Raw genomic sequence first — 56,760 nt, 5'->3', positions numbered from 1 at the left:
GAACCGTACTCGTCGCGCGAGCGAACACGTATCGCCGAGTTCGTCCAGAGCGGCGGCACGCTCGTCGTCGCCGAGGATTACCGGCCACAGGGGAATGCCCTGCTCGCTGCCGTCGGTGCGGACGCGCGCTTCGACGGCCGCCCGGTGTACGATAACCAGAATTACTACCGGAACTCCTCGTTCCCAGAAGCGACGCCTGCGGGCGACTATCCGGAGACGGCGGGCGTTGACACCGTCGTCCTCAATTACGGCACGACTGTCAGGGCCGGCAACGCTACGACGCTCGTCAACACCTCCGAGTTCGCCTATCTCGACACCAACGGGAATGCTGAACTCGACAACGAGGAGGAGTTGGGGTCCCGGCCCGTCGTCACGAGCGAATCGGTCGGCGACGGTCGTGTCATCGCTGTCGGCGACCCGAGTGTCTTCGTGAACGCGATGCTCGAACGCGGCGACAACAGACGGTTCGTCCGGAACCTCCTCGCTGACCACGAGGCCGCGCTGCTGGATTACTCACACGCCAGCAGCGTCCCGCCGGTGGCCGCCGCCATACTGGCCGTGCAGCGGTCCGACGCGCTGTTACTGTTCTGTGGCGTCGTTCTGGTTGGGACGCTGCTCGTGTTCGACCGCCGGCTCGACGAACGGTTCCGGGACCGACTCCGGGCATACAGAGGTCACGATACCGACCCACATCTGTCCCCGGACAGCGTCGAGCAGTATCTCAGGAGCCGTCATCCGGACTGGGAGAGCGCTCAGATCGAGCGTGTAACGGAAGCCGTTATTAAACAGCGGTCCGAACGTCAACGCAATGACTGATCCGTCGGTACTGTACGACCGTCTCAAGCAGGAGACGGATACAGTTCTCATCGGTAACGAAGAAATCCTCCGCCATATTACGGTAGCGATGTTGACACGTGGCCATGTGCTTCTAGAAGGGGTCCCTGGCGTCGCGAAAACCACGATCGCCACACTCGTCGCCAACGCGACCGATCTCCAGCACTCACGGGTTCAGATGACACCTGACCTCCTTCCCGCGGACATCACCGGGACGACGGTGTACCACCAGCGAAACGGGGAGTTCGAACTCCAGAAAGGTCCGGTGTTTACGAACCTGGTCATCGCTGACGAGATCAACCGCGCGCCGCCGAAAACACAGAGCGCGCTGCTCGAAGCGATGCAGGAGGGACAGGTGTCCATCGAGGGGTCGACGCTGAAACTCCCGACGCCGTTTACCGTCGTTGCGACGATGAACCCACTGGAGATGGAAGGGACGTTCAAGCTCCCGGAGGCCCAGCGCGACCGGTTCCAGATGAAACTCGTCACTGAGATTCCGGACGCCGACGAGGAGCGCGCGATTCTCGATCGGTTCGACTCGAATCCCACACTCGATGCGGACGCTATCTCGCAGGTCATCTCCCGGGACGAACTCCTACGTGCTCGAAACGAGATCCCCGAGACGCACATCGAAGACAGCGTCAAGGAGTACATTCTCTCCATTATCGCCGCAACGCGGGACCACCGGAACGTCGTTCATGGGGCCTCACCGCGGGCGGCGATTGCGCTCCAGAACACGTCGAAAGCGGTCGCGCGGCTGAACGGCCGGGAGTACGTTATTCCGGATGATGTCAAAGAGATGGCGCTCCCGGTGTTGCGCCATCGGTTGATCTTGAACAGCGACGCCGAACTGAGCCAGATCAACTCCGAGGCGGTTATCGAGGAAATCCTCCAGTCAATCACGCCGCCCGGCTCCGACACCGACCACAGCGCGAGCGTCGAGCCGGCAGTCGGTGACGGCGGGACGACAGGCGAGTTCGAGTAGCGAACGGGTGGCTATTAGTCGGTCTCCGGCGTCGCGTCTTGTGCCGGAGCCATCGCGGTATCGGACTCGTTCGGTGAGTCCTCGCCGACGGAGTCCCACGAGACCGTCACGACACCGCTGAACCGGTCGTCGTCGTGTGTATCGGCGGTGACCGGTCGATCAAGGCCCGTGGCAAACCCCACAGCGAGCAGGGACACCACCGGGTGATCCAGCTGATTGATGTCGCCAAACGCTGGATTGTCGACAGCGATGGACGCGTGTCGATTCTCGGAGTCGATTTCGACCATCGTGTCGTCGACGACCTCGAACTGCTCGGCCAGCGACGCGGTCAGTTGCGTCGCTATCGTGCCGGGGTCGTCACCGAGGTCGCCCGACAGCGTGCGGTCGAACTCGGTGTAAAGGCGGTCGCCGGTCGGCGGGAGCGAGACGCCCTGCCCCGCTTCGACAGCGCTCGTGACGAACAACTCTCCCAACCGCTCCGTGTCCGGAATAACATACTCGACGTGCTGTGGGACGAACAGGCGCGCGTTCGTCTCCGGGCGCGACGGCGTCGGGACGTACACCGCCTCGGTCTGGAGTTCCAGTTCCCTGACGAGGTGCTGTTCGACATCGGCCAGCGTGGTGAACACCGTGTCACTGACCGACGCCGAGACGAACCGCTCGGGCGTGAGATAGAACGTCACGATGCCGGCGAACACGCCGGTCCCACCGAACGCGATGAAGACGGTCTGCAAGGTCGGAAAGAGGAACGCCGCTATGAGAGACAGCCCGCCGACCGCAAAAAACCCCAACGCGGTCCGCCTGAACGTCGTCCGCTTTGCACGTGCGTAGGAGTCACGTAACCGTCGGTTCTCTTCCCGCAGTACTTCTAACTCCGCTTCGAGTGTTTGAGGGTCCTGGACGACATCCGTCTGTTGGTCGTGTTCATCGGCCGATGCCTCCGATTGCGTTGGTTCGGGTTGACTCATGGGATATCACTGTCCGACGCTGTGTCTGCAGTCACGATGTCGAGGTCAATCAGGAGATAGCGGTGGAGCAGGTAGCCGACAACTGCGGCCCCGGAAAGGAGGCTGCCCCCGACCAGAAGCGGCTCCACGTTCCACCGCCAGAGCGACAGCCAGGCGAACCCGCCAAGCAGCGGAACGACACCCGCGACCAGGCTACCGGCGACCCGGCCGTCGGGTGTCCCGACAGCCATCGAAAGCAACGTCACGAGTAAGCCGCCCTCGACGAGAGCGAGTGTCAGCAGCGACGGGGCATCGACTGCGACGAGGGCGATCTGCCCGAACACCACCGCGAGAACGGGTGTCCCGACCAGGTAGAGGCCTCCGAGTGCAATACCGGTGAGCACGAGCCATATCGGTCTGCCCCGGGCGAGCCCGCTTGTCGCGACGATGATCCCGAGCAGGCCGATCCCGGTTGGAAGCGGGTCAAGCGACTGTTTCAGACTCATACGTGCTCCCCCTCGGTGTTTGCCGGGCTACCGGCCAGAATCGTCGATATCTGGTCCGGCGAGCCGACTTCGTAGGCGGTTACTGACCCGATTTCGTTCAGTTCTCGCCGGAACTGATCGAAGTCCCGATACCGTTCGTATGCGGCGTCGAGATCCGTAATGATGTCCGGGTCGAAGGCCACAGTCGGTGTGATGAACACGACGACCTCCGTCGCGTTGCGTCTGGCCAGTCCAACCGTGTTCCGTAGCTCCGTTCGATTACTGTCGTCGGTACAGATGACTACCAGGTCCGCGGCGCGTATCCCGAACGGTGCCGCCTGGAACCCGTTGTACAGTGGCTGGTTCGGGAGGTGACGTTTCGATCCGACAGCGTCACGATACGCGAGCAGCGTGGTCTCCATCGGCGACCGTGTCCCCGCCGTCGGATTCTCTGGGGGAGCTATCGAACCGGTCCACGTCGTTGCTCCGGTGGCCACAGCGTGCGTCTCAGCTTCGGCAGTGAGGTCGTTGATCCGGTGTTGGGCCGATTTGTACGCCTCGGTTCTCGCGACGGGGACCACTGAGTCCGTCACGCCCTCGTCGTCGACCGTGAGATAGCCCAACGGGTCGCGGATCGTTTCGGCACGCTGTCGGAAGGCCGCGGCGACCGGTTTGAGATGGGCCAACTTCGTCTCTCCGGGCGGTCCGTCGTCCATTGTGTGACGGTGATCGAGGAGCAACACGACGCTCCGGCTGCTCTCGGCTTCGTAGTTTCGGACGTGGGCCTCGTCTAACCTGGCGGTCGCTTTCCAGTCAACGTATTTCAACGCGTCTCCCGGGACGTACTTTCGGATTTCCTCGGCTGACAGACCCCCTGTCCGCCCGCGAGCGTCGTGTTCACCGACACCACGTAGTAGCCGCTTCCCGCTCTGTCCGACGTGAATCGGACCCACAGACGGCGACTCCACGGTTATTTCCGGGCCTGCATCAGCCGTGAACGATTGTGTGAATAGCCCGACTCTGTCGGTGACTGTGACTGTTGGGCCTGGAACAGTGTGGTCACCGACGGTTTCCCACATCAGCGGAACCGTTACTGATGACGACTGCATCGAGGCGTCGAGTTCGATTGTCGGAGCAGGGTCCGCCTCCAGCCGTGCTGCGAGTGGAACCGTCGCCTCGACGGACAGCGGCATGTGGTCCCCGTCGGCGTCAACCGATGCCTGAAGTGTGTATTTCGTTTCGATATCGGGCCGTACACGGGATCGATCGAGTGACTGACTGACGGTAAGTCCGTCCGTGATCCGTGAAACCGCACGGACGAACGCTAGTTGCAGCGCGAGCAGCCAGCCTGTGAGCCCGACGGCACCGACGATTAACAGCGGCGCATCGAGGAGCACACCACCGACGAAAAGGCTGCCCACAGCGGTGAGTGTGAGCCAGAACCGCCGGGTAACACGCATTAGCAGCCGTTACTGAACGGAGACCATTGAAGATACCGACAGACACAGATCGGCTCCGTAGTATCCTCGTTCGGAATCTAATATCGAATTTAATATTGATATTTGGAGAATTACTTACTTAACCTGCAACCGACGATTAGTGCCTTAATGATGGTCCAGTGGCCTATTATGGATTACATGCTGCGCTGCTTCCAATCATTCTCTTTAGATATCAATATTAGTTCTGAGTTTGCCTTTCGCTTCTTTTCCGCTGTCAAACACCGTCTTGCGAACACCCAACTCAGGCGACTACCGATGCTTCGCATCGGCGTCATTGCGCTTGTCACGCTCCTTTTCGCAGGCCTTGTGTTCCCCGCAGCTGGAACCTCCCCACAACTGAACACCGCTAGCGGTGGGCCGGACAACCAGACGGCACAGGGTACCCAAGTCGCCGATACTACGACTGATACAGACGGAGACGGGCTGTCCGATTCGCTAGAGCGGTCTGTGTACGGCACCGACCCGACAGACCCGGACACGGACGGGGACGGCTATCCGGACGGCATGGAAGTCCGCTGCGGACAGGCTATTCCGGGCGCAGATCCACTCCGGACAGACATCTACGTGGAAGTGGACTCAACGCAGTCGACGACGCTCAGTGACGCTGTCCGGGCGTCGATTGTGGACACCTTCGACAGTGCGCCCGTCTCGAACCCCGACGGGTCCACTGGAATCGATATCCATCTGGTCACGGATGAGACCAATCTCTCGGTGAACGGCACCGTCTACTCGAAACACCAACCAGGCCCCGGAAACGATATTTATGACTTCCGTCGAAACCACTCTGGACACCGCTCAGAGGGGTATTACTACGTCTTGGTCACTGACGACGTGGCCTACAACGGGGACGACTACTTCGTCGGGGCGGGGCGGCCCGAAATCGCGGCGATGGAGCGGTTCGAGTCGACGAAAATCACTGCCTCGCTGTTCATGCACGAGTTCGGACACGCGATGGGTCTGGACGCCCATCAAGACGGTATCGACGAGGAGCGCTACACACGAACGGAGTACGATAGCGTGATGAACTACAACGGCCTGTACAGACAGCTCACGTACTCGAATGGCACTGACAATGTGGGCCGAAACGAGTGGCAGTTCGTCGCTGAGAGCCGAACCCGCCCCGATGTGCAGTGTGCCGAAAACGGAACGTGTGCGAGCCGGTGTGTGCAGGGCTGACCGCTCTCCTGCATTCTGCCCTGCGGCTAGCTGCTGTCGGCTAGCATGCTCATGAAGAACGATCCGAACACAGTCTGTATCCCCAGAACCACAACTGTCGAGGCCAGAAGGGTTGCCGTGGCTGACGGTAACGCCGCTTCGCCGGCGAAGAGCCACTGCCCGAACACGGTCCCGAGATACAGAACACCGATCACAGTTGCGATGATGCCTATCGACGCACCGTGTTCCAGTTGGAACTGCTCCCGTACCATCCTGACGAGCACGCCATCCGGCTCGTTGATCGGGTCCGCAGCGATGGAACTGAACAGCGCGAGCGTCCAGATCTGGTATCCGACGATAGCCAACAGCGACCCGCCGACCATCGTCTGGATACCGAAGTTGATGCCGCCGGCCGACACCTGAGCGACCGACAGCGACATCAACACCGCACCGAGTGACACCAACAGCAGGGCCGGATACGAGAACAGGTAGTCCGGCGCATTCACGAGCATGAATCGGACGTGTCGCCAGCCATCACTGAAGCTGTCGAGCGTTTCCTCGCCCTCACGTTCGTGGTAGACGATCGGGACCTCCTCGATGGTGAGATCGTTTGCGCCGGCTTCCATGATCATTTCGCTAGCGAACTCCATCCCAGTTGTCTCTAGCTCTAGCGTTTCCAGTGCGTCTTTGGTGAACACGCGGAACCCGCTGTGTGCATCGCTTACCCCGGCGCCGTAGAACGTGTTCAGGAACCGCGTCAGTAGCGGGTTCCCAACGTATTTGTGTAGTGGCGGCATCGACCCGTCGCGTATCTCACCCTCCAGTCGGCTTCCCATGCAGATGTCGGCATCGCCGTTCCGGACCGGATCGAGAAGCCGTGGAATCATTTCGAAATCGTACGTCGTATCGGCATCGCCCATCGCGATATACTCGCCGCGCGCCTTGTCGAACGCGTAGCGATACGCGTACCCGTACCCCGGCTCGTCCGGCGTCACGACCGTTGCGCCCCGCTCGCGAGCCAGGTCGGGCGTTCTATCGGTGGAACTATCGCTCACGACGATTTCCGTCGGCACGCGCAGTTCCGTTATTGCCGTTTTTATCCGATCAATGCATTCCACGATTCCCTGCTCCTCGTTGAGTGTCGGCATCACGACGCTCAAAACCGGTTCGACTTCGCTCTCCGGCGTGACGAGAAACTCCTCTGCAGTCTCGGATGCGATCCCCCGTTGACTCGCTTGATTTGCTTGATTTGCCTGTATCGTCATTCCCGTACCTCTGCTGTAACTGATGCGCCTCTTAGCATACGCTCTCCACTCCCCCTGCACTGCTGCTTCTTAATATGAATAGTAAACTCCATCTTACCTGATTTCAATGGACGACTTCTGATAGGTATTACATACCGTTCCCACAGAATATAATGTCAAAGCAGCGTATAATAAAGCTGTTGGCTGACATAACCTTCCATTAATAATTAGATTTACCATGATTACCCCGTTCCCACCGCAACCGTGTACAACTGCTTCTTTGAACAGTCATAAAAGAAGTGTTCGACAGTCGATAAAGCGCATTATTTCTGTGTTAATGTACTCTGCAAAACAAGAATATATAACATTCCTGACTACATTCGCACTGGGACCATTATGAGACATATCAAGTGAGTTGATGCAAGACGGCTAAGCATTGGAACGTCGTTACTACTTAAGTAGTACCGCAATAGGAGGTACTCCGTGATAATTCAGGCTGACGGCCTATAGAATTCCAACGTTACAGACATATCACTGCAGTTCGGAGCGCGTTTCGGATGCTGAGTGGTATTGTATCTCGCAATCGTCCGTGCGTGTTCAGTTGAGGCTCTGTTACGCCGGCCGACGGAACCAGTTCCGAACTTCGTTCCCGACAGCGTGTAGCCGCGGCAGGCGGTTCTTCAATGCGCTGATCAGCGTTGTCACACTCAGGCCGAGGACGTACACGACTCCCAAAAGCATGATAATCGATAGGTCCTTGCTAAACCGGAGTGCCCCGAGTATCGAACCCATACCTGTACATCTCCGGGATATGTATAAGCCGTTGGGGTCTAGTTATCAATAATTGTAATTAGGAACGGGTTGCGCTACCGCCAGCCGTAGATTTAAACCAATTCATATGTTATGTTGTACCATGGCAACAGACCAGTCCGAGGGGGGTAGCCTGCGCGTGCCACCGCTGGAGAACACCGCGTTTTTCTCCATCGAGGACGATGACGGCTACGTCCGTATCGAACAGTCACTCGGGAACCAGGTCCTGTACACACCCAACGAGGCCAGGGACATCGCCGAGGCCATCCTCGACGCCGTCGACGAGGCCGTCGAAGACGACTGACTCGTCGCCGGACGGCGATCACGTTTTGCTGGAAGGCGAGATGGTTTGAACGAGGCCGGTCCAGCGATAGATATGACAGATGCAAGCCACCGGGCGGCAGTCGCCGAACGAGCGGCCCGCGCCGGCGGTGTTGTCGCCCGCGAGCAGTTCCGGGGCGACCTCAGCGTCGAGTCGAAAGCCAACAAGAACGATCTCGTCACGGAGACCGACCGCGATGCCCAGCAGCAGGTCGTCGCCACGATTCGGGAGGCGTTTCCCGGCGACCGCTTCCTCTGTGAGGAGGATCTCTCGACGATGACCGGTCCAGAGACTGACCACGGTGCCGTCGAAGCAGTCGATTCCGTTCCCGACAACGGTGCGGTGTGGGTCATCGACCCGATCGACGGGACTGCGAACTACGTCCGGGGAATGCGCCTGTGGGCGACGAGTGTGAGCACAGTGGTCGACGGCGACCCGGTCGCGTCGGTCACGTACCTGCCCTCCTACGGCGATCTCTACGCCGCCGGCCCGGAGAGCGTCACGCGGGACGGAACCGAACTCTCGGTGAGCGAGCGAACCGACCCGGAGACGTTCGCAGTCGCTCCGGTCGGCTGGTGGGACCGCGACGACAGGACGGAGTTCGGTCGGCTGTGTAGCGCTATCGCCGACCGATTCGGCGACATCCGTCGTCTAGGATCGTTCCAGGCCACGCTGGCACACGTCGCCGACGGGGCGCTGGAGGGGCTCGTTTGCACCCGCCCGATGAACCCCTGGGACACGATCGCCGGCGTTCACATGGTTCGACAGGCCGGCGGGACGGTCACTGACCTCGACGGCGAGCCCTGGACTCACGACAGCGATTCGGTTGTCGCTTCTAACGGCGAGGCCCACGACGCCTTCGTGGCGGCTGGAAACGAGGCGCTCACCCAGGACTGAGCGCGCTTTCGCGCTCTTCTTCTCCGAGCGATCTTTCCGACCCGCGGTCTTTCGGTCCGAGCACACGCGACCGGAACGCTAAAACCGCCTGCCACCGGTCACACGGCCATGGACACGTTCGAGCGGGCCGTCGATGACTTCGGGCCTGGTCAACTCTGGCTGGGCTCTCTCGTCGCAGTTCTCCTCGTCGCAGTCGGCGCTGTTCTGGCCGCCCCACGGGCCGTCTGGGACCGGTTCCTCTGGCAGTACTTCTGGGGGCCGGTGTACGCCGACGCCAAGGCAGCCAGCTGCGCTGAAATGACTCCGTCTGGACCACAGCCACTGTACGAGGGCTGTCAGGCGGCTATCCAGGAGGGGCGGCTCATCGCCGAGCCAGGGTATACCATCGTCTCCGAGATCGGCTACATGCTGATCCTCGTGTACATGCTGGTCGGGGTCTACTTCCTCCTCGAACGACTGGACATCGCCGAGGACCCGAAGCTCTACTTCGCCTTCGTCCCCTTCATGCTACTCGGCGGGGCCCTACGGGTCGTCGAAGACGCGACCGACCGCGCGGTCGAAGCCGGCGTCACGCCCATCGTCGAGTACCCGCTGAGTTCGCTCATCATCAGTCCGGTCATCTACGGCACGGTGTTCTTGCTCACGCTGCTCGTCCTCGTCGTCTGCGTGGACCTCGAACAGCGGGGGGTCGTCGACAGCTACTATCGGACGACCGGCGTTATCGGGAGCGTGTTGGTCGTGGTGACGCTCCTCTACCTCACGTTCGTCGCGCTCACGCGCGAGTACGCGACGCTGTATCCGTCCGTTCTCATCACCACCGTGGCGCTGGCGTCGGCGCTGTCGTATGGCATCTACTGGGCGTTCGAGACCTACCGACCGGCGATGAACGACGGCACCGGGTACATCGGACTGCTCGTCATCTGGGGCCACGCCATCGACGGCGTCGCGAACGTCCTGCTGGCCGACTGGCTCGACGCGCTGAACGTCCCGTTAACCTACTACCCCAAACACCCCGCCAACGCGTTCATTATCGAGGCTACAGAAACGCTCCAGCCGGCTGGTCTCTCGGCCGCTATCGGCACGTCGTGGCCGTTCCTCATTGTCAAGCTCGCCGTCGCCTCGCTGGTCGTCTCGCTGTTCAACGAGGAGTTCATCGACGACAGCCCGCGGTACGCGCTCCTCCTGCTCATCGCGGTCACCGCGGTCGGGCTCGGACCGGGTACGCGGGACATGCTGCGGGCGACGTTCGGTATCTGACTCCTCTCTCGCTGCGTCGTCTGTTTCTACGGAAACGGATGGTGGTCTCTGTCGAGTCGCGGTTGGAAGCCCAGGTCGGTCGGAATTGTCTCGGCCCGTTCGCCGAAGAAAGACGCACCGAAAAACAGCGGCTGTGCCGACGGACAGACGACCCGAACCGCCTCGAATCCGAGTTGTTCGAGATCCCGCGTCGTCAACCGTGCGCCATACGGCGTGAGTCCCGCAGCAGCCGCCCGGTCACACAGCGCCGTAAGCTCCGCTTCGCCGGAGAGATCAGCGTCGGGACCGAGCGAATCCAGCGGTACCGCTGTCTCCGTCGCCGTCAGGTCGGCCGCGTCGCCGGGTGCTTCAGCATATCGTCCGATTGCGCCCTGTGCGTCCGCGGCCGCCTCCGGACCCATGCTGTCGAGTTCCATCCAGTTCTGGAGCGCCTCCTCCAGCGCGCCGACGGCGGCTGCACCCGGGTCCAGGTCCGCGTCGGTCCCAAGCGCGAAGCGGGGCCACTCGTCCCGTTCCAGCGCGACAGTGATGACCGGTACGTCCACGTCCTGTGTCAATAGCAGCGCCGCCACGTCCAATCCCTCGGACGCTGCACGCCGCCGGAGCGTGCCGTACCGTTCGTGGTCATCGACAGCGACCCGAAGCGGCTCGAACGTCGAGTACCACGACAGCATCGCGGCGTCGCGCTCGATAACCTCGTACAGCCCGGTCAGCAGCGCCTCGGTGACAGTGTTGCCCAGGCCCAGCCCCGTCGTCGTTGCTGGCCTGACAGCGTTGGACGGCGGCGGGTAGTGTACGGTTTCGGCGGGAAGCGACCGCCGCTCGTCGGCCAGCAGGTCCTCGGCCGGGACCCAGGGAATGGCTGTCGATTCGTCCCATTCGGCCGCATCCCTGACGAACGCGTCGGGTGTGACGGCGTCCGGGAAGTCCGCAACTGTTCCGCCCGCCAGGCTCGATTCGCGGTAGACGCCCGCCGCGTACCGCTCGTAGTTCTCGCCCAGGGCCTTCATGAACGCCGTGTCCCAGTCGATGGCGACACCTGCAGCCTTGGCAGCGGCCGACACGTCGCTGAAGCCGGCCGTATCGGCGAGCGTCGACAGGTAGTACGGGGCCGGGAACGACTGGACCTCGCCGACCTCCGTGGCGATACCGACCCGCTCGTCGAGTCCGAGTTCCGCCCGCGACAGCGCCTCGCTGTCGTGGGCTGTCTGGCGACCGTCGCCGAGGTGCTTGCTCGGCGACTCGCCACAATCACAGCCCGGAACCGGGAGGAACCGCCGCTGGTTGTGTGGCAGCTCAGTGACAGTCCCGAAAAGAGCCCCATCGCCGTCGAGAAACTGCGTCACCAGCCGGCCGGCCAGCGCTCCCGCGAAGCGCTGGGTGGCCGCTGACGGGGCCTCCGCGAGCGTCTCAGTGTCTTCGACCGTCGCCTCGACCCGTGTTTTGAGACAGTCGAAACAGCCCGTTTCCGGACCGAATCCGCTGACCGCAGCGTCGGTCACCGGCACGCTGCCGACGCCGCCGAGTTCGACGGCTACCCACGGTATGTCGGTCTCCTGCGCCCGGCTGTTCAACGTCCCAAACGTCTCCGCGCCGACGGTATCCACGACGATGGCGAGGTCACCAGCGGCGTCGGTCGGTGTCGACAGTTGCGATACTGAAACGTCGATATCTGCGAGAAACGCGGTGAGTGCGTCGACGGCCGGTCCACGCCCGACGACTTCGACAGTTCGCATGCCGAAGCCCTCGTGGTGAAGCGGGAAAAACCTACGCGGCGAGGATGGACTGTGCGACCGAGGCCAGTTCGTCCGGCTCGGCGTCCTTGAGCCGGTCGTCGCCGAGCATCAGGCGGAGTCGCGGCCGGCCCACGTCAATCGGCACCTTCTCGGTGTCGATGAGGTTCATGTCTTCGAGTTTCGTCTTCGTCCGGGAGAACGTCGCCTTGCTCGCCAGCCCGACATCCTCGCCCCACTTGCTGATGTCGTACAGCAGTTCGCCGTTCCGGGCGGCCACGAGCAGGCTGATGGTGACCTCGTCCAAGCCGTCGCCATCGCCGCGGGCTGTCGATAGCGAGTTCAAGACATCGTTGAAGTCCGATGCGGTCTCCGGGCCGATGTCCGATTCCAGCGTGCTCTGGACACGGTTGAGCGGCGGCGTCCGGAGGGAGTACTCGTCGGCGTCCGTCCACGTCGAGTCGTAGTAGTCGTAGGCGTTGTCGACGAACTCCGTGTCGTCGGTCCCGAGGCCGCCGACCGTGTCACTGATGGTGACCAGCGCGTACACTGCATCGACGGTTACTGCGACCGAGTGGTTCGGCACGTCGTCGAGCAGTCGCATGGTGAGACGCTCCTCGTCGATGAGATCGGCCGCCGTGCTGGCGATGAGGAAGTCGTCCATCACGTCTTTCAGGGCGCGCTCGTCAGCCAGCAGACGGACTTCCGGGGCGTCTGAGTCGGCGTCCAGTGTCGATACAAGCTCTGCGATGCTCCGCCGCGACGGGTTCACGACGTAGACCGGCTCATCTGTTGACCCGAACACCGTCGTCAACATAGAACCGACATCGTCCTGCAGGAGATTTTCAGTCATTGTCCGATGCCAGTATATAGTGTCTTAGTATATTTAATTTTACCGGCCAATTGGTGTTGATTTCTCCGGGAATCTAGCAACACCCACCACTGTGAACCGATAAAATATCGGCCATATATCCTAAGCAGAACCCGTCTAGTGGCTGGACTGAACCGTCCGTCTGGCCGGTCAATGTCGCAGTTAGACGGCCGATCCGCCGAACTGTGGTTCTGCCGATACGTGGCGGCTTCTAGTCCAGAAGTCACGGTATCACATCTTTGTACCTGGGTACCCAGGGATCTTCACTGGAATTGACGACGGCCCAGTGGAACTGTGCCGGGAGCAAGACCGGATCGGGACCGTCAGAAATCTGTCGCGAGGCGTGCGGCTAGGTCGTCGGACCAGTAGAACTCGCCGTCGTAGATGACCGGTAGCGAGGTCTGGTTCAGCGCGTCGACTAGTTCGGCCCTGCGCAGTGAGTGGCTCGTCTGTTCGCCGTTCAGCGCGCTGCTATCGTCGAACGGCAGCCGGTAACTCTCTCCGGGCCGCTCCGGGGACACGACCGTACACCGCACGTCGAATCCCGCGTCACTCTCCGAGAGCCAGACCACCGCTGGCTGTGCAGGACTGGGCACAATCGAGTAGGTGCCGTCGCCGACGACTGCGTAATCTTTGCACATCATTATCCGCCGTCGAGCCAGTTCCAACGCTCGCTGGATGCTGAATCCGTTACTGAGCAGGCGCGCGAAGGCGGTGCCGACCAGCGCAGCGTGCTTGTCCAACACGTCGGTCAGCGTCACCGCACCCGCGACTGCCCCCTGTTTCACCAGATCCAGCCCCTCATCGTAGGAGCCACACGCGTTCAGGAAGAACGTCTGCGTCCGGGTGTCGGACAGCGAGGACAGCGCCAGGTTGCCGTCCGGACACCGCAGACCGGTGTCGTCGCAGTGGCCGATGAAGTGGACGAAGTCCGTCGGCTGTTCGAACACGTCGGCCAGTTCGTTGACCGACAGTGACTCCCTGACTCGCACGTCCATCGGGAGATCAGCCGCCCGGTATATTTCGGTGACGGCGGTGTGTTCGTCGGCCATCCCTTCGTCGTTGAGGACGACTGCGACCCGCTGGTCGTCGCTGTCGCTTGTCTGGCAGCGATAGCGGTTGACGTACGCTTCCGGCGGCGTCTTGCACGCGTCAATCGGGTTACCAGGGGCGAGCCAGGTGTGCAGTTGGCCTTCCCGTAAGGTCGGCTGGATGATCGGCGGCCGTTCGGCTGCCCCGCGACTCAGATACGAATCGGCAAGGGTCCTGTCCAGCAGTTCCTCCCGGTCGAGCTGGGAGCTGTCCGGCAGATAGATGAGGCTGAGCCGGTCGAGCAGGAAGGGCAGACTCCTGACTCGCTCCGGCTCCGGCGAAACGTACGTCGAGAGGGGCCACTCCGGCAGGATCGAATTCACGGCCTCGTCGGAGACATCGACGTACCGTTCGAGTCGCCCAGCCGGCGACAGCGACCGGAGCGCGTCCGGGTCCAGCGAGAGCGCCGACGTGATGCGACTCCCGCTCTCTGCTGGGTCGACGCGTCTGATCTGGCAGTCGAGGTAGAACACTTTCCGGAGCAGGGCCGCGACCCCCTCCTGTAGCGACGGCCACGCGTCGAAGGAGACGCGGACTGACGTGTCTTTGGCCGTCAACAGCGCGGAATCCCGAGATTCGACGACCACCTCTGCCCCGAGGTAGTACGCAAGCGGGGCACTGACGAGCAGTTCCGCCTCACACTCCGGCACGTGGAGCGTGCTACCGGTATCAGGACGGTTCTGCCGGACTGTCTCGGGAATACGCGTCGTTTCACCGGTCGTCACTATCGGCGGATGCCCGCGGAGTTCCGGATGTGAACGGGACGGCTTCATTGTGTAATGGGCGCCGCTCAGATGCGTGATCGCTGTCGCGAGCCCCTCGGGCGTCGCGGGGACCTGCAGATGCGGCCGCTCCGTGCTCGTCTCCCAGACGAATCCGACCGTCACGCTCGTCCACTCATGAAAGGCGAGTACAGACGTGGTTCCGGCCGAATGGAGCGACGCCGGGCCGTCGAAGCGGACGTGAATCCGAATATCGTCGACGACACCCAGCGGTGATTCGCCACCGCTACCCGCGGCACGGGCCCGCATCGTCAACAGGTACTCCCCCTCCTGTAGCGTTGCCGACGAGCCGACAGTGTCGCCGCCGTCAGTGTCGACTCGTGTTACCGTGGCATCCACCGCTGGCAGCGCTAACTCGGTGACGTTCCCCCGATAACAGTCGTCGACACGGTGTGGTAACTGTTCGCCGTCAGTAGCTTTTCGACTGTGTAACTGGCGCACCAGTGCGGTCGGGTCGACCGTTTCCCCGTCCCAGTCCGGCGTCCCATTGCCGGCCCGGTCCACCCGCTCGCCTGTCACCCCCCAGGCGACCATGTATCATCATGTGGAACGGTATCCGATATATATGTATGGGTGACAGAAGCCCGTCGCTTCCGCGCCGCCCGTGGTGGCGGTCAGGGCGTGCCACCACACCACATGCGAAGGCCCAAAGGGTAGATTATTGTCCTGCCGGTCCCGACCCCGATACATGAGCTACGAAACCGTGCGAGAAACGGACCCGGCAGTCGCAGACGCCCTGGAAGGCGAGCGAGGTCGACAGAACGACACACTGGCGATGATCGCCAGCGAGAACCACGTCAGCGAAGCCGTGATGGAGGCCCAGTCCTCGGAGCTGACGAACAAGTACGCCGAGGGCTACCCCGGCGAGCGCTACTACGGCGGGTGTGAGTACGCCGACGATGTGGAGGAGCTCGCTATCGACCGCGCGAAGGAACTGTGGGGTGCAGACCACATCAACGTCCAGCCACATTCGGGCTCACAGGCGAACATGGGCGTCTACCTCGGCGTCCTCGAACCCGGCGACAAGATCCTCTCGCTGGACCTGACCCACGGCGGGCACCTCTCTCATGGTCACCCGGCGAACTTCGCCGGCCAGGTGTACGAGGTCGAACAGTACAAGGTCGACGAGGAGAGCGGCTACATCGACTACGAGGGCCTCCACGAACACGCCGAGGAGTTCGACCCCGACATCATCGTCTCCGGATATTCGGCGTACCCGCGTGAAGTCGACTTCGAGCGGATTCAGGAAACCGCCGACGCCACCGACGCCTACCACCTCGCGGACATCGCTCACATCACAGGGCTGGTGGCGGCGGGGGTTCATGAGTCACCCGTCGGCGTCGCCGACTTCGTCACCGGCTCGACGCACAAGACCATCCGCGCCGGCCGCGGCGGCATCATCATGTGTGACGAGGAGTACGCCGACGACATCGACAACGCCGTCTTCCCCGGTACCCAGGGCGGCCCGCTGATGCACAACGTCGCTGGCAAGGCCGTCGGCTTCGGCGAGGCGCTGGCCCCCGAGTTCGAACAGTACGCCCAGCAGACCGTCGACAACGCCGTCGCCCTCGGTGACCAACTCAAAGAGCACGGCCTGGAGCTTGTCTCCGGCGGCACGGACAACCACCTCGTCCTCATCGACCTCCGGCCGTCCCATCCCGACACGACTGGCAAGGAAGTCGAGGAAGCGCTCGAAGAGGCGGGCATCGTCCTCAACGCTAACACCGTTCCCGGTGAGACTCGCTCGGCGTTCAACCCTTCGGGCATCCGCGCCGGCACGCCCGGACTCACCACCCGCGGCTTCGACGAGGACGCTTGTCGCGAAGTCGCCGACCTCATCTACGAGGTCGTCGACGCCCCGCACGACGACGATGTCGTCGCAAAAGTCAGCGACCGCGTGGACGAACTGACCGACGAGTACACCCTGTACGACTGAGCGGTTCCGAACGTCGTTTTACCGGTAATACCGATTTTCGTCGCTGACGCCCCTGAACAGCATCGTGAACGGGACCAGAACCGCCATCGCGACGGCGATGAGCGCGAGGACGGGGAGCGGCGGCAGGAACGCCAGTGCCATCGCAACCGCGTCCCCCTCCGCAGCGTCGACGGCCGCGATCGCTCCGCTGTCGTAGAATATCGTGTAGAGAACGCCGAACAGTAGCGTCATGAACACGATAGAGTAGAGCGTCCGAAACGGGTGGGTGACGATTTCGACGGCATTGCGCCGGGTTCGCCTGACTTTTCGGCTCGATTCTCTGTTCGTTTCGCTGACGAGCAGACCCAGAAGGCGTCGGACAACCATGGGACGCAATGGATGGCTGACAACATGAACGTATACCCTGATGGCACCGTCCGAGCAGAATCCGGGACGTTCATACCGCCCCGCTTCGCCGTTGTACCTAATGACAGAGATCATCGACGGCAACGCCGTCGCCCAGTCGATCCGTGACGATCTGGTCGCGTCTATCGACCGCCTCGCCGACGCGGGCCAGCGCCCGTCGCTGGCGACGGTCCTGATGTCCGAGGACCCGGCCAGCGAGACGTACGTCTCGATGAAACAGGACGACTGCGAGGAGGTCGGTATCGAGGCCATCGACATCGACATCGACCCCGACGCGGACGCCGCCGAACTGTACGACACCATCGAGGACCTCAACGCCGACGACGATGTCAACGGCATCCTGGTCCAGATGCCCGTCCCGGACCACGTCGAGGACAGGGAGGTCCTGCGAGCTATCGACCCGATGAAAGATGTCGACGGCTTCCACCCGGAGAACGTCGGTCGCCTCGTGGCCGGTAACGCCCGTTACAAGCCCTGTACGCCCCACGGTATCCAGAAGCTCATCGAGAGCGCGGGCGTCGACACCGAGGGCAAGGATGCCGTCGTCGTCGGCCGCTCTGACATCGTCGGCAAGCCGATGGCAAACCTGCTCATCCAGAAGGCACCGGGCGGCAACGCGACGACGACGGTGTGTCACTCACGCACCGAGAACCTCGCCGAGCGGACACGCAACGCCGATATCCTCGTCGCCGCGGCCGGCGTCCCGGAGATGATCGACGGCGAGATGATTGGGGAGGGCGCGACGGTCATCGACGTGGGTATCAACCGTGTCGAGGCCGACACTGAGAAGGGATACGAACTGGTCGGCGATGTGGAGTACGAAAGCGCGAAGGAGGTCGCGGGTGCAATCACGCCGGTCCCCGGCGGCGTCGGCCCGATGACCCGCGCGATGTTGCTGTACAACACGGTGAAAGCGACCGGTCTGCAACACGACATCGACATCGACCTCCCCTGAATGCCGGAACTTGCGGCCTTCGAGGACCGTGACGTGCTCACCCGGCGAATGACCCGCGAGACCGACGCGGCGGGCGTCGATGGGGTCCGCGCCCGAGCCGACCGCGGCCGCAACTGGGCGGTTGGCGCGCTCGTCACTGACGCGGCGGCCCGGATGCTGTTTGTCTACGAGGACGAGGTCTGGAAGCTCCCGGGCGGTGGCGTGGAAGCTGGGGAGACGCGCGAGGAAGCGGTGCGACGCGAGGTGTGCGAGGAGACTGGCGTCGACATCGCGGTCGACGAGCTGGCCGCCGTCACCGAGGTCACAGTGACCGACGGCGGGTGCGAGGCGACGTTCTTTTTCGGGACCTACCGTGGTACGCCTGCGTCGACGACACTCGCGTCAGACCCCGGACTTGCCGACGAGGCGATAGAGACCGTCGCGTGGCGGGATTCGATTCCGGACGACTGCTTGGACGAATCACTCTTGCGACGGCTCCGGTAGCGGTTCAGACGGCGCCGTCCCCAATCCCGGCGAGCCAGTTTTCGGCCCTGACGAAGGCGCTCTCGTCGCCGGTGATGTACGATCCCAGGTCCCGCGTCGCGTGGACCAGCCGGTTCGCGTCGGCTGGGTCGACATCGCCGTCCAGCGCCTCGATCCGCTTCCGGTGGTCGCGTATCCGCCCGGAGAGCTGTCGTGCGGTGGGGTCCGGAGTGTCGTCCAGATACGTCCGCACGTCGCGCTGGTAGTTCTCGACGGCGGCGGCCATCGCCAGGCCGAAGGGGGCTCTGAGGTCTGCCGGGACCTCCTCAACAGCCGGCCGGTCACCGTCGTCGGCCCCGCCCAGTAGTTCGTAGAAATACCGCTCTGTGGGGTCGCTAACACGCATCTCTCGGGAGAGGTGCGCGCCGACGTGCTGGAGTTCAACCGCGGCCACGTACGTCTCGGTCAGCGGGCGAAGCTCGCCCGCGTCGATGAACCCGCGCTTTCGGGTGTACTCCCGGCAGTGTTCCGCAGCCGCGTCCGCGATTTCCCGGGTCGAATCAGCGTCGATACGGCTCCGAACCGGCGTTAGGTCGAGGGTGGCCGGTGCGTCGGTGTGTTCGGTTTGCTCGTCGATGCCAACGCTGTGGATGCTGCCACAGTCCGGACAGGCGATGCTCCCCGTCTCGTAGTACCGCCAGCGCGTGCCACAGTCCTGGCACTCGCGCTCCCCGCGAACTTTCATACCAGATGCTGGGAGGGCCGCCCTCAAGATTGTTCCGCGAGGCCTGCCTACGGGAAGGCATGCGCTCTGAAGACGAAATCCGCGAGCAGTACGAGTTCCTCACCGACCAGCTAAACGACGAGGAGATGAACCACGAACGGGTTCGGATGATGTTCACCCACTACAAGCGGGCACTCGGGTGGGTACTCGAGGAAGAACACATCTGAGTTAGTTGCGACTTACATTTGTTTCTATTTCGAAAACTAACATCTGCTGGACGGGGCCGGTACTTTTAAGTTATTCTGCCCCATTCGACCAAGTGACGCTTCGCTTGGAGGGCCGAAGCGTCAGCGGGGACCAATTCAGGGCGGCAAGCGGTCGCGTTTTCCGCGACCGCTTTCCACTTACTTCGCTGGAAACAACTGAAGAAGAGTGACTTCTCCGGTATCGGAAATGCGCTACTGGACGCGACGGCTCACTCGATAGAGAGGTCCGTGTCCGTCGCGTTCTCGGGCCATTCCAGTTCGACCTCGATACTCAACTCGCCATCGCCGTTTTCCGGGCCTTCGCGCTCAGCTTTCACCTCAAATTCGACCTGCGCCGGCGGTTCGAACGTAGCTTCTTGACTCCCCGCGGAAAGCGTGATCTCCGAGCCCTCGTCCAGCGAGTCGGCCAGGGTTCGGAGGTAGTCGGCGACGGCGCTTCGGTCGAGTACTTGCTCGTTTTCGAAGAGGACTGTCTCTACCATACAGACTATGGGTTGTACTGACAAATAATACTATTGCCATCAGTTTCCGAAGAATGATGCAATACTGACTGTATTTTTGAAATATGGTTCTGGCAGATTGAGGTGGGTAAGTGGGGTAAATTCGAGACCCCAGAAGATCGAAAACACGCCAAGTTCTCTGGGCCGATATATTTAACAGTATAGATACTAAACCATTACATACGAGAAACCGATGCACGACTTGACAGGATTCCAGCGTGATCTGCTCTACGTGATCGCTGGCAGGGAGGAACCCCACGGCTTAGCTATCAAGGAGGAACTTGAAGCGTACTACGAGAAGGAGATCCACCACGGCCGTCTCTATCCGAACCTCGATACGCTTGTCGACAAAGGGTTAGTCGAGAAGGGACAGCGCGACCGTCGGACGAACTTCTACACGCTCACGCGCCGCGGCCGCCGCGAAATCGACGCCCGCCGCGAGTGGGAAGATCAGTACGTCGATCTATAACGAGTCGAAGTGCCGCTCGTGCCGAGCCTGTCGTTTGACCCGTAGCCGTGTCCATAACGTCGCTTTGTACCGCCGGACCCGACACTTTAGGCCACGCCTGTCCTATCGCAGTTATGTCGACCCTCCTGCAACTGTCCCCGGCGTCGATTCAGACGACGGTGCTTCGCATCCTGCTTGCAGGGGCACTCGGAATGTTCCTGGGACTGGAGCGGGAGTGGTCACAGAAGTCGGCCGGTATCCGGACGTTCGCACTGATCAGCCTACTTGCGGCGGTGTTCACGCTGGTCGAGAGCCAGGCACTGCTCGTGGTCGGCGGCGTCCTGGTCATCGTCCAGGGCGTATTGCTCGCGGTCCAGGGACTCCTCGATGGGGAAGACGGCGAGGGGCTGTCGCTGACCACGTCCGTGTCGATGCTCGTCGCCTACGGCGTCGGCGCGCTCGTCGCACAGGGGTTCATCCTCGAAGGCGTCTCCGTCGCCGTCTTCTCGTCGCTGCTACTGGTGCTCAAGCGGGAACTCCACTCGCTGGCGTGGGAACTCTCCCGCGAGGAACTGCGGTCGGCGACGGAGTTCGCCATCATCGCCTTCGTCATCTTCCCGCTGCTCCCCTCGGAGCCGGTCGAGATCCCCGGCGGGCTGCTGGATATCGCAGTGGAGTTACGGGTCATCTGGCTGATGGTCGTGTTCGTCGCCGGTATCGGCATCGTCAACTACGCCATCGTCCAGACCTACGGTGGTCGCGGCATCGCAGTCACCGGCTTTTTCGGCGGCCTCGCGTCGTCGACGGCGGTGGTCGGGACGATGATCGACCACGTCCGACAGCGGCCCGACGCGACCTCGTACGCGGTGGCCGCAATTTTGCTGGCCGACGCGGCAATGGCGCTTCGGAACCTGCTCATTACCGTGTTCTTCACCATCGAACGCGGGATTCTTGTCGAGGCAGTCGTCCCACTTGGGGCCGTCATCGTCGGGAGCATCGCCGTCGCCGCGTACACCGCTGACTGGTCAGAAACAGTCGAAATGGGTCTCGAAAGCCCCTTTTCGCTGCGGAACGCACTGGCCTTCGGCGGGGTGTTTCTGCTGGTCGTGGTCGCCGGCGGCTTCGCGGAGACGCAGTTCGGAACCGCCGGACTCTACATCACGTCGGCACTCAGCGGCCTGGTTTCCAGCGCTGGCGCGACAACCTCCGCCGTGTTGCTGTACCGTGGCGGTGCTATCGACGGGCCGACGGCGATGTTCGCCATTCTGACCGCGACGGCCGCCAGCATCATGGTCAAAGCGGCGTTGACGGCCCCGGGACCGAACCGCGCGTTCGCCTCACGCGTGGCGTTCTGGAGTTCGGTGGTTCTGGGCGTCGCAACCGTGCTTGCGCTCGGACTCTTGCTTTAGAACTGGTAACGTCGGTCGTCGTTGTCCTTGGGCTGTGGGAAGTCGTTCCCGGTCATCTGATCGAAGGTCATCCCCGAGAGATACTCGTCGTACGTGCAGTCGTAACTCGACCGGAGGTGGAAATCCAGTGTCCCGCGGTCGACAGTCGACTGAAACAGCATGTGGACCGCGCGTCGAACGAGTTCGTCCGGGTCGTCGGGATCCAGCGCAACGGACAGCATCGCGAGTTCGTTTTGCGTCTCACGGTCGAGCGATAGCTCGAACTCGTCGTCGAAGTCGCCGTAGGCCGCTTCGATATCATCCTGTAGATCGTCGAGGCTCATACCATAAGGGACGACAAGCGCGAGGAAACCCCTTACGACTCGTTTCGGACCGCTTTTCGAATATGGTGGCTCGCCATTCTAAAATATGATAAATTATATCACGGACCATACATAACGGAGGATAGCGGTTGATTACCGGGGTTCAATCAGATAATGACAGGTGGTGGGGACGAGACAGCGGCGTCAAAACAGCGTGACGGCGTGACTGAGCGGTTGCACGGCCTGCTTCCGGGGGTGTTCACGCGAAACTACGCGGCAAAAGTCGCTGTCGCGCTCGCGGTGATCGTCGTCATACTCGCGGCCGTCGGCTTTGTCAGCTACATACAGGTACAGGACCGTGTCGTCGGCGACGGGATCGCGGACCTCGAAGCGTCGGCTACGTACCAGGCCAGCGCTATCGAGCAGTGGCGGGCGACGACCGAGGCGGACGCCGTCACTATCGCGGCCGCGCAGGTGTACAACACCGGAACAACCACGGAAATCAGGCAGTATCTTGCGTCGGTTACCACGGCGGAGTCGTCACAGTACCGGTCACTCCATTACGTTTCGACGGTGGAGGGGACGCAGACAATCGTCGCCAGCACTGAGGGCTCTCTAGAGGGACAGTCCCCGTCAGCGGTCGAATCCGCGTGGGAGGCCCCGATTGCGACGGCGATGGACGCGGCCGACACTGGGACAGTGGCGACTTCGACACCCTACGCGGACGGTGACGGCGCTTCGATGGCGTTCGTCGCTCCCGTCTCCGCTGACGACGGTGCTATCGTCCTCGTCGCGCCAGTCTCGTCTGACCGATTCCAGGACGAACGTGACGGGTTCGAGACACACATACTCACCGGGGATGGCGAGCCGATCATCGGGGAGCAGACCGGCTCGCAGCCTATCAGTCAGGACGGTGTCAGGGCCGCCGCCGCGGGCCGGACGACGACGGTCGAAACCGAGGGCCGCGTCGCAGCGTACACGCCGGTCGACGGCACGTCGTGGGTGGTGATGACGGGTACGACGACACAGTCCCTTTACGGGACGACCCGGCTCATTCGCTGGGGGTTTGCCGGTGTCGTCGGCACGGCGGTCGTCGTACTGGGCGTCACGGGATATCTTCTCGGACGGCATACGATTCGGCCCCTGGTTCGGCTCCGTGACCGGACGCAGGCGATGGAACAGGGCGACCTCGGTGTCGACCTCTCGACGAACCGCCAGGACGAGTTCGGGCGACTGTACGACTCGTTCGGAAATATGCGGGATACGCTGCGGAACCAGATCCAGCAGGCCCAGGCGGCCCGTGAGGAGGCAGAGCGGTCGAGCCGCGAACTCGAACGGCAGAATGAACGGCTCGACGAGTTCGCGTCCACGCTGAGCCACGATCTCCGGAACCCGCTGACGGTCGCCCGCGGCCACGTCGAACTGCTCGCGACGCGGCTGTCGGACCCTGAAGCGGACCCGGACGACCTCCAGACCCACATCGAGAAACTGGAGGACGCACACGACCGCATCGAGTCGATCATCGACGACGTGTTGACGCTGACGAGAAAGGGTGCAAGCGTCGAGGAGACGGCCCCGGTGCCGCTTGAGGGCGTCGTCACGGAGGCGTGGGACAACATCGACAACAAGAACGCCAGCATCGAACTCACTGGCAGTCGAACTATCGCCGCCGACCGGACGCGGCTCCTGCGGGCCTTCGAGAACCTGTTTCGCAACTCCCTCGACCACGTCGGCTCGGACGTGACAGTCACTGTCGGACTGACGGACCACGGCTTCTATGTCGCCGATGACGGCCCGGGGATTCCGACTGAGGAAGTCGACGACATCTTCGCGTACGGGCACACGACGAGCGAGGACGGGACCGGTCTCGGGCTCTCTATCGTCAAGACCATCGCGGAGGCCCACGGCTGGCGACTGTACGTCGACACGACCTACCCTGACGGAGCGATGTTCGTGTTCGCGGACGTGTTCAGCGACGACGAGCCGGACTGGTACGGGACCGAGTTCGAATGGGGCAGTTCATCGGCCGGCGACTGACCGCCACGCACAAATCGGGACAGGGCAAAAGAGAGGTATGACCGACCAGTCGGCAGCAACGGACCAGCCGGGGAGCCTGCCCGCGGACCCGTCGGCCGTCCAGGACGCGCTCGTGGCGTGGTACGAAGCGGACCACCGCTCGTACCCGTGGCGGGAGACGACCGACCCCTACGAGATTCTCGTCTCCGAGGTGATGAGCCAGCAGACCCAGCTGGACCGGGTCGTCGACGCCTGGGAAGACTTCCTGGACCGCTGGCCCACCGCGGCGACCCTGGCTGAGGCCGACCGCGCCGATGTCGTGGGCTTCTGGACCAGCCACTCGCTGGGCTACAACAACCGCGCGAAGTACCTCCACGAGGCCGCGGGTCAAGTTGTAGAAGACTACGACGGCGAGTGGCCCCGCGACCCGGACGGCCTCAGCGAGCTGATGGGCGTCGGCCCCTACACCGCTAACGCCGTCGCCTCCTTCGCGTTCAACAACGGGAACGCCGTCGTCGATACGAACGTCAAACGGGTGCTGTACCGCGCATTCGACGTGCCTGACGACGATTCGGCGTTCGAGTCGGCCGCGAGCGCGCTCATGCCAGAGGGCCAGTCCCGTGTCTGGAACAACGCCATCATGGAACTGGGCGGCGTCGCCTGCGAGAAGACGCCGGACTGCGATGGCGCGCAGTGCCCCTGGCGCGAGTGGTGTTCGGCCTACGAGACGGGCGATTTCACCGCGCCGGACGTGCCGACCCAGCCCGAGTTCGAGGGGAGCCGCCGCCAGATGCGCGGGCGCGTCATCTCGGCGCTCAAGGAGTACGACGAACTCCGGCTGGACCAGCTGGGGCCGCGTGTGCGCGTGGACTACGCTCCCCAGGGAGAGTACGGCCGGGAGTGGCTTCGGGGGCTGCTGGACGACCTCGCAGACGATGGGTTAGTCGAAATTGACGACGGAGGCGATGGTGCGACTGCTCGTCTTCAGAAGTAAAATTCCGACACCGGCGACGATCCATTGCGATACCGGGCCATCTGAAAAGCGAATTATTCGCCCACGTTGTTGAGTGCACTATTCAGCTCGAACAGTTCCCGAACAACATCGCTGTCTGCGACCTGGTATCGGCGTGGAGACGTGTCTGGGACTTCCTCGATGAGTTCGACTTCGAGCAGCAGGTCAGTGTAGTTGCCGACGGTCTGGCGCGTAACGCCCGCGTGGTCCGCAAATTCGGTTTTGTTGAACTCCCGGTTCGGCGGCAGGTCGAGCAACGCGTCGACGAGAATCGGAACCGCGTCGTGCTGTGTGAGATGGAGCCACCCGCTGGGGTGGTTCTTGCGGAGTGCCTTCTTTTGTTCGCGGTCGCCGTCCGCATGCTCCGGACTGCTCATACACTGTTCAACCCACGAATGTGAATAAAGGTTTCCACTCCTGTTAACAGCGATTAACAGTATTTATGTGTTGACCATTCGACTGCTCGGTATGGAAAAGCCGTCGGTGAAATGTGCCCTCTTGGCGACGATGATTGCGAAACACAAGTGGGGAACACCGATAGCGAAGGAGGACCTTCTTAGCCTTTCGGCTATCGGTGACGACTACCCGACTGCGCGCGATGTCTATGATGACCTCCGAAGTGAGCCCTACATTACGTACCGTGGGAACAGAGGAATCGAATTGAGTAAAAGTAATTTCGGACAGCTCGCTGATGTTCTCTATCACGAATGTAACTGGGAGAAATGGGAGATCGATAGTCGGCTCAAACATTATGAGGGCATAGAGAACCACGACTGGGCGTGATTTCGGTCACAGAACGAGCCGGTGCTGCTGTATTTGACGACGGAGTGGACGCTATTCCGACGGCGAGACAGTCGCGTGCCTGCAACGGTGATCGCCAGTTGAACACACACTTGAGTCCCTGTGGCCAATACAACCGCAATGGCTGGGCTGCTGGGCTCGATTGTCCTCGTCGTCATTGCGACCGGTGTCATCTGGAAGGGGAGTGCGTACTTTGAGCAGGCCGCGGAACGGCTGAGCAAGTACTACGGGCTGCCAGTCGCAGTTCACGGGGCCATCGTCGTCGCCGTCGGGTCGAGTTTTCCGGAGATCAGTTCCGTCGTTATCAGCACCGTCGTTCACGACGAGTTCTCGCTCGGCGTCGGGGCCATCGTCGGGAGCGCGATCTTCAATCTCCTCGTGATTCCCGCTCTCGCGGCGCTATCGAGCGAAGAGCTCCGATCCACGCGCGACATCGTCCACAAGGACGCCCAGTTCTACGTCATCAGCATCCTTATCCTGTTTATCGTGTTCGCGCTCGGAGCGACCTACGTCCCGGGCGGCACCAACCGGGCCGCTATTCTGACGCCGACGCTCGCCGCCATTCCGCTCATAACCTACGGTATCTACGTCTTCCTACACCAGCAAGACGCCAGTGAGCACGTCGCGGACGAGACCCACAACATCCGGCCGAGTCGTGAGTGGGGTTTGCTCGGTGTCGGGCTTCTCGTCATCACCATCGGCGTCGAGGTGATGGTGCAGGGCGCGCTCTCGCTGGGCGTCATCTTCGACACGCCGCCGTTCCTCTGGGGGCTGACCGTCATCGCCGCGGGAACGAGCCTCCCGGATGCGTTCGTCAGTATCCGGGCGGCGAAAAACGACGACAGCATCACCAGCCTGACGAACGTGCTGGGGAGCAACACGTTCAATCTCCTCGTGGCGATTCCTGTCGGCGTCCTCCTTGCCGGAGAGGCGATAATCGATTTCCGCGTCGCGATTCCGACGATGGGCTTCCTGGGCTTTGCGACGCTCGTGTTCCTCATATTCATCCGGACGGACCTCGAACTCTCAGACCGGGAAGCGTACACGCTGTTTGGCCTGTACGTGGTGTTCGTCGGCTGGATGACTCTCGAATCCGTGGGTCTCATCGAGACGATTAGCGGCATCTGAGCCGGGCACGTGTTGCTCGCGCTACTCGCTGCTGTCCGGCGACAGCTCCCGGGAATAGACGGCTTCGTCGTAGGGGTCGCCACCGAGGGTGAGCGTCCGCGTGTTGGTCTGTTCGAAGCCGAGATTCTCGAAGAACTCTCGGCTCCGGTCGTTCGACGCCAGGTCCAGCGCCCGGAACTGCTTGACGCCGTGGTCCAGAAAGATGTCTTCGAGTCGGTCGTACAGCGCTGTCCCGATGCCCTCGCCGTGGTAGTCCGGGTGGACGTACAGCCGTAGCATCGTCCCCGTCGTGTGCATGGTGATCCCCTGGGTGAACCCGATGACTTCATCGTCCTGTTCAGCGACCAACAGCGTCGCCTCAATGGCGTCGAGGTCGTTCGCCGGGACGCCGCCGGCCCAGCCGTGGAGTGCGCTCCCGAGCGGGTCGGCGTACCAGTCCGAAATCGTCTCGTCGATGACCTCGGAGTCAAGCGAGTCGTAGGCGTTGTGCCACGCCGCCCGAGCGACCCGACGGATTCCGTCTGCGTCCGCGTCGAAGGCCCGGCGGATGGTCGTCATGCCTGGTCCGTCGACGGCGACGGCGTTCTGACGGTGCCTGACCGTCCACGGGGTGGCGACCGACGCGACTGACGGTGTTTCATCGGGATTTCGGGTGGGCGCTGAAACGAGTCGTGTACCATTGATGCAGTGTCTATCGATTGGTTTGTGCTATCATGGCTAATATCCATCCCTTGGAGTGTGCGAACTGTTGCCATAATCTATCATGGTTTATCATTAGGTTTATGTAGTTGACACACATTGACCTGCATGTATGAGGACAGTCATCCTCGGTGTCATCGGCTCCGACGCGCACGTCGTTGGGATTACAATTCTGGAACGAGCGTTCGAAGCGGCCGGGTTCAACGTAGTCAACCTCGGTGTCCAGTCGTCCCAGTCGGAGTTCATCGACGCCGCGGATGAACACGACGCAGAGGCGATACTCGTCTCGTCGCTGTACGGCCACGCCGAGCAGGATTGTCAGGGATTCCAGCAGAAAATCGACGAGGCGGGCCTGGACGTGACGACGTACATCGGCGGCAACCTCGCCGTCGGCCAGGACTCCTTCGAGGAGACGCGCGAGACGTTCAAGGGGCTTGGCTTCGACCGCGTCTTCAACTCCGAGACCGACCCCGAGGAAGCCATCGAGGCGCTGAAAGCCGACCTCGGCCACCGCTCCCGCGAGGCGTCCGCCGAGAAGATTCAGCTCGGGTCCTGAGCGCCCGATCCGTTTCTGAGCCGCTATCTCCAGTCAGTTGTGGGTGAGCGACTGCAATCTCGACCACTCTTTCGGTCAGCCGTTCTCAGGCCGGGGTGCTTTACGACCAGGGCGTGTATGCTGCATAATGTCTCACATGACAGCGGAGCTCAGTGACGGCACCGAAATCAAGAACATCCACGACGTGGTCGAGGGGTCAAACGGGGTCCATCTGAAGAAGGAGGTCGGGAGCGGCGGGCTCGAACGGGTCGCGTACATCCCGTATCCGAACCTCCTCTACGTGTACCACGACAACTGAGCGTCGGCCAGAGCGACCGCCGTGGTCGTGACAATCCGGCAGCGGACCCGAGACCAGCGACGCGCCTCGTCTCCACCATCAATATACCGCCACCATTCGTTACTGCTGTCATGACCGAACCACACGTCGTCGGTGTCGTCGGTAGTCTCAGAGAGCAGAGCTACACCAGAGTCGGCATCGAGCGCGCGCTCGCCGCTGCCGAGGACATGGGCGCGACGACGGAACTGCTCGACCTCCGGGAGTTCGATCTACCAGTGTTCGACGCCGACCAGCGCGAGGCCGGCGACGCCGTCGCCTTCGCCGACAGCATCCACGCGGCCGATTCGATTCTACTCGGGACGCCCGTGTACCACGGCTCGTACTCCGGTGTGCTGAAGAACGCGCTCGACTACTGCGGTTTCGACGAGTTCGAACACAAGACGGTTGGGTTGCTGGCAGTTGCCGGCGGGGGCTTTCCCATCACTGCGCTCGAACACCTCCGCTCGGTCTGCCGGGCGCTGAACTGCTGGGTCATTCCCCATCAGGCCGCGGTTCCGAAAGCGCGAAATCACATCGCGGACGGTCGGATAACCGACGCCGACATCGAGAAACGCGTCGCGAAACTCGGCGAGGAAGCGGTCCAGTACGCGAACATCGAGCCGGACCCGCCGTGTTTCGAGAGTACGGAGAACGTCGGAGCGGAAGATTAGCGGTGAGGACCGCCGTGCGTGTCCGAACCGTGAGCTTCCGGTTCGCAGGAGCAGATGATTAACGGTGAGGACCGCTGTGCGTGACCGTGCTGTAGCGGATCGCTGACAGACAGAAGGAAACGGTCAAACCGCCCCGAACCCAAGATTGCGGCGTGACTCAGTGGGTCGAGAATCCGACCGGTGGCCGGGACCGCGGGCCGACCGCGCTGGTGCGCGCGTGGGTCGAGATACTCACCCGCCCGCGGCGGTTCTTCCGAACCGGCGTCGCGCCGGGCGATCAGGCTCCGGGGCTGGTGTTCGCGGCGACGGTCGTTCTCTTCGAGGAGATGAGCCGCTACGCCGTCGTCCAGTTGGCCGAGCGCGGCATCGTTTCGATGGGGCCGTTCGACTACCCCGCTATTGGTGGCTTCTCGCCCGGCGTCGCGGTGCTGGCGCTGTTTGCCATCCTCGTGTTCGTCACGCCGGCGACAGTGCATCTGACGGCTGCACTGCAGACCCTGCTGTTGCTTCCCGTCGCGTCCGACCGCGGCGGCGTGAGCGAGACCGTCCAGGTGCTGTGTTACGCGATGGCCCCCTGTCTGTTGGCAGGCCTGCCCAGCGCTGAGGTCCGGGTGCTCGTGACCGCCTGGGGCGCGGGCCTCTATCTATTAGGTACTGCCGTGGTCCACAACATCCGGCTCCCGGTGGCCGCAATCGTCGGGGCCGTCCCCGCCGCGATCATCTTCGGCTACGGCTTCCGGGGCTTTCAGGCCCTCTCGGTACTGGTCGCGGACTATGGGTTTTAGGGTCTGCCCGCGTGCGCTTGTTCACGATGCTCAGTATCGACATCGACCAGTTCATGCTGGAACTCAAAGACGGGGCGTTCAAGAGCGTCGGGCCGTCGAACAAGGAGGCGACCATCAAGATGTACGACGTGGAGGGCGTCGACGTTCGCGAATACGGCGACAAGCGCGTGAAAATCGCCTTCGAAGACGAACAGGGGAGCGAAATCGAGGTCGCGCTGTTCCCGGAACAGGCGAAAGCAGTCGCAGCAGGCCTCGAACTGCTCGAAGAAGAGAGCGAGATGTTCGATTAGCGGCGGTCGGTAGTTCGTCCGGAATTCGACAACCGTTTTAGGCCCGACATGCTTGCACCGTGTAATGGGTTCGTGTATCATCTGCGGCAAATCTGTCGAAGGACGCATCTGTGACCTCCACGAGGAGGACGCCCTGTTCGAGTTCCGCGGCTCTCGTGCCGACCAGCTATCGGTCGACCGCTACTACCGCGGCAGTGTCGACGGCTTCGCCGAGTTCGGCGTCTTCGTCGATATCGGCGACAGCGTAACGGGGCTGCTCCACCGGAGCGAACTGGACCAACGGCTCGATTCCCTCGACTGGGATCCGGGCGACACCGTCTACGTCCAGGTCAAGAACGTGCGGGACAACGGCAACGTCGACCTCGGCTGGTCGATCCGCCAGTCCGAACGCGAGTTCCGCGGCGTCCTCGTCGACGACCCGGAAATCGGCCACTCCGTCCTGCTTGAGAACGAAGACGACGATGACGAGGACCAGTCCAACGACGGCTCCAACGAGGCGGAGTCCGAACCGTCAGCCGACGAGTCCACACAGCAGAGCAACGAGGAATCGAGTTCGGACGACGACGACGGCACGTCCCAGTCTGACGCCGAGAGTACCGCGAGTGCCGGCACTGTCAGCCGGGCCGGCGACGCCGACCGCGTCGAAGGCACTGCGGCCGTCGGCGGCAACGACGGCGGGTCGAACACCGCTGTCGTCACTGAGTCCGACGAAGAAAGCGACGCAGAGAGCGAGGAAAGCGAGGACCAGACCGCCGAAGCGACCGCAGCCGAACCGGTCGCCGCAGCTATCGGCGACCTCGACGACCACGTCGGTGCGGACGTTCGGCTGGAAGGCGAAGTCGTCGGCATCCGACAGACCTCCGGCCCGACGGTGTTCGAACTGCAAGACGAGACCGGAACGGTCGACTGTGCGGCTTTCGTCGAGGCCGGCGTCCGTGCCTACCCCGAAGTCGAGGAAGACGACTACGTCCGACTGGACGGCGAAGTCCGCGAGCGACGCGGTGAACTGCAAGTCGAGACCGAGGAACTCGATGTCCTCGAAGCCGAGGAGCGCGAGGAGGTCGAACAGCGACTCGCCGACGCCCTCGACGACGAGGCCCGACCTGACACGGTCGAACCGCTCGCCGACGATACGGCGGTCGCGGACCTCTCCGAGGAGCTGGTCGAAGCGGCGACACAGATCCGGAAGGCAGTGCTGACCGACCGACCGGTCATCGTCCGCCACGCCAACACCGCGGACGGCTACCTCGCCGGCAGCGCGCTCGAACGGGCCGCGCTCCCGCTGGTCACCGACCAGCACCGCCGCGCCGACGCGAAGTACCACTACTTCGACCGCCGACCCATCGAGGGCGGCGTCTACGACATGGACGACGCCACAAAGGACACGACGACGATGCTCGACAACCGGGAGCGCCACGAGGAGAAGCTCCCGCTGTTCGTCTTCGTCGCCGCCGGCGGCACGCGCGAGAGCCTCGACGGCTTCGATCTGCTGAACGTTTACGGCGCGCCAAGCGTTGTCATCGACGACATCGATGTTGACGGCGCGGTCGTCGATACGGTCGACGCCGTCGTCTCGCCCTCGGCCGACGCCGTGTCCGAGACGACCTCGACGGCGCTCGCGGCCAACGTCGCCGCACACGTCAACGAGGACGTTCGCGACGACCTGGGACACCTCCCGGCCGTGAGTTTCTGGGAGGACATCCCCGAGCCGTACGTCGAGGCCGCCAGCGAGGCCGGCTACGACGAGACCGCGGTGTCGGAACTCCGCGAAGCCGTCGCGCTCGAAGCCCACTACCAGTCCTACGAGGACAAGCGAGAGCTCATCACTGATCTCGTGTTCGGCGACGACGAGGAGGACGTGGGCGGCCTGGCCGGCCACATCGCCGAGCAGTTCCGCGAGAAGGTCGACGAAGAAGTGTCGACCGCCCGCGCGAATCTGGACCACCGAAACGTGGACGGCGTGGACATCGCCGTCCTCGACACCGACGCCTTCACCCACCAGTACGAGTTCCCGCCGGAATCGCTCCTCCTCGATGAACTCCACCGCGACATCCGCGACGAGAGCGACGCCGTGCTCGGCATCTCGACGGACACGATGTACGTCCGCGCCGACGGCGACGTGAATCTCCACGACCTAGTGAGCGAAGTCAGCGAGCGCGTGCCGGAAGGCGGCGTCGCAACGCGGAGCGTCCGTGAGGGCACTATTCGATACCTGGCCGGCGAGCGACCGGCCGTCCTCGAGGCCACCCTCGACGTGCTGGCCGAAGAGCTGTAACGCAGGGGATTTTTCTCACCGCCGACTGTCTGACCGGGCATGAGCGACGGCCCCGTCAACGAAGCCGAACTGGACTGGACCGACCACGAGCACGGCGACCGGACGTTCAGGCGCAAGCAACTGGGCGACGCCGCCGGCGGCGAGCAACTCGGCGCGAGCCTCTATGCCGTCCCACCGGGCAAGCGGCTCTGGGTGCGCCACTACCACGAGGGCAACGAGGAAGCGATATTCGTCCAGAGCGGGACCGGGACGCTCCGGCTCGGTCCCGACGCCGAGGAACACGCGCTCGAACCGGGCGATTACGTCGCGCTCCCGGCCGGCGAGGAGAGTGCCCACGAGATCGAAGCCGGCGACTCCGAACTGCGGCTGTTGATGGTCTCGACGATGGACGAACCGGATATCACCGTCTACCCCGACCGAGACATGGTCGGGCTGTACGCCGGGTCACCGCCGGGCGGCGAGAAAGCTGACCGGACGCTGTCGACGTATCTCGATATAACTGCCGAAAAAGAGTACTGGGACGAGTGAGCTACCGGCCGCTGACCTCGAACTCCGACAGCATCGCCTGGAGCCGCTCGGACTGCTCGGCCAGCGATTCGATGCTAGCGCTGACCTGCGACATGGACGCGGCCTGTTCCTGTGCGGTTGCGGAGGCGGTTTCGGTCTCCGCGGCGGTCGCCTCGCTGATGTCTACGGCCTCCTCGACCATCGACACCGCCTCCTCGGTCGTGGCGGCCTGATCGTCGGTCGTGTCGCTGATCTCCTGAATGCCGCTATCGGTCGCCTCGGCGTTTTCAGCCACTTGCGTGAACGTATCGACGACGGCCTCGATTGCGTCGGTGCTTTCTCGCATGTCCTGTTTGGCCTCCCGTGCCTCCGAAACTGCGGTTTCGGTCTGTGCCTGGGTTTCCGTGATGAGCTGTTCGATTTCGGTCGCCGAGGCCTGGGTCTCCTCGGCCAACTGCTTGACCTCGTCGGCGACGACGGCGAACCCGTCACCGCCCGACCCGTTGCCGGCACGTGCGGCCTCAATGTTGGCGTTCAGCGCGAGCATATTCGTCTGCTCGGCGATGTCGCCGATGAGCTCGACGATGTCGCCGATTTCGGCCATCTTCTCGTCCAGCCGCTCCACGTTCTCGACGGTCGAATCGATCGCCGTCTGGACCTCTCGGGACCCCTCGATGGCTTCCTGTGCCGTCTCCTCGCCAGCAGCCGAAATCTCGGCTGTCTCGCGGGACCGCTCCGCCACGGTCTCGGCGGATGCGGCGACTTCTTCGACCGTCGCCGAGAGGTCGGTCATCTCGCCGGAGACAGTTTCGAGCATCTCCCGCTGTTCGGCCGCCTCGCCGGCGATGCCCTGAATCGAGTCGCTCATCTCCTCGCTGGCCTCCGTCGCCTCGCCGGCACCGGCCGTCACCTGATCGCTCGTGGTGGCGACTTCCTGTGAGAACGTCTGTATCTCCTCCATCGCCGACTCCGTCTCCGTCATCATCTTGTTGAACGACGCAGCGATCCGTGCCATCGCTTCGTTGTCGGCCGCGTCGGGGTCGACACGAACCGTCAGGTCGCCGTCGGCAGCGGCCGCCATAGCCTCGTTGAATCTACTCGCCGTTTCCTGAATTTCAGTGTTCTGCCGCTCGACTTCCTGCATTTTTTCCTCCGCCTTCTCACGTGCTTCCTTCGCCTCGGTGCGTTTCCGTTCTATCTCCTCTTGCTTGGCTTGGAGATCATCAATCTCCGAGGCACGCTGTTCGGCTTGTTCAAACCGCTCGCGGGATTTCTCGCGTGACCGCTCGGTCGACACCCAGTTGTTCACGAGGGCGACACACAACATCAGGACGAACCCACCGTGGATAAGCCCCCATACCCATGGGTTGTTAATCGCCGCTGTGTGATTGTAGACGCGGCTCGGGTCGATGGTTCCGAAGTAGCCGTGGGTGAGAACGACATACCCCAGTCCCCACAGGAACGGGACCCAGTCCTCGTAGACGGCAACAATCGCCATCCCGACGAAGAAATGAAAATGCGCTTCGATATAGCCCCCCGAGAACTGGACAAGAGCCAGCGACGACACGAACACCGCTGTGACTGAGAGGATGGTTCTGATACGTCGCCTGAACCGACCGATGAGGCTCCCAGCAGACAGGGCGAACACAACCCCACAGAGTAAGAGTATCCGGGGCAGTGCGGTAGCAGGGATTTGTGCTTCAGCTATCGGAGTAGACCCAGTGTAGATGCCAAGCCCGAACAGAAATGGGATATGTAGCAATGTCACGAGCACCACACTCCGATGTCGGTTGCGCCACTGTTTGTCCGGGATTGTCGAGCCATCCGGAATATAGGAGACGAAACTTTCTAGCCGCTCAACTGGGCTTGGACTACTATCTGTTGCTTTCTCGACATTTCCCGGTGGCTGCGCCATATGTACCCATGGTTTGAGTAGCACAAATTAACCCTTCCGCACAGATTATCACTCCTTGAATTGCAGTGGCCATAGCCAATATATACGGAGAGGACGTACTGCCGCCCTTAGATCCAACACAGTCTGCCGTCTACAACTACTGTATATATGCACCCACACGCTGCGTTCAAACACACATACTCGCCGACAGTATCACCCGAAATAACGAGGCCAGACATCGGAGGGCGCGATCTGACAGCCTACAGGCTGTTTTCAGTTGCGCACTATAGTAACAATTGAGCCTATTTACACACCGATCGCACTGCTGTCGTGCGATCAGGTGTGCATTGATTTGCAATGGCTACTATAGCTGCAACTCTGGTCCCGCTACGTATCACTCGCTGAGACGGCCCTGGTCGCCTTCTTCGCACCGTAGTACGCCCACTCCGCGCTGTAACAGAACACGCAGCCGCGGAACGTCGGCCGGTCGAGATGGTCGGCTTCGTCCGGTTCACTACTCATAGCCCGTGTTTGGTACGACAGCACAATGAACCCCACGGCCGTCCCGTCGCTGACGATACCCGAGCGACACGCTTATTCGGGCGAAACGCCGATTTCGCACAACGCCGATGAGCACGGAGACGCCGGACCCAGACGAGACAGAGACCTTCCAGCAGGTGTGTGCGGAGCTGGTCGACCGGATTCTCGCAGGCGAGGTCGAGCGCGACGACGTTGAGTCGGCCAAGATCGACGTGTGCCGGGAGTACTCCGCGCCGAAAGTGCCGAAAAACTCCGAGCTGCTCGATTACGCGCCACAGGAACACCGCGAGGTACTGGAGGAAGTCCTCCAGCGCAAGCCCGTACGGACGGCCTCGGGCGTGTCCCCGATTGCGATCATGACCTCGCCCGAGCGGTGTCCCCACGGGAAGTGCCTGTACTGTCCCGGCGGCCCGGATTCGGAGTTCTCCTCCGCCCAGTCCTACACCGGCCACGAGCCTGCGGCCGCACGCGGTGAGCAGAACGACTACGACCCCTACGGGCAGGTCACCCTCCGGCTGAACCAGCTGCGAGAGATCGGCCACCCTGTCGACAAGGCCGAACTCATCGTGATGGGCGGGACGATGACCGCCCGGAGCCACGACTACCAGGAGTGGTTCGTCAAGCGAGCGTTAGAGGCGATGAACGACTTCGATGTCGACGCGGAGCCGACGCCCGCCGAGGACGTGAGCTTCGCTGAGGACGACTACGAATTCCGCTATCTGGAAGACGTTATCACGGAGAACGAAACCGCTGCCGTTCGGAACGTCGCGACGACGTTCGAGACAAAGCCCGACTGGTGTGACCCCGAACAGATCGACCGGATGCTCGACCTCGGCGGGACGAAAGTCGAGGTGGGCGTCCAGACGACCTTCGAGCGGATCAACCGCGAGATGCACCGCGGCCACGGTGTCCAGGCTTCTATCGACGCGAACCGCCGGCTGCGCGATTCGGGGTTCAAGGTCGGCTTTCACATGATGCCGGGCCAGCCCGGAATGTCCAAGGAGATGTGTTTAGAGGACTTCCGGCGCATCTTCGCGGAGACGGACTGGCGGCCGGACTACCTCAAGATCTATCCGACGCTTATCGTCGAGGGCACGGTCACCTACGACTGGTGGCGCAACGACGAGTTCGACCCGCTTGACAACGACGAGGCTGCCGAGCTGGTCGCTGAGATCAAGGACATGATTCCCCGCTATACGCGCCTCCAGCGCGTCCAGCGGGACATTCCGGCTGACTTCATCGAAGGCGGCGTCTGGAAGTCCAATCTCCGCCAGCTCGCCTGGAAACGGATGGAAGAACACGACTGGACGTGTGACTGCATCCGCTGTCGGGAGGCCGGCCACAGCGACGAAACCGCCGAGAACATCGAACTCGACGTGATGACCTACGAGGCCTGTGGCGGCACGGAACACTTCATCTCCTTCGAGGACTTCGACAACGACGTGCTCGTCGGCTTCTGTCGGCTTCGCTTCCCGAACGACCCGGTTCGCCGAGAGTTACAGGACGCCGCAATCGTCCGCGAACTCCACGTCTACGGTAACGCCGTCGGCGTCGGACAAGAGGGCGCTGATGGGGACCACCAGCACAAGGGCTACGGCAAGAAACTGCTGGAAAAAGCGGAAGCACTGGCCCGGGACGCCGGGTTCCCGAAACTGGCCGTCATCTCCGGCATCGGTGTCCGGCAGTACTACCGGGAGAAACTGGGATACAAGCAGGACGGGCCGTACGTGAGCAAACGTCTCTCATAGCCCTCCAAATTGGGAGTTTACTTCGTTCCACCATCCGGGTGTGTAGTATGACAGCATCAGTTTTGTAGGTCTGTGACGCCTGTTTTGGGAGTCCGATTCAAGCACTCTTTCGTTGCGTGACGGACAACCTGGCGCAATTGAAAGAATTGGACTCGTTTAACTCACTATACGTATAGCCACGCTCCGGCCTGGCAGAATCACTCCGGAGAATTGGCCATTACTGGTAATGCATGGGTTCGGCCCTTATTAGACGAGAACCGCCGATAGCGGACGTTACGCGGGATAATATAACCTTACTCAGTGATTCAATCCTGCTAACTAATTATGATACTATCTTCGGCCCACCCATGGGTAAGATTACGGGCCTGTGGTTGACAGCGATGATGGTACTGGCTGTGGTTGCGGTGTCGACACCGATGGTCGGACCGGGTGTCGCGGCGGCGTCCAATCACGGAACGGAGACGGTCGAGGGACCGGACATTCAGGTAGCGGATGCCGGCCTGATAGACACACGCGCTGATACGGGGCAGAATCCAACGCCGCAACCCCAGCTGTGGGTCACCTTCGAGAACACGGGTGATGCAGCCGGAGATGTCCCGATAACTGTCGCAGTCGGCGGACGCGAAGTGACGGTCATCGGCACCGACGAGGTGACTGTCGAGGCTGGTGATACCAGGAACGTCACCACCACCTACGTGCTGGAAACCGGTGACGGCGGCTACATCGACGACGGCGAGCACGAGGTGACGGTCAACGGTGAACCCGCCGGGACGCTGGTCGTCGGCGAGCCGAACATCACTATCACGGATCACTCCTGGAACACGACGACAGTCAGCGAAGGCGGTGCCGTCGAACTGACCGTCACTGCGGAGAACACCGGAGCCGTTGCTGGACAGCGGGACATCGTCACCTCCGTTGACGGGCAGTCCGCCGGCGGGGTGTCCTTCGACCTCGGACCCGGCGAATCCGGGACGGATACGTACGTGTACACGTTCGAGGAAAGCGGCGAATACGAGTTCGGTACTGCCGAAGAGACACAGACCATTACGGTCGAAGCGCAGGACGGCGGTGGAGCCGGACCGCCGGATGTCCAGGTGCAGGACGCCGGCCTGATCGACACGCGAGTCGATACAGCACAGATGCAAACGCCACAGCCCCAGCTGTGGGTCGCCTTCGAGAACACGGGCGGGGCGGCGGAGACAGTCCCGATAACTGTCGCGGTCGGTGGCCGGGACGTGACGGTCACCGACACTGACGAGGTGACTGTCGAGGCTGGTGCGACGCGGAACGTTACCACCACCTACGTGCTGGAAACCGGTGACGGCGGCTACATTGACGACGGCGAGCACGAGGTGACGGTCAACGGTGAGTCCGCCGGCACGCTGGTCGTCGGCCAGCCCACCATTCAGGTGACCGAGGCCGAGTGGAATACGACGACAGTCGCCGAAGGCGGGGCCGTTGAACTGTCCGTCACTGCGGAGAACACGGGAATCGTGTCTGGACAACGAGAGATCTTCGTCTCCGTTGCTGGGGACTCTGTCAGCGCCGTCTCCTTCGACCTCGGTCCGGGCGAGTCAGGGACCGACACGTACGTCCATACGTTCGAAGAAACCGGCGAGTTCGCGTTTTCGGTCGGCGGCGAAACCGAGACGATTACGGTCGAACAGCCGGCGTCCTTCGAGGTGTCCGACCGGGCATTGAGTTCGAGGGCCGTCGGTGAGGGCGACAGTATCGAGGTGACTGCCACCGTGACGAACACCGGTGACCGGGCGGGGACCTACGAGGTGCCGCTGACGGTGTCTGACGAGGAGGTCGACACGACCGAGGTGGAACTCGGTCCTGACGAATCGACGACGGTCTCGTTCACCCAGTCGTTCAATGCCGTCGGAAACTATGCTATCGGCCTCGACGGTGAGCGCATCGGTACCGTTCAGGTATCCGAGCCGGCGACCTTCGAGACGACAACGGTAGAAATAAACCGGACTGCTGTCGCTACAGGCGAGCCGATAGCCGTCACGGCGACGGTCCGAAACGAGGGCGACGACGAAGGCACTGCGGACGTACGGCTACAGGAGGACGGCAACACGATAGACACGCAGTCCGTGACGCTTAGCGGCGGTGAGTCGACGACGGTCACGTTCGTCCAGTCATTTAGCGAAGCGGGGACCCGGGACATCGCCGTCGACAACCAGTTCGGAGCCAGCGTGACGGTCACCGAACCAGCGACGTTCGACATCACCAACGCGCAGGTCGGGAGCGAGACCGTTACCGAGGGCGGGGCCGTCGAAATCAGTGCAACCGTCACGAACACCGGTGACCGAGAGGGAACGTACCAGGCGGAGTTCGCCGTTGCGAACTCCGTCGTCGAGACCCAAGCGGTGACCCTGGCCGGCGGTGAGTCGACCGAGATAACGTACGGACACACCTTCAACGCCAGCGGAAACTACGCGGTTGCTGTCGCGGGCGAACGGGCCGGCACGGTCACGGTCAAAGAGCCGGCCACCTTCGACACGGGATCCATCGAACTGAACCGGACAGCGGCCCGGGCAGGTGATGCCCTCGAAGTGACCGCAACCGTCGTGAACAACGGTGACCAGGAGGGAGAATCCCAGGTTCGACTCCAGGCTAACGACGAAATCGTGAACACGACGAACGTCACGCTGTCGGGCGGCGAGCAGACCGAAGTTACCTTTGTCCACGTCTTCGAGAGCGGCGGCGAGTACGACATGTCGGTCAACGGCAATGCCGGCGGGACCGTCATGGTCACCCAGCCAGCAACTTTCGAGGTAGAGAGCGCACAACTGAGCAGTGCTTCTGTCGACGAAGGCGACTCGACGGACGTGACGGCGACAATCGCAAACGTCGGTACGGAGAACGGCACCTACCAGGCCGAATTGCTAGCAGACGGCCAGGTTGTCAAGGAACGCACTGTCGGCCCGATTGCGGGCGGTCAGACTGAGACTGTCACGTTCAGCATCTCCTTCGACGACGCCGGCGACCGGTCGCTCACTGTCGGGAATGTCACTGCTGGCACTCTCTCCGTCGAGGCTGAAAGCAGTGGTGGCGGTGGTGGTGGCGGTGGTGGATTCAACAGTAACGACGCCGACGAGTCAGACGAGACCGATGACGCCGGGGGCGGCGCGGCACCGCCCGCGATTTCACAGTCCGAGATCAGCAACGGCGTGACTGTCCGCGTGACTGCTGACGCCGCGAACTCGACAGTCTCCCAGTCGCTGAACCGCTCTGGCCCGTCCGAGACCGCGCCGGCGTTTACGCTCGCCGGACTCTCGCTCAACGTGACCAACGAGAGCAATGGGTTCAACACGACGATGCTTGGGCCACACGCCACGTCGAACGATATGGCCGCTGTGCCGGAAGACGGCGTGCGCGGGTACGTAACTGTCACGTCCGGCGCAAACGCCTCCGACATCAGTCGGGCGACCTACACCTTGCGGCTCAACGAGTCCTCACTGCCGGCCAACGGATCGATGGACGCCGTCCGGGTGTACCAGTACCACAACGGGACCTGGAATCAGCTCCCCAGTACCGTCACCACGACGAACGACTCCATTCGGGCCACATCACCGCGTCTCTCGACTATCGCTGTCGTCTCGCCGATGGCTGTAGAGTCGACCCTGACGGCGACAGCTACGCCCTCGACTGCTCCGACGGCGGTCTCGGTAACTGACGCGTCCCTGACGGCCGACTGGGTCCGTGCTGGCTTCAACACGTCGGCGCGGGCGACGGTCGAGAACCCGACCGACGAGGCCGTCGAGCAGACGCTGACGGTCACTGTCGACGGCAGCCCGGTTGCCTCCCGGACCGTCCAGCTTGACGCCGGTGAACAGACGACAGTGGCGATGGAGTTCGAGGCCGTCGAGGGGTCCGTCGCGGTCAACGGCGTCAGTGCCGGTGACCTCCGTGTCGGCTCCGTTTCCAACCAGGCTACAGGTGAGAACGGGGCTGATGAGACGGGCGAAAGCGGTGGCGGTGCGCAGGCAGCGGAGGACACGGTCGCCGCGTCCGGTCCCGGCTTTACCGTCCAGTTGGTCGCAATCGTGCTCGCACTGGTCGCCGGTGTCGTCCGGCTTCGTCGCCGAGTGTAACGCCCCGTTGGCGTGTTCCGGTAAATCGACCGACTCCAGTGGCAGAAGGAAGACCTTACCGACGGTTTGGTTGCTGCGTAACTAATCCTTTACTCGCGTACTCCCCTGTATGAGCGAGGCCAGAACACTTTGTACTGCCGTCGCTGTGGTTTTTGTCACCGTTGCGTTCGCGTCCGTATTCGCTGCCGGCAGCGTTGTCGCTACCGACGCTGGCCCACAGAACGGCTTGTCAGACACCACAGTGAGCACATCTGGAACCACTGCTCCGTCTCTCTTTGATCGCTATTCGGGGACTTCCCTTGAGCAGGTCAACGAGACGGACACACCGGATGACGAGGAGACTGCAGAAGAAACGGAGACGGAAGAACCGACCGAAACTGCAGAACCCACAGAAACCGAGGAACCGACTGAAACTGAAGAACCAACCGAGACTGCAGAGCCCACAGAAACCGAAGAAACGGAGGAACCGACCGAGACTGCAGAGCCCACAGAAACCGAAGAAACGGAGGAACCGACCGAGACTGCAGAGCCCACAGAAACCGAAGAAACGGAGGAACCCACAGAAATCGAAGAGACTGCGGAACCGACCGAGACTGCAGAACCCACAGAAACCGAGGAACCGACTGAAACTGAAGACCCAACCGAGACTGCGCAACCGACCGAGACCGAAGAACCCACTGATGCTGTCACAACTGAGAACGGAACCCCGGAGGAAACCGACGCAGATGACGGTTCTGACGACAATGACGACTCCAACGGAGACGGTTTTGAGGCCAACGATGATGGCGATACCGACGACTCCGATGAGTCAGACGACTCAGACGATGACAGTGACGGCTCGGATGACTCCGATGATTCGGACGACTCCGACGACAGTAGCGACTCGGACGACAGCGACGACTCCCAGTCCGACAGTGGAATCTTCGACAACATCACGGGAGCAGACGACGATGAGAACGAGACGGCGGGCGGCGGCGCTCCTGCCGACAACGCGACCGGTGCCGAGAACGGGACTGCTGGCTTCAGGACGGAAACCGAAACTGGCACCGATGAGGCACGCACTATCGGGGGCCAGGGCAGCACCGATATCCAGATAGCGGACGCGTCGCTGTCGGCTGACTGGGTTCGGTCGGGATTCAACACGACCGTGCGAACGACGGTAGCGAACCCCCGTTCGCGGCCGGTCAACGAGACGTTGGCCGTGACAGTCGACGGTGAGCCGGTGGCGACGGATCAGGTGACGCTCGAACCCGATGAAGAGCGGGTCGTCGAAACCGAGTTCGAGGCGGTCAACGGAACTGTCCGAGTCAACGGCGACACCGCGGGCCAGCTCAGAGTCGAGAACCAATCCGTGACTGAAACCGGTGTCACCGACGGCGAGGAACGGGGGACGGCCGCGGCACAGGGTCCCGGTTTCTCACTTCTGCAGGTGGGTGTGGTTGTTGCAGTCCTCGCCGTCATCGGGTGGACGCGTCAGGGCCTCCGACGCCAGCGAGACCGCTGAATCGGGTCGCAGGCGGGCGATCCGAACTGGTTGTGTGGTGGATTTTTACTGGTACCGACCAACAGCAACGTATGGCTCGTGACCTCGCAGTCGTCGGTGCCGGTGCTGCCGGTGCGGCGGCGACGTACGCGCTCCGTGACGAAGCGGTCGACGTAACAGTGTTCGAGAAGAGCCGCGGCGTCTGCGGGCGGGCCGCGACCCGCCGACACGGCGACTGCACCTACGAGTACGGCGCGAACTACCTCAAGGCCGACGACGCCCGCGTGACGGAACTGGTCACGGAGACGCTGCCGACCGAGGGGCTCGTAGATATCGAGGACCCGATTTACGCCTTCGACGCCACCGGCGAGATCGAACCAGGCCGGGACGCCGACGAGCACAAATGGACCTACGAGTCGGGCATCACACAGCTCGCAAAGCGGCTGTTCGCCGAGACAGACGCCGACATCGAGAACGGTGTCCGCGTCGAGCGACTGGAGCGACAGCAGGATGGCTGGCGGCTCCGGGACGACGACGAGGCTGATCTGGGCCACTTCGACGCCGCACTTTTGACCCCGCCGGCCCCGCAGACGGCCGATCTGCTGGGACAGTCGCGGTGGGACCACGACGACTGTCGGGAACTTCGGCAGGAAATCGCCGCCGTCCCCTATCGGACCGTCATCGCGGGGGTCCTGCACTACCCGTTCGAACTCGACGTGCCGTGGTACGCCGCGGTCAACAGCGACAAGGACCACGACATCGGCTGGATCGGCCGCGAGGAGTGCAAGGGCGGCCACGTTCCCGACGGCGAGTCCCTGCTGTTGGTCCAGATGAACGAACCGTGGTCGATTGCGAACTACGACGAACACCCGGACACGCTGGTCGAGGACATCGCGGCCCGGACGGCCAGGCTGCTGGACGACGACCGCCTCGCCGACCCGGACTGGACGGACCACCAGCACTGGCGGTACTCCCAGCCTGAAGGCGAGGTCGACCACGACCTGCTGTCGTGTGCGGCCGACCACGACCTGTATTTCGCCGGCGACTGGGTGGCCGGGGAGGGACGACTCCACGCAGCGCTGCGGAACGGACTGGAGACGGGCGAGGCACTCGCCGACAGCGGCTAACGGAACGCCTTTGGGTGCCCGCCGACAGCCACCGACATGGACCACAAGCGGGAACTGACGAGCGTCGACCTCGCCGCCCTGGAGGGGGAACTCGCCGGCTACGAGGGCGCGAAGCTCGATAAGGCGTACCTCTACCCCGAGGACGACCTCGTCAGACTGAAGCTCCGGGACTTCGACCGCGGGCGCGTCGAGTTCCTCATCGAGGTCGGTGATGTCAAGCGCGCCCACGTTGCCGACCAGAGCCACGTCCCCGACGCACCGGGTCGCCCGCCGGACTTCGCGATGATGCTCCGGAACCGGCTGTCGGGGGCCGACCTCGTCCGCGTCGAGCAGTTCGAGTTCGACCGCATCATCGAACTGGAGTTCGACCGCGAGGACGCCTCGACCACCATCGTCGCGGAACTGTTCGGCGATGGCAACGTCGCCGTACTGGACGAACACGGCGAGGTCATCGACTGTCTGGAGACGGTGCGGCTCAAGTCACGGACCGTCGCGCCGGGGACGCCCTACGAGTTCCCCTCGGCGCGGTTCAACCCGATGACTGTCGACTACGACGGCTTCGTCGCTCGAATCAAAGAATCCGACGCCGACCTCGTCCGGACGCTGGCGACGCAACTGAACTTCGGCGGCCTCTACGGGGAGGAGCTGTGTACCCGCGCCGGCATCGACTACAACGTCGCCGTCGACGAGCTCGAGGAGTCCGATTTCGAGCGGCTGTACGAACTCATCGACGAGATGGGGACGCGGCTCCGTGAGGGAGACGTGGACCCGCGGGTGTACTACGAGACGCTGGATGACGATGACGGCGCGGGCAGTGAGGATACCGATGACGACCCGGACCGCCGGCGCGTCGACGTAACGCCGACTCCACTGGCGGAGTACGAGGAACTGTACAGCGAGTCGTTCACCGAGTTCAATCCCGCGCTGGACGACTACTTCTTCAACTTCCAGCGGGAGGAGGAAGTCGAGGGCGGCGAGACACAGCGCCCGGACTTCGAGGCCGAGATAGAGAAACAGCAACGCATCATCCAGCAGCAGGAACAGGCCATCGGGGACTTCGAGGCCGACGCCGAGGCCGAACGGGAGAAAGCCGAACTGCTGTACGCCAACTACGACCTCGTCGACGACGTGCTCTCGACGGTCCAGGCCGCCCGCGAGGACGACGTGTCCTGGGACGACATCGAGGCGAAGTTCGAGGAGGGGGCCGACCGCGGCATCGAAGCGGCTGAAGCCGTCGTCTCACTTGACGGGAGCGAGGGGACGGTGACCCTCGACATCGACGGGACGCGGATCAGCGTGGACGCCTTCACCGGCGTCGAGAAGAACGCCGACGAGCTCTACAAGGAGGCCAAGCGCATCGAGGAGAAGAAGGAGGGCGCGCTCGCCGCCATCGAGAACACGCGCGAAGACCTCGAAGCGGTCAAAGAGCGCCGCGACGAGTGGGAGGCCGACGACGGCGAGGACGATACCGACGAGGACGAGAGCGAGGACGAACCGACCGACTGGCTCTCGATGCAGTCCGTTCCCACCCGGTCGACCGAGCACTGGTACGAGCAGTTCCGCTGGTTCCACACTTCGGACGGCTTCCTCGTCATCGGCGGCCGCGATGCCGACGACAACGAGGAACTCGTCCAGAAGTACCTGGAAGGCGGTGACAAGTTCTTCCACGCGCAGGCCCACGGCGGCCCGGTCACGGTGCTCAAAGCCACTGGCCCCAGCGAACCGTCAAAGGAGGTCGACTTCCCACAGTCCTCGCTCGACCAGGCCGCGCAGTTCGCGGTCTCGTACTCTTCGGTCTGGAAGGACGGGAAGTTCGCCGGCGACGTGTACATGGTCGACCCCGATCAGGTGTCGAAGACACCCGAAAGCGGCGAGTACCTGGAGAAGGGCGGCTTCGCCATCCGCGGCGACCGGACGTACTTCGAGTCGACGCCGGTCGGCATCGCCGTCGGCATCACCTGCGACGACGAGACACAGGTCATCGGCGGCCCACCCGAGGCCATCGAGGGCCAGGCCGCGACCAGCATCGCCGTCGAACCGGGTCAGTACGCACAAAACGACATCGCCAAGCGGCTCTATCGTGAGTTCAAGGACCGCTTCGCCGACGAGACGTTCGTCCGCAAGGTCGCCAGCCCGGACCAGATACAGGAGTTCCTGCCGCCCGGCGGGAGCCGGATGACTGATGAGTGACGATGCCGGGGCAGAGAGGGAACTCCGCCGGAGGTGACCCGCTCGATGAGTGACCTCGGCAAAATCGACCGCGAGATGTTCGACCGGGTCATCTACCCGGAACTCGGCGCTGACCGCGACGACGTGGTCCTCGGGCCGACACACGGCATCGACTTCGGCGTCATCGACGTGGGCGGCGAGGCCGTCGTCACCGCGACCGACCCGTTGTCGATCCTCCCAGATTTGGGGTTCGAGCGGGCCGGTCGGTTCGCACTCGACGTGGTGCTGGCCGACGTTGCCGTGTCCGGCATCCCGCCGTCGCACCTCTCTGTGACGTTCACGCTGCCGCCGGAGATGACCGACGACGAACTCGCGGCGATGTGGCACGGCTTTGCAGAGCGGGCCGAAAAACTGGGCGTGAGTGTCGTCACCGGCCACACCGCTCGCTACGCGGGCGTTGATTACTCCTGGGTCGGCGGCGCAACCGTTCTGGGCGTCGGGTCCCACGACGATCTCGTCCGGCCGGACGGCGCGCGACCGGGCGACAAACTGGTCGTCGGGACCGGCCCGGGAGCCGAAGTCACAGGTCTGTTTGCTACCCTCTTCCCGGAACAGATCGGCCTCTCACCCGACCGAATCGCCACCGCACAGGAGCGCCTTGGCGACACCGCGCTCGTCGAAGACGCGATGGCCGCGGCGAACGCCGGCAACGTGACGGCGATGCACGACGCGACGGAGGGCGGCATCACCGGGGCGCTCATCGAGATGGCCGACGGCGCAGGCGTTCGGTTCGACGTGGACAGCGACACAGTGCCGGTCGCCGACGGCGTCGGGGCGCTCTGTGACGCCCTCGACATCGACCCCTGGCACGTCAGCAGTTGCGGGACGCTCCTGGCTGCCGTCGACCCCGCAGACGCCGACGAAGTTGTCAGCGCACTCCGTGACTGCGGGACGCCGGCCGCCGTCGTCGGCGAGGTGACCGACGGCGAGGGTCTGTACGTCGACGGCACGCGACAATCTCATCCCGGCGCGGACCCCTCGTGGGAGGCGTTCGCGCGCCTCCAGGCGGCCGCGAACGGGGACGGAGACCAGAATGCCGATCAGCAGTGATTGGGGTGAACAAACCAACAGCTGTACACTGAGGCCCATTCGGTTGTCAGGCCCGAGGCCACAACTGCTAGCACGGCGCACATACTGCTATATATACTTGTAAGTCGTATTATATGTTGATGTGACACCTCGTCGTGACTGACGTGGCAGCGACCACGCCGGCCCGCCTGATGTCACGGAGTACCATCATGTTCCAAGAAGCACTAACGTATCCGCGGGACGGCGACAGCGCAGTGAAAACCATCGCTATCGGGGGCGTGTTGCTGTTCCTGAGCTTCCTCGTCGTGCCCGTGTTCTTCGTCCTCGGCTACATCGTCCGGACGCTCCGGGCCGTGCTGAACGGCGAAGCCGAACCGCCGGTGTTCGACGAGTGGAGCGACCTCGGCATGGACGGCCTGAAGGTGTTCGCCATCGGGTTCGTCTACTCGCTCGTCCCGACGGCTATCGCCCTCGTTGCGGTGCTCGCAAGCGGTGCGACGCTAGGTCTGGGCGGTGGCGGCTCGGGTAGCGGACTGGCCGTCGGCCTCATCGCCCTCGTCGCCGCGCTCGCGGTGACCGTGATCTCGCTCGCCATGGCGTACGTACTCCCGGCGGCAATCGTCGCCTACGTCCGCACGGACAGCATCGCCGCGGCGTTCGCACCGGGCGAACTCCGCCGGTACGCGTTCAGTCGGACCTACGCCACCGGCTGGCTGGTCGCGTTCGGTATCAGCCTCCTCGCCGGCGTCGTCATCGGCGTGTTGAACGCCGTCGTCATCGGCGCGGTGCTGGCCCCCTTCGTGACGTTCTACGCGAACGTGGCGGGGACCTACGCGGTCGGGACCGCCGTCCGCGAGATGCCCGCCGTCGACGCGGGCGGCGAGACGCCCGACGCCCAGCCCGCGGCCTGATTCAGGCCTTCGAACCAACGTTTTTCCGTACCACCCGAGTGCGCGGGTTTATGACATTGCTTCCACAACACTGACACGTCACTGGATTGGTTGGACTGCCGGATCCCGGTCCACTGTCCCACACAGTGACGGAGTCCCAATGTTAGAAGACGCAATCCGATACCCCTGGAACGGCGAGCAGAAAGTCGAAACGATACTGATCGGCGGCGTGTTGAGTTTGCTGGGTGTGTTTTTCGTCCCAGTGTTGTTCGTGTATGGCTACCTCGTCCGGGTCGTCCGGGCAGTACACGACGGTGACGACGAGGTGCCGCCGGCCTTCGACGACTGGGGCGACCTGCTGGTCGAGGGGGTGGTCGCGTTCCTGATTTCGCTGGTGTACTTGCTCGTCCCGCTGGTGGTCATCGGCCTCGCAATCGCCTCGTTCGTCCTGCCCGTCTCCGTGGTCTCGACAGCGGGCGGTGAACCGACATCGGGCATCGCTGTTGGCGGCCTCCTGCTCGCACTCGTCGTCGTCGCCGTCACTCTCGTGGTCTCGCTCGGCGCGGCGTATCTCCTCCCCGCGGCCGTGGCCGCGTACGCAGTGACCGGACGCGTCGGCGCGGCCTTTTCACCTGGCACGCTCCGCGCTATCGGCGGGTCAGAGACCTACGCCGCTGCGTGGGTGGTCGCCGTCGTTATCGCTATGGGCGCACAGGTCGTCGGCGGCCTCGTCTCTGTCACCGTCGTCGGCGCGGTCCTGATCCCGTTCATCTCCTTTTACGGAAACGTCGCCGGCGCGTACGCCATCGGGACCGCCGTCAGAGAGGTGCCGGACCTCGGTTCCGAAACGCCCGCGTCGCAGTCGGTACCCTGACCGGACCGGTACCGGGTTCGACCCTCGGTAGCGCATCGAATGGCAGAACACTTGTGTCCCTGAAGCGGACGCTTCAGTATGCAAATACAGAGCCAGGAGACCACCGCCGAAGGGGCCGAGCGCATCGAGGTGGTCCCCGAGACGCTGGACGACCTCTGGCACCTCTCGTATGTCATCGAGCCGGGGGACCTCGTCTCCGGCGACACGACGCGGCGCATCCAGCGCAACGACGACAATCTCCGGGACAAGGGCGGCGAGCGAGAGCCGATGTGGATCCAGATCGAAGTCACCGACGTGGAGTTCGCGAAGTTCGCCAACCGCCTCCGGGTGGGCGGTGAAATCGTCGACTGCTCCCGCGAGGACCAACTGGGCTTTCACCACACGCTCAACGTCGAGGAACACACCGAACTCACCGTCGAGAAGCACCTCAAACCGGACCAGTCCGACCGCTTAGAGGAGGCCGTCGAGGCGACGGAGAACCCCGATGTGGCGATTGCGACCGTCGAGGAGGGAGAGGCCCACGTCCACACCGTCGCCCAGTATGGCACTGAGGAACGGGCGACCATCACCTCGACGACCGGGAAGGGCGAGTACGCCCGCCCGCGGAAGGAACTGTTCGACGAACTGGCATCGGTACTCAAACGGCAGGACGTGGACGCCTACATCCTCGCCGGCCCCGGGTTCACCAAACAGGACGCCCTGGACCACTTCCAGGACGAGATCCCTGACATCGCCGAACAGATCACAGTCGTGGATACGTCGGCCGTTGGCGACCGCGGCGTTCACGAGGTACTCAAGCGCGGCGCTGTCGAGGACGTGCAACAGCAGACCCGCATCGCCGAGGAAGCCGACTACATCGACGAACTGATGGAGCGCATCGGTTCGGGCTCGGAAGTCGCGTACGGCCCGGAAGAAGTCGCCAAGGCCGCCGACTACGGCGCTATCGAGACGCTGCTCGTGCTTGATGAGCGACTCCGGCTGGAGCGGGCCGGCGAGGGCGACTGGGAGATCGATGTCGACCAGATCATCGAGACGACCGAACAGAAGGGCGGTGACGTGACCGTCTTCTCCGCGGAGTTCGCCCCCGGACAGCAGCTTTCGAACCTCGGCGGTATCGCTGCGTTGTTGCGGTACCGGCTCGACTGAGAGCGGCTGTTCGTGTTGTGTCTGTCGTCTTTCATTTCAGTAGTCTGACGCCCGAAACCGTTTTTTCCCCGGCTCCCCATTGATATGTAGTTCCAATGTCTGGGAGGAGTGGGTGACATGTCGTTCGAAGAACAACAGGACTTTGCCAGACAGGTCGCTGACCTGAACAAGTACGGCCAGGCACTCAATCGGTGTGAGTCCGTTGACGAGGTCGTTTCGCTGACACTGGAAGCGATGTCGCTGCTGTTCGAGTTCTCCTATTCTACGTTCGTCGAGGTGCGCGACGACGACCTCCGAGTCATCCACAGCACGAACCCGAATCTCGTACAGGGGGAGCCCCCGAGTGACCTGGCCTGGCGAGCCCGGGAGGCTGGCGAGACGCTGACCGAGTACGGACCTGATGCTGGCGTCACAGCCGACTCGGACGTGACGGGTGCGCTGGCCGTTCCGGCCCGGATGGGTGATGAGGTGACCGCGGTACTGGTCACGCGGTCCCAGACCGTTGAGGGGTTCGGTGACGAGTACGTCAGACCGCTGGAAATTCTCGCCACCCACGCCGCGACGGCGATTTCCAATATCCGCTCACGCGAGCGGTTAGAGCGTGCCCACCGGGATTTAGAACGGCGAAAAGAGATGATCGAGATGTACGACCGACTCCTCCGACACGATCTGGGCAACGACCTCCAGATCATCGCCGGGTTCGCCGACGCCGTCGCGGGACAGGTCGACGGCCAGACCGAGGAGTACGCCGGCAAAATCCAGAACGCGGCCGAGAGCGCCGCCGACCTCATCCATCGCGTCGGCGACCTCGTCTCGACGCTCGAAACACAGGACAACCCGGAGCCACAGGATCTGGGCGCGCTCTTGGGGGACACGGTTCGGAACGTCAGAGCCAACCACGGGTCGCTGACCGTCGATTTCGAGGCGTCGGCTTTCGACTATCAGGTGTACGGCGGCGACCTGCTCGACTCCGTGTTCACGAACGTCATGTCGAACGCGGCGGTCCACAACGAGGGCGAGGTTCACATGGCTGTGTACCCGGACGGGGTCGGCCCCGACGAGGTCACTGTCTGTTTCGCAGACGACGGAAAGGGCATCGCAGACGCCCTGCGCGATGAAATTTTCGAGATGGGTGTCAAAGGCCAGGAGAGTTCCGGGACCGGTTTCGGCCTCGGGTTCGTTCGGGCGCTGACCGAGTCCTACGGCGGCAGCGTCAGCGTGGCCGAGAGCGATGCCGGTGGGGCCGAGTTCCGCGTCACGCTCGAACGCGTTTAGGACCGGTCGACGGTTATCGTCAGGCCGTCCTCGGCGAACTGCACGTCGCCGTCGTAGCTGTCGGCTATCGACTCCAGCATCTCCTCGTGTCGACCCTCGGTGTGTGGATACAGGTGCGTGAGATACACGCGCCCGACCTCGGCGTCAGCATCACGGAGCGCCTCCCCGAGCGTTGTCGGCGTCGGGTGGTTCGACACGTCGACCTCGTCCGGGAACGAGCAGTCGTGGACGAGCACCGCCGAGCCATCGGCGAACTCGATGAGGTCCGTGAACGCCTCGGAGTCAGCCCCAAGTGTGATCGTCGGGCCGTCATCGACGGAGAGCCGGTACGCGAAACACTGCATCGAGTGGCGCGTCTCGCAGGTGTCCCCGGTGAACCCGGCCAGGTCGAACGGGCCGCCGTCGAGGTCCCTGAGCGTCAGGTCCAGGCGGTTCTGCATGTAGTCGTGGGTTTCGAGCAGGTCCCGGACGAGGTCACACGTCCCAGGCGGGCCAGCTATCGTGAGGTCGGTCTCGCCGGCCAGCCAGCGGGCCTTCAGCAGTACGTCGAGATCCGAGACGTGGTCCAGATGATGGTGTGTCAGCAACACAGTGTCGACGCCCTCGTAGCCCGTTTCAGTGCGGGCCAGCGAGTGCAACACGCCGCTGCCACAGTCGACGAGCAGCCGGTTGTGGTCCTGTTCTACGAGGTAGCCGGACTGCATTCGCGACCCGGTGGGCATGGCGCTACCGGTGCCGAGAAACGTGAGGCGCATACTGGGCGAGAGCGAGCGAACGGACAAAGGGTTGGCGTGTGGGGACACGCTGTCAGGGAAACCACCAGGGAGCGTCAGCGGAGTGAGGGCGGTGGCCGTCGGCGGGGACGGGACCAGGGCGGCCTCGTTGGGGAAGTCACCCGTCGACGGCGCAGTTCATGCTTCGGACGGGGATAGCAAAAACGCATCCGTGGCTCAAAAACCGTTTTAACCGAACCCGAAAGCGACAAAACCGCACAACGGAGCGGGAGACACTTGTGCGAGCGCGACGAGAAGGAACTATGAAGAAATCACTCGACGAACACGCCGAACGGTTCTCCGAGCACGCCGACGCCTACGACGAGGACCAGGACTCGGCGGCGTATCGCGCCTGCGTCGACTTCGTTGTCGAGCACGCGGCCCCCGAGAGCGACGACGTGGTCCTCGACCTCGGCACAGGAACAGGGGCCATCGCGTTCGCACTCGCGCCCGCCGCAGGGGAGATTATCGGCCGCGACATCAGCGACGGGATGCTGGAGAAAGCCCGGGAGAAGGCCGAAGACCGCGGTGTCGAGAACGTCAGCTTCGGTGACGGTCGCTTTCGCGCCCCGAACGTCGACGGCCCGGTCGATATCGTCACGTCGAACTTCGCGATGCACCACCTCGGGGACGACGAGAAACGCGACGCCATCGACACCATCGCCGACCTGGGGCCACGACGCATCGTCCTCGGAGACGTAATGCTGTTCGCCGACGACGATCCCGACGCGCCCTTTTACAGCCCCGAGGTGGATGACCCTGCCACAGTTGGCGTCCTGGCGGATGCCTTCACCGACGCCGGCTACGCACTGACGGCTGTCGAGATGGTCACCGAGCAGGCCGGCGTGCTGGTCGCCGAACAGACAGAGTCGGACTGACGGCAGTGGACCGCGCCGCGAGTTCTGCTTAGCGGTAGTTCCTGTACGCCCAGAACGAGACATACAGGGTCAGGACCAGCAGGCCGCCGAGGAAGAAGGCCACGCCGGGTTCGAGGTGGAAGCCACCACTGGCCGCGGCGTCGGTCGTCAGCCGTTGTGCCTCCTCGGTCACCGCTTCGACCGGAGTGTCAGCTTCCGGAACCGGAGTCTGTTCCGGGGCTGACGTGGCTTCCGGTGCCTCCGTCGCCTCCGCTATCTGTATCCCGCCGTCATCCGTCGATGTCGGGGCAGGCGTGGGTTCGGCCGTCGCACCCGTTTGGTCCGCCGTGTCCAGACTTTCCGCGTCTCCACCGTCGCCAGCGGTGCCCGCGTCGCCGCCGGCCCCTGAACTCCCGAACTGGATCGGGAACTGCCCCAGCAGGAGTTGCAGCATGACGCTGGCGGCGGTAAGGATACCGATGACAGGCAGCACGCGCCGGACGAGCGACCGGAGCGACCGCTTGCGCTCCTGGGTCCCGACGAACAACACCAGCGGGTCGTCCGGTGGTTCGTACACTTTCATCTCCTGGCCTTTCTCGGAATACTGGACCCCGGCGACGGTGATCAGCTCCTCGTCTTCCAGTTTCTCCAGATGATAGGATACCTTCTGTATCGACATTCCGAGGCGGTCGGCCAGTTCGGAGGGCGTTCCCGGCTCCTCGTAGACCGTGTTGAGTATCGCTCTAGCTGTTTCCGAGGAGAGGGCATCGAGAACATCTGAGACATCTTCGTCGACCCCAACGACCTGTAGCTCCCCGTCCTGTGAGGTGCTCGCGTCGGGACCGCGGGAGGGCAGCAACGACATATATTCCGTTCACTGCCGCCCAGCGTAATGAATCTCGTGGAACCTCACAGGGCCATTTGAGTCTCCCGTCACAGCCGCGCAGTCACGGTCTGTACGGCGTCTTCGGGGAGTTCGGTGCGCGGCGGTCGTACCGCGGCGTGGTCGATGACGCCGCGGTCGGCGAGCAACGCCTTGACGGTCGGCGCAAACCCGTACTCGGCACAGGCCTCTGAGAGCGGCGAGAGGACCTCCCGTTGGACCGTTCTGGCCTCTGGTACGTCGCCGTTGGCGACGGCGTTGCCCGCTCGCTCCAGTTCGTTATACAGCACGTGCGAGAGCGCGCTGACGCCGCCGTCACCGCCCAGTACGAGTGACGGGACGAACAGGCCGTCGTGGCCCTGATAGACGGTGAAGTCTTCGGGCGTCTGGTTCATGACCGCGGTGACATACGGGAGGTCACCAGAGGAGTCTTTGAGCCCCGCAACGGCGTCCGATTCGGCGAGTGCGGCCACCGTCTCGACGGAGAGTTCCTGTCCAACAGCGCCGGGAATGTTGTAGAGATAGACGGGGAGCGGCGCGTCGGCCAGAATCGACTCGAAGAACGCCTCGTTGCCCGCTCCGCTGGCCTGGCCGCCGTAGTACGACGGCACGACCAGCGTGCTGTCTGCGCCTTGCTCCTCGGCAAACGCCATCCGTTCGTGGACGGTCGCAACGTCGGTGGCGGCCGTCCCGACGATGACGCGGCAGTCCTCGGGCGCTGTCTCCGTCGCGGTTCGGACGACAGTCCGGTACTCCCCCGGCGACAGCGTCTCGAACTCGCCGGTCGTCCCGCAGGGGACGATGCCGTCGACGCCGGCCGCCGAGACGTGCCGGACCAGCGACTCCAGACCATCCACGTTGAGGTCACCGTCGGCGTCGAACGGCGTCACCAGCGGCGTCAGTACGTCGAAGGGTTCGGCCATGCCCAAGGCCAGACGCGGCGGTCGCTTAGGCGTTGCCCCCATCGAGATGGCGGAACCCACTTGCCGCGGCGGTCCTACTGGTCGGTAAGAGCCGACAATGGGAGGACGCGAGCGTCTCGCAGCCACGGACCCGGACTTCGACCCGGACGCGGTCGAAATCGACGACGCCGAGGTACTGGACCGCCTCGCTCCCGTCGTCCAGGAGTGGTGGGTCGAGCAGTTCGGCGACTTTGTCCCCGGCAACGGCGGCTTCTTCACACCGCCACAGAAGGAGGCCATCCCGCTCATCCACGAGCGCGAGAACGCCCTCATCTGTGCGCCGACGGGGAGCGGTAAGACCCTCGCCTCGTTTACCGGCATCATCAACGAACTGTTCGGGAAGGCCCGCGAGGACGACCTGGAGAACTCCGTCTACTGCCTGTACGTCTCGCCGCTGAAGTCCCTGGCCAACGACATCCACCGGAACCTCGAACAACCGCTAGACGGCATCACAGCCAAGCTCGACGACCGGGGCGAGGACGTGGAGATACGCCACGCGATTCGGCACGGGGACACCAGCGACAGCGAGCGCCAGGCGATGCTAGAGACGACGCCCCACATTCTCAACACGACGCCGGAGACGCTGGCGATTCTTCTGAACTCCCCGAAGTTCAAGAAGAAGCTCGAAACCATCGAATACGTCATCGTCGACGAGATCCACAGCCTCGCCGAGAACAAGCGCGGGACCCACCTCTCCGTCTCACTGGAGCGGTTAGAGGAGATGGTCGAGGAACCGCCGACGCGGATCGGTTGTTCAGCGACTGTCGAGCCGCTGGATACGGTCGCCGAGTTCCTGGTCGGCTGCGAAGACCCCGGCGGCGACCCGCGGGACTACGAGATCGTCGACACGCGCTTCGCCCGCGATTTCGACATGGAGCTGTCCTGTCCGGCCGACGACCTCATCAACACGCCACGCGACATCGTCACCGAGCGGTTCTACAAGCAACTGCACGAGCACGTCCAATCGCACACTAATACGCTCGTGTTCACGAACACGCGGTCGGGGGCCGAGCGTGTCCTCCATAACCTCCGTGAGAAGTTCGACGACTACGACGAATCGAACTCCGGCTGTCACCACGGCTCGCTCTCGAAGGAGAAGCGCCGCGACATCGAGGAGTCGCTGAAGGCCGGAACGCTTGACGTGGTGACGACCTCGACGAGCCTGGAACTGGGCATCGATATGCCACACATCGACCTCGTCGTGCAAGTGGGGTCGCCCAAGTCCGTCGCCGCGTTGCTCCAGCGCATCGGCCGCGCCGGCCACCAGCTCGGCGAGACCGTCGAGGGTCGAGTCATCGCGCTAGACCGCGACGAACTCGTGGAGTGTGCGGTGATGCTGGAAAAGGCAGAGCGGGGCTTCGTCGACCGCGTGTTCATCCCCGCAAACGCACAGGACGTGGCGACCCAGCACGTCTACGGCATGGCTATCAACGACGTTCGCCCCGAGGCGACGTTCAAAAGCGTTCTCCAGCGGGCCTACCCCTACCGGAACTACGACGACGAAGATTGGGAGCAACTGATGCGGTACATGACCGCCGACTACCCGGGGATGGAGGACAAGAACGTCT

Annotated in this window: 53 protein-coding genes (2 of these 53 only partly in view); 35 read left to right on the top strand and 18 right to left on the bottom strand. The window is 63.1% G+C overall.

The annotated features are described in order from the left end of the window. On the top strand, positions 1-816 hold the 3' portion of the coding sequence (locus tag NDI54_RS09895; protein WP_310896282.1) for a DUF4350 domain-containing protein. The gene continues 279 nt to the left of window position 1, outside the view; 816 of the gene's 1,095 nt are visible here — the last part of the coding sequence; its start codon lies beyond the left edge, outside the window; the stop codon is at positions 814-816. Further along, complete coding sequence (locus NDI54_RS09890; RefSeq protein WP_310896281.1) at positions 809-1,819, top strand: AAA family ATPase; 1,011 nt, start codon at positions 809-811, stop codon at positions 1,817-1,819. The genes NDI54_RS09895 and NDI54_RS09890 overlap by 8 nt, the downstream gene beginning before the upstream one ends. 14 nt (positions 1,820-1,833) lie before the next feature. Here the strand turns inward: NDI54_RS09890 and NDI54_RS09885 are convergent, their stop codons facing one another. From NDI54_RS09885 to NDI54_RS09875, 3 genes are read right to left on the bottom strand one after another with little or no spacing between them, the layout of a single operon-like run. Continuing rightward, the gene (locus tag NDI54_RS09885) at positions 1,834-2,787 is read right to left on the bottom strand and encodes a hypothetical protein (protein WP_310896280.1); all 954 of its coding nucleotides are present in this window, start codon (positions 2,785-2,787) and stop codon (positions 1,834-1,836) included. Beyond that, positions 2,784-3,272 carry a hypothetical protein gene (locus tag NDI54_RS09880; RefSeq protein WP_310896279.1) on the bottom strand — a complete coding sequence of 163 codons (489 nt, stop codon included), beginning with the start codon at positions 3,270-3,272 and terminating at the stop codon, positions 2,784-2,786. The genes NDI54_RS09885 and NDI54_RS09880 overlap by 4 nt, the downstream gene beginning before the upstream one ends. Next, the gene (locus NDI54_RS09875; protein WP_310896278.1) at positions 3,269-4,711 is read right to left on the bottom strand and encodes a DUF58 domain-containing protein; all 1,443 of its coding nucleotides are present in this window, start codon (positions 4,709-4,711) and stop codon (positions 3,269-3,271) included. The genes NDI54_RS09880 and NDI54_RS09875 overlap by 4 nt, the downstream gene beginning before the upstream one ends. A 294-nt stretch (positions 4,712-5,005) precedes the next feature. On the opposite strand from NDI54_RS09875, the gene NDI54_RS09870 reads away from it, so the two are divergent. Further along, entirely contained in the window at positions 5,006-5,926 is a 921-nt protein-coding gene (locus NDI54_RS09870; protein WP_310896277.1) for a zinc metalloprotease, read from the top strand. 26 nt (positions 5,927-5,952) lie between these two features. Here NDI54_RS09870 and NDI54_RS09865 read toward each other — a convergent pair whose 3' ends face one another. Beyond that, positions 5,953-7,170, bottom strand: a complete 1,218-nt coding sequence (locus NDI54_RS09865; protein WP_310896276.1) for a glycosyltransferase family 2 protein — start codon at positions 7,168-7,170, stop codon at positions 5,953-5,955. An 892-nt stretch (positions 7,171-8,062) separates the two neighbouring features. Here NDI54_RS09865 and NDI54_RS09860 point away from each other — a divergent pair. The 3 genes from NDI54_RS09860 (at position 8,063) to NDI54_RS09850 (ending at position 10,435) form a co-directional block, all read left to right on the top strand. Then, positions 8,063-8,263 (top strand): hypothetical protein, encoded by a 201-nt coding sequence (locus tag NDI54_RS09860; RefSeq protein ID WP_310896275.1) that lies wholly within the window; start codon positions 8,063-8,065, stop codon positions 8,261-8,263. Between the two features lie 72 nt (positions 8,264-8,335). Next, a complete protein-coding gene (locus NDI54_RS09855; RefSeq protein WP_310896274.1) occupies positions 8,336-9,178 on the top strand; it encodes an inositol monophosphatase family protein in 843 nt (280 codons plus the stop codon). Positions 9,179-9,286: 108 nt separating this feature from the next. Continuing rightward, on the top strand, positions 9,287-10,435 hold the full coding sequence (locus NDI54_RS09850) for a DUF63 family protein (RefSeq protein WP_310896273.1): 1,149 nt from the start codon (positions 9,287-9,289) through the stop codon (positions 10,433-10,435). Positions 10,436-10,461: 26 nt separating this feature from the next. Here NDI54_RS09850 and NDI54_RS09845 read toward each other — a convergent pair whose 3' ends face one another. From NDI54_RS09845 to NDI54_RS09835, 3 genes are all read right to left on the bottom strand, one after another. Continuing rightward, positions 10,462-12,171, bottom strand: a complete 1,710-nt coding sequence (locus NDI54_RS09845; protein WP_310896272.1) for a YcaO-like family protein — start codon at positions 12,169-12,171, stop codon at positions 10,462-10,464. A gap of 31 nt (positions 12,172-12,202) precedes the next feature. Beyond that, the gene (gene tbsP, locus NDI54_RS09840; RefSeq protein ID WP_310896271.1) at positions 12,203-13,021 is read right to left on the bottom strand and encodes a transcriptional regulator TbsP; all 819 of its coding nucleotides are present in this window, start codon (positions 13,019-13,021) and stop codon (positions 12,203-12,205) included. Between the two features lie 341 nt (positions 13,022-13,362). After that, positions 13,363-15,447: a hypothetical protein gene (locus tag NDI54_RS09835; RefSeq protein WP_310896270.1), complete on the bottom strand. Its 2,085-nt coding sequence runs from the start codon at positions 15,445-15,447 to the stop codon at positions 13,363-13,365. Positions 15,448-15,601: 154 nt separating this feature from the next. Here NDI54_RS09835 and glyA point away from each other — a divergent pair, with 154 nt between their 5' ends. Further along, positions 15,602-16,849 carry a serine hydroxymethyltransferase gene (gene glyA / locus NDI54_RS09830; RefSeq protein WP_310896269.1) on the top strand — a complete coding sequence of 416 codons (1,248 nt, stop codon included), beginning with the start codon at positions 15,602-15,604 and terminating at the stop codon, positions 16,847-16,849. Positions 16,850-16,867: 18 nt separating this feature from the next. On the opposite strand, the gene NDI54_RS09825 is transcribed toward glyA, so the two are convergent. Further along, positions 16,868-17,215, bottom strand: coding sequence for a hypothetical protein (locus NDI54_RS09825; RefSeq protein WP_310896268.1), 348 nt, complete (start codon positions 17,213-17,215; stop codon positions 16,868-16,870). 100 nt (positions 17,216-17,315) lie between these two features. Between NDI54_RS09825 and NDI54_RS09820 the strand changes: the two genes are divergently transcribed. Beyond that, positions 17,316-18,209 (top strand): bifunctional methylenetetrahydrofolate dehydrogenase/methenyltetrahydrofolate cyclohydrolase, encoded by an 894-nt coding sequence (locus NDI54_RS09820; RefSeq protein WP_310896267.1) that lies wholly within the window; start codon positions 17,316-17,318, stop codon positions 18,207-18,209. Next, entirely contained in the window at positions 18,210-18,692 is a 483-nt protein-coding gene (locus NDI54_RS09815) for an NUDIX hydrolase (protein WP_310896266.1), read from the top strand. A 4-nt stretch (positions 18,693-18,696) separates the two neighbouring features. On the opposite strand, the gene NDI54_RS09810 is transcribed toward NDI54_RS09815, so the two are convergent. Then, positions 18,697-19,416: a DUF7117 family protein gene (locus NDI54_RS09810; protein WP_310896265.1), complete on the bottom strand. Its 720-nt coding sequence runs from the start codon at positions 19,414-19,416 to the stop codon at positions 18,697-18,699. 59 nt (positions 19,417-19,475) lie between these two features. Here NDI54_RS09810 and NDI54_RS09805 point away from each other — a divergent pair, with 59 nt between their 5' ends. Then, positions 19,476-19,622 carry a hypothetical protein gene (locus NDI54_RS09805; protein WP_200830802.1) on the top strand — a complete coding sequence of 49 codons (147 nt, stop codon included), beginning with the start codon at positions 19,476-19,478 and terminating at the stop codon, positions 19,620-19,622. A 248-nt stretch (positions 19,623-19,870) separates the two neighbouring features. Here the strand turns inward: NDI54_RS09805 and NDI54_RS09800 are convergent, their stop codons facing one another. Further along, a complete protein-coding gene (locus tag NDI54_RS09800) occupies positions 19,871-20,143 on the bottom strand; it encodes an amphi-Trp domain-containing protein (protein WP_310896264.1) in 273 nt (90 codons plus the stop codon). 211 nt (positions 20,144-20,354) lie between these two features. Between NDI54_RS09800 and NDI54_RS09795 the strand changes: the two genes are divergently transcribed. Together NDI54_RS09795 and NDI54_RS09790 are read left to right on the top strand one after the other, a co-directional pair. Further along, on the top strand, positions 20,355-20,630 hold the full coding sequence (locus NDI54_RS09795; RefSeq protein WP_004518082.1) for a PadR family transcriptional regulator: 276 nt from the start codon (positions 20,355-20,357) through the stop codon (positions 20,628-20,630). A gap of 113 nt (positions 20,631-20,743) precedes the next feature. After that, the gene (locus NDI54_RS09790; protein WP_310896263.1) at positions 20,744-22,018 is read left to right on the top strand and encodes an MgtC/SapB family protein; all 1,275 of its coding nucleotides are present in this window, start codon (positions 20,744-20,746) and stop codon (positions 22,016-22,018) included. On the opposite strand, the gene NDI54_RS09785 is transcribed toward NDI54_RS09790, so the two are convergent. Further along, on the bottom strand, positions 22,015-22,341 hold the full coding sequence (locus tag NDI54_RS09785; protein WP_310896262.1) for a hypothetical protein: 327 nt from the start codon (positions 22,339-22,341) through the stop codon (positions 22,015-22,017). The genes NDI54_RS09790 and NDI54_RS09785 overlap by 4 nt on opposite strands. A 153-nt stretch (positions 22,342-22,494) precedes the next feature. Here NDI54_RS09785 and NDI54_RS09780 point away from each other — a divergent pair, with 153 nt between their 5' ends. Beyond that, complete coding sequence (locus tag NDI54_RS09780) at positions 22,495-24,357, top strand: HAMP domain-containing sensor histidine kinase (RefSeq protein WP_310896261.1); 1,863 nt, start codon at positions 22,495-22,497, stop codon at positions 24,355-24,357. A gap of 37 nt (positions 24,358-24,394) precedes the next feature. After that, the gene (locus NDI54_RS09775) at positions 24,395-25,330 is read left to right on the top strand and encodes an A/G-specific adenine glycosylase (protein WP_310896260.1); all 936 of its coding nucleotides are present in this window, start codon (positions 24,395-24,397) and stop codon (positions 25,328-25,330) included. 53 nt (positions 25,331-25,383) lie between these two features. Here NDI54_RS09775 and NDI54_RS09770 read toward each other — a convergent pair whose 3' ends face one another. After that, positions 25,384-25,725, bottom strand: coding sequence for a hypothetical protein (locus tag NDI54_RS09770; RefSeq protein ID WP_310896259.1), 342 nt, complete (start codon positions 25,723-25,725; stop codon positions 25,384-25,386). Positions 25,726-25,816: 91 nt separating this feature from the next. Here NDI54_RS09770 and NDI54_RS09765 point away from each other — a divergent pair, with 91 nt between their 5' ends. Both NDI54_RS09765 and NDI54_RS09760 read left to right on the top strand, forming a co-directional pair. Further along, positions 25,817-26,131, top strand: coding sequence for a hypothetical protein (locus NDI54_RS09765; protein ID WP_310896258.1), 315 nt, complete (start codon positions 25,817-25,819; stop codon positions 26,129-26,131). Between the two features lie 138 nt (positions 26,132-26,269). After that, positions 26,270-27,277, top strand: a complete 1,008-nt coding sequence (locus tag NDI54_RS09760; RefSeq protein ID WP_310896257.1) for a sodium:calcium antiporter — start codon at positions 26,270-26,272, stop codon at positions 27,275-27,277. A gap of 21 nt (positions 27,278-27,298) precedes the next feature. Here NDI54_RS09760 and NDI54_RS09755 read toward each other — a convergent pair whose 3' ends face one another. Continuing rightward, the gene (locus NDI54_RS09755; protein ID WP_310896256.1) at positions 27,299-27,835 is read right to left on the bottom strand and encodes a GNAT family N-acetyltransferase; all 537 of its coding nucleotides are present in this window, start codon (positions 27,833-27,835) and stop codon (positions 27,299-27,301) included. A 253-nt stretch (positions 27,836-28,088) separates the two neighbouring features. On the opposite strand from NDI54_RS09755, the gene glmS reads away from it, so the two are divergent. From glmS to NDI54_RS09720, 7 genes are all read left to right on the top strand, one after another. Beyond that, on the top strand, positions 28,089-28,532 hold the full coding sequence (gene glmS / locus NDI54_RS09750) for a methylaspartate mutase subunit S (protein WP_310896255.1): 444 nt from the start codon (positions 28,089-28,091) through the stop codon (positions 28,530-28,532). A gap of 127 nt (positions 28,533-28,659) precedes the next feature. Then, positions 28,660-28,830 carry a hypothetical protein gene (locus NDI54_RS09745; protein WP_004518074.1) on the top strand — a complete coding sequence of 57 codons (171 nt, stop codon included), beginning with the start codon at positions 28,660-28,662 and terminating at the stop codon, positions 28,828-28,830. A 110-nt stretch (positions 28,831-28,940) separates the two neighbouring features. Further along, positions 28,941-29,519 carry an NADPH-dependent FMN reductase gene (locus tag NDI54_RS09740; RefSeq protein WP_310896254.1) on the top strand — a complete coding sequence of 193 codons (579 nt, stop codon included), beginning with the start codon at positions 28,941-28,943 and terminating at the stop codon, positions 29,517-29,519. A 152-nt stretch (positions 29,520-29,671) separates the two neighbouring features. Further along, positions 29,672-30,304 (top strand): YIP1 family protein, encoded by a 633-nt coding sequence (locus NDI54_RS09735; RefSeq protein ID WP_310896253.1) that lies wholly within the window; start codon positions 29,672-29,674, stop codon positions 30,302-30,304. Positions 30,305-30,330: 26 nt separating this feature from the next. After that, a complete protein-coding gene (locus NDI54_RS09730) occupies positions 30,331-30,594 on the top strand; it encodes a hypothetical protein (protein WP_310896252.1) in 264 nt (87 codons plus the stop codon). A gap of 64 nt (positions 30,595-30,658) precedes the next feature. Next, positions 30,659-32,869: a DHH family phosphoesterase gene (locus NDI54_RS09725; RefSeq protein WP_310896251.1), complete on the top strand. Its 2,211-nt coding sequence runs from the start codon at positions 30,659-30,661 to the stop codon at positions 32,867-32,869. Positions 32,870-32,908: 39 nt separating this feature from the next. Then, complete coding sequence (locus tag NDI54_RS09720) at positions 32,909-33,397, top strand: cupin domain-containing protein (RefSeq protein ID WP_310896250.1); 489 nt, start codon at positions 32,909-32,911, stop codon at positions 33,395-33,397. A 1-nt stretch (position 33,398) separates the two neighbouring features. Here the strand turns inward: NDI54_RS09720 and NDI54_RS09715 are convergent, their stop codons facing one another. Then, a complete protein-coding gene (locus tag NDI54_RS09715; protein ID WP_310896249.1) occupies positions 33,399-35,291 on the bottom strand; it encodes a methyl-accepting chemotaxis protein in 1,893 nt (630 codons plus the stop codon). A gap of 366 nt (positions 35,292-35,657) precedes the next feature. After that, positions 35,658-35,792, bottom strand: a complete 135-nt coding sequence (locus NDI54_RS09710) for a hypothetical protein (protein ID WP_310896248.1) — start codon at positions 35,790-35,792, stop codon at positions 35,658-35,660. A 107-nt stretch (positions 35,793-35,899) separates the two neighbouring features. Here NDI54_RS09710 and NDI54_RS09705 point away from each other — a divergent pair, with 107 nt between their 5' ends. From NDI54_RS09705 to NDI54_RS09660, 10 genes are all read left to right on the top strand, one after another. Beyond that, positions 35,900-37,558, top strand: coding sequence for a tRNA uridine(34) 5-carboxymethylaminomethyl modification radical SAM/GNAT enzyme Elp3 (locus NDI54_RS09705; protein WP_310896247.1), 1,659 nt, complete (start codon positions 35,900-35,902; stop codon positions 37,556-37,558). 347 nt (positions 37,559-37,905) lie between these two features. Next, the gene (locus NDI54_RS09700; protein ID WP_310896246.1) at positions 37,906-41,664 is read left to right on the top strand and encodes a CARDB domain-containing protein; all 3,759 of its coding nucleotides are present in this window, start codon (positions 37,906-37,908) and stop codon (positions 41,662-41,664) included. Positions 41,665-41,773: 109 nt separating this feature from the next. After that, complete coding sequence (locus NDI54_RS09695) at positions 41,774-43,168, top strand: hypothetical protein (protein ID WP_310896245.1); 1,395 nt, start codon at positions 41,774-41,776, stop codon at positions 43,166-43,168. A gap of 71 nt (positions 43,169-43,239) precedes the next feature. After that, positions 43,240-44,274: an NAD(P)/FAD-dependent oxidoreductase gene (locus tag NDI54_RS09690; RefSeq protein WP_310896244.1), complete on the top strand. Its 1,035-nt coding sequence runs from the start codon at positions 43,240-43,242 to the stop codon at positions 44,272-44,274. Between the two features lie 36 nt (positions 44,275-44,310). Next, positions 44,311-46,464, top strand: a complete 2,154-nt coding sequence (gene rqcH, locus NDI54_RS09685) for a ribosome rescue protein RqcH (RefSeq protein ID WP_310896243.1) — start codon at positions 44,311-44,313, stop codon at positions 46,462-46,464. Between the two features lie 45 nt (positions 46,465-46,509). Further along, positions 46,510-47,553, top strand: coding sequence for an AIR synthase family protein (locus NDI54_RS09680; protein ID WP_310896242.1), 1,044 nt, complete (start codon positions 46,510-46,512; stop codon positions 47,551-47,553). 188 nt (positions 47,554-47,741) lie between these two features. Continuing rightward, positions 47,742-48,443: a DUF4013 domain-containing protein gene (locus NDI54_RS09675; protein WP_310896332.1), complete on the top strand. Its 702-nt coding sequence runs from the start codon at positions 47,742-47,744 to the stop codon at positions 48,441-48,443. A 139-nt stretch (positions 48,444-48,582) separates the two neighbouring features. Beyond that, positions 48,583-49,296 carry a DUF4013 domain-containing protein gene (locus NDI54_RS09670; RefSeq protein ID WP_310896241.1) on the top strand — a complete coding sequence of 238 codons (714 nt, stop codon included), beginning with the start codon at positions 48,583-48,585 and terminating at the stop codon, positions 49,294-49,296. Between the two features lie 78 nt (positions 49,297-49,374). Then, entirely contained in the window at positions 49,375-50,442 is a 1,068-nt protein-coding gene (locus NDI54_RS09665) for an mRNA surveillance protein pelota (RefSeq protein ID WP_310896240.1), read from the top strand. 117 nt (positions 50,443-50,559) lie between these two features. Then, a complete protein-coding gene (locus NDI54_RS09660; protein ID WP_310896239.1) occupies positions 50,560-51,717 on the top strand; it encodes a sensor histidine kinase in 1,158 nt (385 codons plus the stop codon). On the opposite strand, the gene NDI54_RS09655 is transcribed toward NDI54_RS09660, so the two are convergent. Further along, positions 51,714-52,472, bottom strand: coding sequence for an MBL fold metallo-hydrolase (locus NDI54_RS09655; protein ID WP_310896238.1), 759 nt, complete (start codon positions 52,470-52,472; stop codon positions 51,714-51,716). The two genes, NDI54_RS09660 and NDI54_RS09655, sit on opposite strands and share 4 nt — an antisense overlap. Before the next feature lie 281 nt (positions 52,473-52,753). On the opposite strand from NDI54_RS09655, the gene NDI54_RS09650 reads away from it, so the two are divergent. Then, positions 52,754-53,368, top strand: coding sequence for a class I SAM-dependent methyltransferase (locus NDI54_RS09650; RefSeq protein ID WP_310896237.1), 615 nt, complete (start codon positions 52,754-52,756; stop codon positions 53,366-53,368). Positions 53,369-53,396: 28 nt separating this feature from the next. On the opposite strand, the gene NDI54_RS09645 is transcribed toward NDI54_RS09650, so the two are convergent. Both NDI54_RS09645 and NDI54_RS09640 read right to left on the bottom strand, forming a co-directional pair. Next, entirely contained in the window at positions 53,397-54,212 is an 816-nt protein-coding gene (locus NDI54_RS09645; protein WP_310896236.1) for an ArsR/SmtB family transcription factor, read from the bottom strand. Between the two features lie 68 nt (positions 54,213-54,280). After that, on the bottom strand, positions 54,281-55,153 hold the full coding sequence (locus NDI54_RS09640; protein ID WP_310896235.1) for a dihydrodipicolinate synthase family protein: 873 nt from the start codon (positions 55,151-55,153) through the stop codon (positions 54,281-54,283). A gap of 97 nt (positions 55,154-55,250) precedes the next feature. Between NDI54_RS09640 and NDI54_RS09635 the strand changes: the two genes are divergently transcribed. After that, positions 55,251-56,760, top strand: partial view of an ATP-dependent helicase gene (locus NDI54_RS09635; protein ID WP_310896234.1) — the 5' portion only. 1,241 nt of this gene lie beyond the right edge of the window; the window shows 1,510 of its 2,751 coding nt (coding positions 1-1,510); it begins with the start codon at positions 55,251-55,253; its stop codon lies off the right edge, out of view.

It is taken from the genome of Haloarcula terrestris (assembly GCF_031624315.1).
Lineage (GTDB): Archaea > Halobacteriota > Halobacteria > Halobacteriales > Haloarculaceae > Haloarcula > Haloarcula terrestris.
Note: the sequence above shows the minus strand (reverse complement) of the source record. Positions and strands in the feature narration are given on the sequence as shown.

Excerpts from the sequence above, each read along its gene's own strand:
- NDI54_RS09890 (WP_310896281.1), top strand. The coding sequence starts at position 809 with ATGACTGATCCGTCGGTACTGTACGACCGTCTCAAGCAGGAGACGGAT.
- NDI54_RS09885 (WP_310896280.1), bottom strand. The coding sequence starts at position 2,787 with ATGAGTCAACCCGAACCAACGCAATCGGAGGCATCGGCCGATGAACAC.
- NDI54_RS09880 (WP_310896279.1), bottom strand. The coding sequence starts at position 3,272 with ATGAGTCTGAAACAGTCGCTTGACCCGCTTCCAACCGGGATCGGCCTG.
- NDI54_RS09875 (WP_310896278.1), bottom strand. The coding sequence starts at position 4,711 with ATGCGTGTTACCCGGCGGTTCTGGCTCACACTCACCGCTGTGGGCAGC.
- NDI54_RS09870 (WP_310896277.1), top strand. The coding sequence starts at position 5,006 with ATGCTTCGCATCGGCGTCATTGCGCTTGTCACGCTCCTTTTCGCAGGC.
- NDI54_RS09865 (WP_310896276.1), bottom strand. The coding sequence starts at position 7,170 with ATGACGATACAGGCAAATCAAGCAAATCAAGCGAGTCAACGGGGGATC.
- NDI54_RS09860 (WP_310896275.1), top strand. The coding sequence starts at position 8,063 with ATGGCAACAGACCAGTCCGAGGGGGGTAGCCTGCGCGTGCCACCGCTG.
- NDI54_RS09855 (WP_310896274.1), top strand. The coding sequence starts at position 8,336 with ATGACAGATGCAAGCCACCGGGCGGCAGTCGCCGAACGAGCGGCCCGC.
- NDI54_RS09850 (WP_310896273.1), top strand. The coding sequence starts at position 9,287 with ATGGACACGTTCGAGCGGGCCGTCGATGACTTCGGGCCTGGTCAACTC.
- NDI54_RS09845 (WP_310896272.1), bottom strand. The coding sequence starts at position 12,171 with ATGCGAACTGTCGAAGTCGTCGGGCGTGGACCGGCCGTCGACGCACTC.
- tbsP (WP_310896271.1), bottom strand. The coding sequence starts at position 13,021 with ATGACTGAAAATCTCCTGCAGGACGATGTCGGTTCTATGTTGACGACG.
- NDI54_RS09835 (WP_310896270.1), bottom strand. The coding sequence starts at position 15,447 with ATGGTCGCCTGGGGGGTGACAGGCGAGCGGGTGGACCGGGCCGGCAAT.
- glyA (WP_310896269.1), top strand. The coding sequence starts at position 15,602 with ATGAGCTACGAAACCGTGCGAGAAACGGACCCGGCAGTCGCAGACGCC.
- NDI54_RS09825 (WP_310896268.1), bottom strand. The coding sequence starts at position 17,215 with ATGGTTGTCCGACGCCTTCTGGGTCTGCTCGTCAGCGAAACGAACAGA.
- NDI54_RS09820 (WP_310896267.1), top strand. The coding sequence starts at position 17,316 with ATGACAGAGATCATCGACGGCAACGCCGTCGCCCAGTCGATCCGTGAC.
- NDI54_RS09815 (WP_310896266.1), top strand. The coding sequence starts at position 18,210 with ATGCCGGAACTTGCGGCCTTCGAGGACCGTGACGTGCTCACCCGGCGA.
- NDI54_RS09810 (WP_310896265.1), bottom strand. The coding sequence starts at position 19,416 with ATGAAAGTTCGCGGGGAGCGCGAGTGCCAGGACTGTGGCACGCGCTGG.
- NDI54_RS09805 (WP_200830802.1), top strand. The coding sequence starts at position 19,476 with ATGCGCTCTGAAGACGAAATCCGCGAGCAGTACGAGTTCCTCACCGAC.
- NDI54_RS09800 (WP_310896264.1), bottom strand. The coding sequence starts at position 20,143 with ATGGTAGAGACAGTCCTCTTCGAAAACGAGCAAGTACTCGACCGAAGC.
- NDI54_RS09795 (WP_004518082.1), top strand. The coding sequence starts at position 20,355 with ATGCACGACTTGACAGGATTCCAGCGTGATCTGCTCTACGTGATCGCT.
- NDI54_RS09790 (WP_310896263.1), top strand. The coding sequence starts at position 20,744 with ATGTCGACCCTCCTGCAACTGTCCCCGGCGTCGATTCAGACGACGGTG.
- NDI54_RS09785 (WP_310896262.1), bottom strand. The coding sequence starts at position 22,341 with ATGAGCCTCGACGATCTACAGGATGATATCGAAGCGGCCTACGGCGAC.
- NDI54_RS09780 (WP_310896261.1), top strand. The coding sequence starts at position 22,495 with ATGACAGGTGGTGGGGACGAGACAGCGGCGTCAAAACAGCGTGACGGC.
- NDI54_RS09775 (WP_310896260.1), top strand. The coding sequence starts at position 24,395 with ATGACCGACCAGTCGGCAGCAACGGACCAGCCGGGGAGCCTGCCCGCG.
- NDI54_RS09770 (WP_310896259.1), bottom strand. The coding sequence starts at position 25,725 with ATGAGCAGTCCGGAGCATGCGGACGGCGACCGCGAACAAAAGAAGGCA.
- NDI54_RS09765 (WP_310896258.1), top strand. The coding sequence starts at position 25,817 with ATGGAAAAGCCGTCGGTGAAATGTGCCCTCTTGGCGACGATGATTGCG.
- NDI54_RS09760 (WP_310896257.1), top strand. The coding sequence starts at position 26,270 with ATGGCTGGGCTGCTGGGCTCGATTGTCCTCGTCGTCATTGCGACCGGT.
- NDI54_RS09755 (WP_310896256.1), bottom strand. The coding sequence starts at position 27,835 with ATGACGACCATCCGCCGGGCCTTCGACGCGGACGCAGACGGAATCCGT.
- glmS (WP_310896255.1), top strand. The coding sequence starts at position 28,089 with ATGAGGACAGTCATCCTCGGTGTCATCGGCTCCGACGCGCACGTCGTT.
- NDI54_RS09745 (WP_004518074.1), top strand. The coding sequence starts at position 28,660 with ATGTCTCACATGACAGCGGAGCTCAGTGACGGCACCGAAATCAAGAAC.
- NDI54_RS09740 (WP_310896254.1), top strand. The coding sequence starts at position 28,941 with ATGACCGAACCACACGTCGTCGGTGTCGTCGGTAGTCTCAGAGAGCAG.
- NDI54_RS09730 (WP_310896252.1), top strand. The coding sequence starts at position 30,331 with ATGCTCAGTATCGACATCGACCAGTTCATGCTGGAACTCAAAGACGGG.
- NDI54_RS09725 (WP_310896251.1), top strand. The coding sequence starts at position 30,659 with ATGGGTTCGTGTATCATCTGCGGCAAATCTGTCGAAGGACGCATCTGT.
- NDI54_RS09720 (WP_310896250.1), top strand. The coding sequence starts at position 32,909 with ATGAGCGACGGCCCCGTCAACGAAGCCGAACTGGACTGGACCGACCAC.
- NDI54_RS09715 (WP_310896249.1), bottom strand. The coding sequence starts at position 35,291 with ATGGCGCAGCCACCGGGAAATGTCGAGAAAGCAACAGATAGTAGTCCA.
- NDI54_RS09710 (WP_310896248.1), bottom strand. The coding sequence starts at position 35,792 with ATGAGTAGTGAACCGGACGAAGCCGACCATCTCGACCGGCCGACGTTC.
- NDI54_RS09705 (WP_310896247.1), top strand. The coding sequence starts at position 35,900 with ATGAGCACGGAGACGCCGGACCCAGACGAGACAGAGACCTTCCAGCAG.
- NDI54_RS09700 (WP_310896246.1), top strand. The coding sequence starts at position 37,906 with ATGGGTAAGATTACGGGCCTGTGGTTGACAGCGATGATGGTACTGGCT.
- NDI54_RS09695 (WP_310896245.1), top strand. The coding sequence starts at position 41,774 with ATGAGCGAGGCCAGAACACTTTGTACTGCCGTCGCTGTGGTTTTTGTC.
- NDI54_RS09690 (WP_310896244.1), top strand. The coding sequence starts at position 43,240 with ATGGCTCGTGACCTCGCAGTCGTCGGTGCCGGTGCTGCCGGTGCGGCG.
- rqcH (WP_310896243.1), top strand. The coding sequence starts at position 44,311 with ATGGACCACAAGCGGGAACTGACGAGCGTCGACCTCGCCGCCCTGGAG.
- NDI54_RS09680 (WP_310896242.1), top strand. The coding sequence starts at position 46,510 with ATGAGTGACCTCGGCAAAATCGACCGCGAGATGTTCGACCGGGTCATC.
- NDI54_RS09675 (WP_310896332.1), top strand. The coding sequence starts at position 47,742 with ATGTTCCAAGAAGCACTAACGTATCCGCGGGACGGCGACAGCGCAGTG.
- NDI54_RS09670 (WP_310896241.1), top strand. The coding sequence starts at position 48,583 with ATGTTAGAAGACGCAATCCGATACCCCTGGAACGGCGAGCAGAAAGTC.
- NDI54_RS09665 (WP_310896240.1), top strand. The coding sequence starts at position 49,375 with ATGCAAATACAGAGCCAGGAGACCACCGCCGAAGGGGCCGAGCGCATC.
- NDI54_RS09660 (WP_310896239.1), top strand. The coding sequence starts at position 50,560 with ATGTCGTTCGAAGAACAACAGGACTTTGCCAGACAGGTCGCTGACCTG.
- NDI54_RS09655 (WP_310896238.1), bottom strand. The coding sequence starts at position 52,472 with ATGCGCCTCACGTTTCTCGGCACCGGTAGCGCCATGCCCACCGGGTCG.
- NDI54_RS09650 (WP_310896237.1), top strand. The coding sequence starts at position 52,754 with ATGAAGAAATCACTCGACGAACACGCCGAACGGTTCTCCGAGCACGCC.
- NDI54_RS09645 (WP_310896236.1), bottom strand. The coding sequence starts at position 54,212 with ATGTCGTTGCTGCCCTCCCGCGGTCCCGACGCGAGCACCTCACAGGAC.
- NDI54_RS09640 (WP_310896235.1), bottom strand. The coding sequence starts at position 55,153 with ATGGCCGAACCCTTCGACGTACTGACGCCGCTGGTGACGCCGTTCGAC.